At 65.3% G+C, this 56,122-nt stretch carries 53 protein-coding genes and 1 pseudogene (1 of these 54 only partly in view); 24 read left to right on the top strand and 30 right to left on the bottom strand.

Translation table 11 applies throughout. The annotated features are described in order from the left end of the window. The 4 genes from AYJ54_RS36885 to AYJ54_RS36870 form a co-directional block, all read left to right on the top strand. On the top strand, window positions 1-121 hold the final stretch of the coding sequence (locus AYJ54_RS36885) for a carbohydrate ABC transporter permease (RefSeq protein WP_063707057.1). The gene continues 854 nt to the left of window position 1, outside the view; the window shows 121 of its 975 coding nt (coding positions 855-975); its start codon lies off the left edge, out of view; the stop codon is at window positions 119-121. Continuing rightward, window positions 121-927, top strand: a complete 807-nt coding sequence (locus tag AYJ54_RS36880; protein WP_063707055.1) for a carbohydrate ABC transporter permease — start codon at window positions 121-123, stop codon at window positions 925-927. Before AYJ54_RS36885 ends, AYJ54_RS36880 begins: the two co-directional genes overlap by 1 nt. A gap of 11 nt (window positions 928-938) precedes the next feature. Beyond that, entirely contained in the window at window positions 939-1,268 is a 330-nt protein-coding gene (locus AYJ54_RS36875) for a DUF2160 domain-containing protein (RefSeq protein WP_063707053.1), read from the top strand. A gap of 129 nt (window positions 1,269-1,397) precedes the next feature. Further along, complete coding sequence (locus tag AYJ54_RS36870) at window positions 1,398-3,140, top strand: ABC transporter substrate-binding protein (RefSeq protein ID WP_063707119.1); 1,743 nt, start codon at window positions 1,398-1,400, stop codon at window positions 3,138-3,140. Window positions 3,141-3,480: 340 nt separating this feature from the next. Here the strand turns inward: AYJ54_RS36870 and AYJ54_RS36865 are convergent, their stop codons facing one another. From AYJ54_RS36865 to AYJ54_RS36855, 3 genes are all read right to left on the bottom strand, one after another. Further along, a complete protein-coding gene (locus AYJ54_RS36865) occupies window positions 3,481-4,584 on the bottom strand; it encodes an alkene reductase (RefSeq protein ID WP_063707051.1) in 1,104 nt (367 codons plus the stop codon). A 184-nt stretch (window positions 4,585-4,768) separates the two neighbouring features. Beyond that, entirely contained in the window at window positions 4,769-5,272 is a 504-nt protein-coding gene (locus AYJ54_RS36860; protein ID WP_063707049.1) for a DUF1993 domain-containing protein, read from the bottom strand. Window positions 5,273-5,379: 107 nt separating this feature from the next. Next, window positions 5,380-6,681 carry a lytic murein transglycosylase gene (locus tag AYJ54_RS36855; protein ID WP_063707048.1) on the bottom strand — a complete coding sequence of 434 codons (1,302 nt, stop codon included), beginning with the start codon at window positions 6,679-6,681 and terminating at the stop codon, window positions 5,380-5,382. 293 nt (window positions 6,682-6,974) lie between these two features. Here AYJ54_RS36855 and htpX point away from each other — a divergent pair, with 293 nt between their 5' ends. Continuing rightward, window positions 6,975-7,910, top strand: coding sequence for a zinc metalloprotease HtpX (htpX, locus tag AYJ54_RS36850; protein WP_063707047.1), 936 nt, complete (start codon window positions 6,975-6,977; stop codon window positions 7,908-7,910). A 157-nt stretch (window positions 7,911-8,067) separates the two neighbouring features. Then, window positions 8,068-8,709, top strand: a complete 642-nt coding sequence (locus AYJ54_RS36845) for a tetratricopeptide repeat protein (RefSeq protein WP_201724305.1) — start codon at window positions 8,068-8,070, stop codon at window positions 8,707-8,709. A 186-nt stretch (window positions 8,710-8,895) separates the two neighbouring features. Here AYJ54_RS36845 and AYJ54_RS36840 read toward each other — a convergent pair whose 3' ends face one another. Beyond that, the gene (locus AYJ54_RS36840) at window positions 8,896-9,261 is read right to left on the bottom strand and encodes a hypothetical protein (RefSeq protein WP_063707043.1); all 366 of its coding nucleotides are present in this window, start codon (window positions 9,259-9,261) and stop codon (window positions 8,896-8,898) included. 229 nt (window positions 9,262-9,490) lie between these two features. Then, the gene (locus tag AYJ54_RS36835) at window positions 9,491-10,303 is read right to left on the bottom strand and encodes a hypothetical protein (protein ID WP_063707041.1); all 813 of its coding nucleotides are present in this window, start codon (window positions 10,301-10,303) and stop codon (window positions 9,491-9,493) included. Between the two features lie 445 nt (window positions 10,304-10,748). Between AYJ54_RS36835 and AYJ54_RS51595 the strand changes: the two genes are divergently transcribed. After that, window positions 10,749-11,042, top strand: coding sequence for an antibiotic biosynthesis monooxygenase (locus tag AYJ54_RS51595; RefSeq protein ID WP_045005289.1), 294 nt, complete (start codon window positions 10,749-10,751; stop codon window positions 11,040-11,042). A 165-nt stretch (window positions 11,043-11,207) separates the two neighbouring features. Here the strand turns inward: AYJ54_RS51595 and AYJ54_RS36825 are convergent, their stop codons facing one another. Beyond that, window positions 11,208-12,653: a helix-turn-helix domain-containing protein gene (locus tag AYJ54_RS36825; RefSeq protein ID WP_063707039.1), complete on the bottom strand. Its 1,446-nt coding sequence runs from the start codon at window positions 12,651-12,653 to the stop codon at window positions 11,208-11,210. Between the two features lie 206 nt (window positions 12,654-12,859). On the opposite strand from AYJ54_RS36825, the gene AYJ54_RS36820 reads away from it, so the two are divergent. From AYJ54_RS36820 to AYJ54_RS36810, 3 genes are all read left to right on the top strand, one after another. Continuing rightward, a complete protein-coding gene (locus AYJ54_RS36820; RefSeq protein ID WP_063707038.1) occupies window positions 12,860-14,491 on the top strand; it encodes an isocitrate lyase in 1,632 nt (543 codons plus the stop codon). A gap of 23 nt (window positions 14,492-14,514) precedes the next feature. Further along, entirely contained in the window at window positions 14,515-14,727 is a 213-nt protein-coding gene (locus AYJ54_RS36815) for a DUF4170 domain-containing protein (RefSeq protein WP_024341447.1), read from the top strand. 197 nt (window positions 14,728-14,924) lie between these two features. Next, window positions 14,925-15,479: a hypothetical protein gene (locus tag AYJ54_RS36810; protein WP_063707036.1), complete on the top strand. Its 555-nt coding sequence runs from the start codon at window positions 14,925-14,927 to the stop codon at window positions 15,477-15,479. A 136-nt stretch (window positions 15,480-15,615) separates the two neighbouring features. Here AYJ54_RS36810 and AYJ54_RS36805 read toward each other — a convergent pair whose 3' ends face one another. Further along, window positions 15,616-16,500: a metallophosphoesterase family protein gene (locus tag AYJ54_RS36805; protein ID WP_063707034.1), complete on the bottom strand. Its 885-nt coding sequence runs from the start codon at window positions 16,498-16,500 to the stop codon at window positions 15,616-15,618. 88 nt (window positions 16,501-16,588) lie between these two features. Between AYJ54_RS36805 and AYJ54_RS36800 the strand changes: the two genes are divergently transcribed. Further along, entirely contained in the window at window positions 16,589-17,080 is a 492-nt protein-coding gene (locus AYJ54_RS36800; protein ID WP_063707033.1) for an NUDIX domain-containing protein, read from the top strand. A 307-nt stretch (window positions 17,081-17,387) separates the two neighbouring features. Next, entirely contained in the window at window positions 17,388-17,903 is a 516-nt protein-coding gene (locus tag AYJ54_RS36795) for a GNAT family N-acetyltransferase (protein ID WP_063707031.1), read from the top strand. On the opposite strand, the gene AYJ54_RS36790 is transcribed toward AYJ54_RS36795, so the two are convergent. From AYJ54_RS36790 to AYJ54_RS36765, 6 genes are all read right to left on the bottom strand, one after another. After that, complete coding sequence (locus AYJ54_RS36790; RefSeq protein ID WP_063707030.1) at window positions 17,893-20,259, bottom strand: TonB-dependent receptor; 2,367 nt, start codon at window positions 20,257-20,259, stop codon at window positions 17,893-17,895. The two genes, AYJ54_RS36795 and AYJ54_RS36790, sit on opposite strands and share 11 nt — an antisense overlap. Window positions 20,260-20,429: 170 nt before the next feature. After that, window positions 20,430-20,834, bottom strand: coding sequence for a DUF2946 family protein (locus AYJ54_RS36785; RefSeq protein WP_063707029.1), 405 nt, complete (start codon window positions 20,832-20,834; stop codon window positions 20,430-20,432). 149 nt (window positions 20,835-20,983) lie between these two features. Continuing rightward, complete coding sequence (locus AYJ54_RS36780; protein ID WP_063707027.1) at window positions 20,984-23,047, bottom strand: hypothetical protein; 2,064 nt, start codon at window positions 23,045-23,047, stop codon at window positions 20,984-20,986. A gap of 7 nt (window positions 23,048-23,054) precedes the next feature. Continuing rightward, window positions 23,055-25,862 (bottom strand): DUF4159 domain-containing protein, encoded by a 2,808-nt coding sequence (locus tag AYJ54_RS36775; protein WP_063707025.1) that lies wholly within the window; start codon window positions 25,860-25,862, stop codon window positions 23,055-23,057. After that, entirely contained in the window at window positions 25,859-26,803 is a 945-nt protein-coding gene (locus AYJ54_RS36770; protein WP_063707024.1) for a DUF58 domain-containing protein, read from the bottom strand. The genes AYJ54_RS36775 and AYJ54_RS36770 overlap by 4 nt, the downstream gene beginning before the upstream one ends. Further along, window positions 26,803-27,801, bottom strand: coding sequence for an AAA family ATPase (locus AYJ54_RS36765; protein ID WP_063707023.1), 999 nt, complete (start codon window positions 27,799-27,801; stop codon window positions 26,803-26,805). The genes AYJ54_RS36770 and AYJ54_RS36765 overlap by 1 nt, the downstream gene beginning before the upstream one ends. Window positions 27,802-28,050: 249 nt before the next feature. Here AYJ54_RS36765 and AYJ54_RS36760 point away from each other — a divergent pair, with 249 nt between their 5' ends. Genes AYJ54_RS36760 through AYJ54_RS36740 form a run of 5 tightly spaced genes read left to right on the top strand, consistent with a single transcriptional unit; the run spans window position 28,051 to window position 31,624 of the window. Continuing rightward, complete coding sequence (locus AYJ54_RS36760) at window positions 28,051-28,662, top strand: DUF1285 domain-containing protein (RefSeq protein ID WP_063707022.1); 612 nt, start codon at window positions 28,051-28,053, stop codon at window positions 28,660-28,662. Then, a complete protein-coding gene (locus tag AYJ54_RS36755; protein ID WP_063707021.1) occupies window positions 28,659-29,330 on the top strand; it encodes a CoA pyrophosphatase in 672 nt (223 codons plus the stop codon). Before AYJ54_RS36760 ends, AYJ54_RS36755 begins: the two co-directional genes overlap by 4 nt. Beyond that, window positions 29,327-29,590, top strand: coding sequence for a DUF6111 family protein (locus AYJ54_RS36750; protein ID WP_063707020.1), 264 nt, complete (start codon window positions 29,327-29,329; stop codon window positions 29,588-29,590). Before AYJ54_RS36755 ends, AYJ54_RS36750 begins: the two co-directional genes overlap by 4 nt. Window positions 29,591-29,600: 10 nt before the next feature. Then, the gene (locus AYJ54_RS36745) at window positions 29,601-30,857 is read left to right on the top strand and encodes a CCA tRNA nucleotidyltransferase (protein WP_063707019.1); all 1,257 of its coding nucleotides are present in this window, start codon (window positions 29,601-29,603) and stop codon (window positions 30,855-30,857) included. Next, a complete protein-coding gene (locus tag AYJ54_RS36740) occupies window positions 30,854-31,624 on the top strand; it encodes a sulfite exporter TauE/SafE family protein (RefSeq protein ID WP_063707018.1) in 771 nt (256 codons plus the stop codon). Before AYJ54_RS36745 ends, AYJ54_RS36740 begins: the two co-directional genes overlap by 4 nt. A gap of 69 nt (window positions 31,625-31,693) precedes the next feature. On the opposite strand, the gene AYJ54_RS36735 is transcribed toward AYJ54_RS36740, so the two are convergent. From AYJ54_RS36735 to AYJ54_RS36710, 6 genes are all read right to left on the bottom strand, one after another. Next, a complete protein-coding gene (locus AYJ54_RS36735) occupies window positions 31,694-31,936 on the bottom strand; it encodes a YodC family protein (RefSeq protein WP_063707017.1) in 243 nt (80 codons plus the stop codon). A 127-nt stretch (window positions 31,937-32,063) separates the two neighbouring features. Next, on the bottom strand, window positions 32,064-32,804 hold the full coding sequence (locus AYJ54_RS36730; protein WP_063707012.1) for an HAD family hydrolase: 741 nt from the start codon (window positions 32,802-32,804) through the stop codon (window positions 32,064-32,066). Beyond that, window positions 32,801-33,688, bottom strand: a complete 888-nt coding sequence (hemF, locus tag AYJ54_RS36725) for an oxygen-dependent coproporphyrinogen oxidase (protein WP_201724304.1) — start codon at window positions 33,686-33,688, stop codon at window positions 32,801-32,803. Before hemF ends, AYJ54_RS36730 begins: the two co-directional genes overlap by 4 nt. A 127-nt stretch (window positions 33,689-33,815) precedes the next feature. Then, entirely contained in the window at window positions 33,816-34,181 is a 366-nt protein-coding gene (locus AYJ54_RS36720; RefSeq protein ID WP_063707116.1) for a 6-pyruvoyl trahydropterin synthase family protein, read from the bottom strand. Between the two features lie 17 nt (window positions 34,182-34,198). Further along, complete coding sequence (queE, locus tag AYJ54_RS36715) at window positions 34,199-34,831, bottom strand: 7-carboxy-7-deazaguanine synthase (RefSeq protein ID WP_063707010.1); 633 nt, start codon at window positions 34,829-34,831, stop codon at window positions 34,199-34,201. Window positions 34,832-34,849: 18 nt separating this feature from the next. Next, a complete protein-coding gene (locus AYJ54_RS36710; RefSeq protein ID WP_063707008.1) occupies window positions 34,850-35,308 on the bottom strand; it encodes a tRNA (cytidine(34)-2'-O)-methyltransferase in 459 nt (152 codons plus the stop codon). 277 nt (window positions 35,309-35,585) lie between these two features. On the opposite strand from AYJ54_RS36710, the gene petA reads away from it, so the two are divergent. From petA to AYJ54_RS36685, 5 genes are all read left to right on the top strand, one after another. Then, window positions 35,586-36,116: a ubiquinol-cytochrome c reductase iron-sulfur subunit gene (gene petA / locus AYJ54_RS36705; protein ID WP_063707006.1), complete on the top strand. Its 531-nt coding sequence runs from the start codon at window positions 35,586-35,588 to the stop codon at window positions 36,114-36,116. 62 nt (window positions 36,117-36,178) lie between these two features. After that, complete coding sequence (fbcH, locus tag AYJ54_RS36700) at window positions 36,179-38,242, top strand: cytochrome b/c1 (protein WP_063707004.1); 2,064 nt, start codon at window positions 36,179-36,181, stop codon at window positions 38,240-38,242. 247 nt (window positions 38,243-38,489) lie between these two features. Next, on the top strand, window positions 38,490-39,164 hold the full coding sequence (locus AYJ54_RS36695) for a dienelactone hydrolase family protein (protein ID WP_063707003.1): 675 nt from the start codon (window positions 38,490-38,492) through the stop codon (window positions 39,162-39,164). 328 nt (window positions 39,165-39,492) lie between these two features. After that, window positions 39,493-41,658, top strand: coding sequence for an anthranilate synthase component I (locus tag AYJ54_RS36690; RefSeq protein WP_063707001.1), 2,166 nt, complete (start codon window positions 39,493-39,495; stop codon window positions 41,656-41,658). 137 nt (window positions 41,659-41,795) lie between these two features. Next, entirely contained in the window at window positions 41,796-42,335 is a 540-nt protein-coding gene (locus AYJ54_RS36685; protein WP_027553827.1) for an adenine phosphoribosyltransferase, read from the top strand. Window positions 42,336-42,574: 239 nt separating this feature from the next. On the opposite strand, the gene AYJ54_RS36680 is transcribed toward AYJ54_RS36685, so the two are convergent. The 10 genes and pseudogenes from AYJ54_RS36680 to AYJ54_RS48265 all read right to left on the bottom strand — a co-directional run bounded on the left by AYJ54_RS36680 (window position 42,575) and on the right by AYJ54_RS48265 (window position 52,990). Further along, a complete protein-coding gene (locus tag AYJ54_RS36680; RefSeq protein ID WP_063706999.1) occupies window positions 42,575-43,243 on the bottom strand; it encodes a hypothetical protein in 669 nt (222 codons plus the stop codon). A 60-nt stretch (window positions 43,244-43,303) separates the two neighbouring features. Continuing rightward, window positions 43,304-44,056: a P-loop NTPase family protein gene (locus AYJ54_RS36675; protein WP_063706997.1), complete on the bottom strand. Its 753-nt coding sequence runs from the start codon at window positions 44,054-44,056 to the stop codon at window positions 43,304-43,306. A gap of 196 nt (window positions 44,057-44,252) precedes the next feature. After that, window positions 44,253-45,455 carry a M48 family metallopeptidase gene (locus tag AYJ54_RS36670; protein WP_063706995.1) on the bottom strand — a complete coding sequence of 401 codons (1,203 nt, stop codon included), beginning with the start codon at window positions 45,453-45,455 and terminating at the stop codon, window positions 44,253-44,255. Window positions 45,456-45,599: 144 nt separating this feature from the next. After that, window positions 45,600-46,160: a LemA family protein gene (locus AYJ54_RS36665; protein WP_063706993.1), complete on the bottom strand. Its 561-nt coding sequence runs from the start codon at window positions 46,158-46,160 to the stop codon at window positions 45,600-45,602. Between the two features lie 134 nt (window positions 46,161-46,294). After that, window positions 46,295-47,275: a small ribosomal subunit Rsm22 family protein gene (locus tag AYJ54_RS36660; protein ID WP_063706991.1), complete on the bottom strand. Its 981-nt coding sequence runs from the start codon at window positions 47,273-47,275 to the stop codon at window positions 46,295-46,297. 168 nt (window positions 47,276-47,443) lie between these two features. After that, complete coding sequence (gene smc / locus AYJ54_RS36655) at window positions 47,444-50,908, bottom strand: chromosome segregation protein SMC (RefSeq protein WP_063706989.1); 3,465 nt, start codon at window positions 50,906-50,908, stop codon at window positions 47,444-47,446. Window positions 50,909-51,138: 230 nt separating this feature from the next. Beyond that, entirely contained in the window at window positions 51,139-51,795 is a 657-nt protein-coding gene (locus AYJ54_RS36650; RefSeq protein ID WP_063707114.1) for a DsbA family protein, read from the bottom strand. A 128-nt stretch (window positions 51,796-51,923) separates the two neighbouring features. After that, window positions 51,924-52,403: a DUF721 domain-containing protein gene (locus AYJ54_RS36645; RefSeq protein WP_063706987.1), complete on the bottom strand. Its 480-nt coding sequence runs from the start codon at window positions 52,401-52,403 to the stop codon at window positions 51,924-51,926. Between the two features lie 9 nt (window positions 52,404-52,412). Further along, window positions 52,413-52,736 (bottom strand): HigA family addiction module antitoxin, encoded by a 324-nt coding sequence (locus AYJ54_RS36640; RefSeq protein WP_063707111.1) that lies wholly within the window; start codon window positions 52,734-52,736, stop codon window positions 52,413-52,415. Then, window positions 52,708-52,990 (bottom strand): annotated as a pseudogene (locus tag AYJ54_RS48265) (type II toxin-antitoxin system RelE/ParE family toxin). Before AYJ54_RS48265 ends, AYJ54_RS36640 begins: the two are co-directional and overlap by 29 nt. A gap of 83 nt (window positions 52,991-53,073) precedes the next feature. On the opposite strand from AYJ54_RS48265, the gene mutY reads away from it, so the two are divergent. Then, window positions 53,074-54,174: an A/G-specific adenine glycosylase gene (gene mutY, locus AYJ54_RS36635; RefSeq protein WP_063706985.1), complete on the top strand. Its 1,101-nt coding sequence runs from the start codon at window positions 53,074-53,076 to the stop codon at window positions 54,172-54,174. A gap of 68 nt (window positions 54,175-54,242) precedes the next feature. Then, window positions 54,243-54,662, top strand: a complete 420-nt coding sequence (locus AYJ54_RS36630; RefSeq protein WP_063706983.1) for a PaaI family thioesterase — start codon at window positions 54,243-54,245, stop codon at window positions 54,660-54,662. A gap of 211 nt (window positions 54,663-54,873) precedes the next feature. Here AYJ54_RS36630 and AYJ54_RS36625 read toward each other — a convergent pair. Further along, on the bottom strand, window positions 54,874-56,122 hold a 1,249-nt coding region (locus AYJ54_RS36625), incomplete at its 5' end, for a flavin-dependent oxidoreductase (RefSeq protein WP_063706981.1).

The following is a 56,122-nucleotide window of genomic DNA, read 5'->3' as shown; positions in this document are numbered from 1 at the left end:
CATGACCAACGCGGGCGTCGAGCGTAAGGCACAGGCGGAAGCGGAGCCGGCGGCGGAGCGCAAGCCCGCAGGCGCGCTCCAGCCCGCGCCCGCGCTCAAGCCGAAGGAAGGAGTGGCCTGATGCACTCGATTCCCGGACGTCGCGTCATCATGGCGCTGTTTTTGATCTTCCTGCTGTTGCCGATCTACTGGCTCGTCAACATGAGCTTCAAGACCAACAGCGAGATCGTCTCGACGATGACGCTGTGGCCGCATGCGCCGACGCTTCAGCACTACAAGCGCATCTTCACCGACGAGAGCTGGTATTCCGGCTACATCAATTCGCTGGAATACGTCGTCCTCAACACCATCATCTCGATCTCGGTGGCGCTGCCCGCGGCCTACGCGTTCTCGCGCTACCGCTTCCTCGGCGACAAGCATCTGTTCTTCTGGCTGTTGTCGAACCGCATGGCGCCGGCCGCCGTCTACGCGCTGCCGTTCTTCAACCTCTATTCGGCGATCGGGCTGTTCGATACGCCCTGGGCCGTTGCGCTCGCGCACTGCATCTTCAACGTCCCGCTCGCGGTGTGGATCCTCGAAGGCTTCGTCTCCGGCGTGCCGCGCGAGATCGACGAGACCGCCTTCCTCGACGGCTATTCCTTCCCGCGCTTCTTCATCAAGATCCTGATTCCCCTGATCGCGAGCGGCATCGGCGTTGCAGCCTTCTTCTGCTTCATGTTCTCCTGGGTAGAGCTGCTGCTCGCGCGCACGCTGACCTCGGTGCATGCCAAGCCCATAGCGGCGATCATGACGCGCACGGTATCGGCGGCCGGCATGGACTGGGGCCTGCTCGCGGCCGCCGGCGTGCTCACCATCATTCCGGGCGCGCTCGTGATCTGGTTCGTCCGCAACTACATCGCACGCGGTTTCGCGCTCGGCCGGGTGTAAGGGAGGCTCTGATGGAATCCATCGCATGGATGGCCTGGACGCTGCCGACGGCGATCTTCTTCGCCGCGCTCGCCTGCACGCTCGCCGTGATGACCTGGCTTGCGGCCGTCTATCCCGAAGCCGAACGTGTCGGCGTGCTGCGCATCCCGACCACGCGCGGCGACCGCCTGTTCGTCTCGCTGATCACGGCCGCGGTCATCCACCTGCTGTGGATCGCCTTCGTCGGCACCGACGCGATCGCCACGCTGCCGATCGGCGAGGACGGTTTCGAACTCTCGAGCCTGTGGCTCGCAAGTGGAATCTCGCTTGTCACGGCCGTGCTCATTTTCCGCACGGTCTGAAGCTCGCGAAGAGACGGCCAGATCCGGGATCAACCCGGGCCTGTATAAGGTTTGTCGCTGCAACGGAGGAACAACATGCGACAGTTTAGGAGAAGGAAAGGTCCATTGACCAAGAACAATTTTCTGACCATGTCCAGCGCCGCCGCCCTCGTTGCGGTGTCGTTCGCCGTCTCGGCGCCGGTTCGCGCCGCCGACGACGCCACGATCCAGAAGTGGATCGCGGAATTCCAGCCCTCGACGCTGTCGAAGGATGACCAGAAGAAGGAGCTGGAATGGTTCGCCAAGGCGGCCGAGCCGTTCAAGGGCATGGAGATCAACGTCGTCTCCGAAACCATCACGACCCACGAATATGAATCGCAGACGCTCGCCAAGGCGTTCTCCGAGCTCACCGGCATCAAGCTCAAGCACGACATCATCCAGGAAGGTGACGTCGTCGAGAAGCTGCAGACCCAGATGCAGTCCGGCAAGAACGTCTATGACGGCTGGATCAACGACTCCGACCTGATCGGCACGCACTTCCGCTACGGCCAGACCATCGTGCTGTCGGACTACATGACCGGCGAGGGCAAGGACGTCACCGATCCGATGCTCGACGTCAACGACTTCATCGGCAAGTCCTTCGGTACGGCACCGGACGGCAAGCTCTATCAGCTGCCCGACCAGCAGTTCGCGAACCTCTACTGGTTCCGTTACGACTGGTTCACCAACCCGGACTACAAAGCCAAGTTCAAGGCCAAGTATGGCTACGAGCTCGGCGTGCCCGTGAACTGGTCGGCGTACGAGGACATCGCCGAGTTCTTCACCAACGACATCAAGGAGATCAACGGCGTCAAGGTCTATGGCCATATGGACTATGGCAAGAAGGACCCCTCGCTCGGATGGCGTTTCACCGACGCCTGGCTCTCGATGGCCGGCAACGGTGACAAGGGCATTCCGAACGGTCTGCCGGTCGACGAATGGGGCATCCGCATGGAAGGCTGCCGTCCGGTCGGCTCGAGCGTGGATCGCGGTGGCGACACCAACGGTCCGGCCTCGGTCTACGCCATCTCGAAGTATCTCGAGTGGCTGAAGAAGTATGCGCCGCCGCAGGCGCAGGGCATGACCTTCTCTGAGTCCGGTCCGGTGCCGGCGCAGGGCAACATCGCTCAGCAGATCTTCTGGTACACCGCCTTCACCGCCGATATGGTGAAGCCGGGCATCGCTGTGATGAACGCGGATGGTACGCCGAAGTGGCGTATGGCTCCGTCGCCCCACGGCGCGTACTGGAAGGAAGGCATGAAGCTCGGCTATCAGGACGCGGGCTCGCTCACGCTTCTGAAGTCGACCCCGGCCGACCGCCGCAAGGCGGCCTGGCTGTACCTGCAGTTCATCGTCTCCAAGACGGTGTCTCTGAAGAAGAGCCATGTCGGTCTCACCTTCATCCGTGAATCCGACATCTGGGATAAGTCGTTCACCGAGCGTGCGCCGAAGCTCGGCGGCCTGATCGAGTTCTACCGTTCGCCTGCCCGCGTGCAGTGGACCCCGACCGGCAACAACGTGCCTGACTATCCGAAGCTCGCGCAGCTCTGGTGGCAGAACATCGGCGATGCGTCGTCAGGTGCCAAGACGGCGCAAGCCGCGATGGACTCGCTCGCTGCCGCGCAGGACTCCGTCATGGAACGCATCGAGAAGTCGGGCGTGCAGGGCGCCTGCGGTCCGAAGCTCCACAAGAAGGAGTCGGCCGAGTTCTGGTTCGCGAAGGCCGAGAAGGACGGCACCATCGCGCCCCAGCGCAAGCTCGCCAACGAGAAGCCGAAGGGCGAGACGGTCGACTACGACACGCTGATCAAGTCGTGGCCGGCGACCCCGCCCAAGCGCGCGGAAGCGAAGTAAGCTTCGCGTACACGTCATCAAATGCGAAAGGCCGGGAGCAATCCCGGCCTTTTTCTTTCTCTGCGAACGCACCCTGCAACCACATCGTCATTGCAAGCGCAGCGAAGCAATCCAGACTGTCACCGCGGGAAGATTCTGGATTGCTTCGCTGCGCTCGCAATGACGAGCTTGTGGCGCGCGCGTCCCTCATTCTCGGCGTCATCGCCCGCGAAAGCGGGCGATCCAGTATTCCAGAGGCCGTGACGAATACGGAGAAGCCGCGGCGTACTGGATGCCCCGCCTTCGCGGGGCATGACAACGAGGTTGTGGCCGAGTGCGTCCGACTGGCGACGATGCAGCCTTACTGCGCCGCCTCGGCCGCTTCCAGCGTCGGATAGTCCGTGTATCCCGTGGCGCCGCCGCCATAGAACGTGTTCTTGTCCCATTCGTTCAGCGCCACGCCCCTCTTCAACCGCTCGACCAGGTCGGGGTTGGAAATGAACGGCTTGCCGAACGCGATCAGGTCCGCGTTGCCGGCTTCCAGCACCTTGGTCGCGAGATCGAAATCGTAGCCGTTGTTGGCGATATAGGCGCCGGAGAAGCGCTTGCGCAGGCTTGCATAGTCGAACGGCGCGAAGTCGCGCGGGCCGCCGGTGGCACCTTCGACGACGTGGAGATAGACGAGCTTGAGCGCGCTGAGGCCGTCGACGATGTGGTCGAACAGCGGTTGCGGATTGGAATCGGCAACATCGTTGGCCGGCGTCACCGGCGAGATACGGATGCCGGTGCGATCGGCGCCGGCTTCTGTGGCGACGGCCTTGGAGACTTCCAGCATCAGCCGCGCGCGGTTCTCTATGGAGCCGCCATAGGCATCGGTGCGCTTGTTGGCGCCGTCCTTGGCGAACTGGTCGAGCAGGTAGCCGTTGGCGCCGTGGATCTCCACGCCGTCGAAGCCGGCCTCCAGCGCGTTGCGCGTCGCGCGCTTGAAGTCGTCGATGATCCCGGGAATTTCGGATAGCTCGAGCGCGCGGGGCTCGGAGACGTCGGCGAAGGTGCCATTGACGAAGGTCTTGCCCTTGGCGCGGATCGCGCTCGGCGCCACCGGGGCTGCTCCTCCCGCCTGGAGCGCGGTGTGGGAGATGCGGCCGACATGCCAGAGCTGGATGAAGATGCGCCCGCCGCGCTCATGCACGCGGTCGGTGACCTTGCGCCAGCCCGCCACCTGGTCCTTCGAGTAGATGCCGGGCGTGTCCTGGTAGCCCTGGCCCTGTTGCGAGATCTGGCTCGCTTCGGTGACCAGGAGCCCTGCGGAGGCGCGCTGGCCGTAGTAATCGGCGGCGAGCGGGCTCGGTACGAAGCTGCCGGGCGCAGCACGGTTGCGCGTCAGCGGTGCCATCACCAGGCGGTTGGCCAGCGTGATCGGGCCGAGCTTATAGGTCTCAAACAATTTGGTCGGACGGCTCATGGGAAATGTTTCCAGGCGGTGAGAGGTCAGAGACACTTGTGCATCGCGGCGAACAGCACAAGGGAGGAGCCATACGGAAAGTGCAGGCGAGATGCGCGATGCGGCCCACGCAGCATAAATCATGCGCAGTTCGAGCCGCAGCAGCAGATTCGATCTCTGCCGCGGCCCGATGAATTGTCGGATTTCAGTTCGCGCCGAGGAAATCGCGCTTGCCGATCTCGACGCCATTGTGGCGCAGGATGCCGTGGGCGGTCGTGGCGTGGAAATAGAAGTTCGGCAGCGAGAACGAGCTCAGGAACTGCTGTCCCTTCATGGTGATGGATTTGTCGGGGCCGGCCGGGAAGGTGACGTCCTTGGTGTCGGCGCCTTCGAACTGTTCGGGCTTGAACGACTTCACATAGTCGATCGTCTTCGCCAGCCGCTGCTTCAATTCCGCGAACGTGGTCTCGGTATCGGGCGTCGTGGGCACCTCGCTGTGCGTCAGCCGCGCGCAGCCCTTGGTGGCGAAATCGCTGACGAGCTGGATCTGCTTCGACAGCGGCAGCATGTCCGGGAAGAGGCGGGATCCCAGCAGCACGCTGGGCTCGATCTTTTTGGCGGCGCAATGCGCTTCCGCCTTGGTGAGCAGGCCGGAGAGGCTGTTCAGCATTTGCAAATAGGCTGGGACGACGGCGTCGTAGAAGGACATGTGATGCTCGCTTCAATGATGGAAATCTCAGGAGAAACCTGAGCCCCAGACATGGGAGCACCATGGTAAAATACAATCGCCGGCGGGACCTGCGCGAGGCAAAAATTCTACCGCACCGTCGCCTGTGGCTGCGCCTGTGCGGTGCCGCCGCGCATGCGCGCCAGCAGCTCCGCGGTCGGCCAGGAGTCGGCCGGCAGTCCGTACTTGATCTGCATCGCCTTCACGGCCGAGCGGCTCTGCTGGCCCAGCACGCCGTCGACTTTGCCGACATTGAAGCCGGCGCGCACCAGCAGCTGCTGCAGCTCCTTCAGCTCGCTGAACGGCAGTTGCGCGACCGGAGCGGACGGTCTGCGCATCGGCGCAGCGCCCGCGATGCGCGAGGCGAGATAGCCCGCGGTGGTCGAATAGATCAGCGAGTTATTCCATTCGGTGTAGGCCGCGAAATTCGGATAAGCCATGAAGGCTGGCCCGGTCCGCCCCATCGGCAGCAGCACCGAGGCCGCGAGATTGTCGTTCGGCAGTGGCCGGCCGTCTGGATAGGTGACGCCTAACTGCGCCCATTTCGAGCGCGGCTGCTGCACGCTGAGATCGGTCTGCTCCCACGGCAGGTTTTGCGGCACCTTGATCTCTTCCAGCCACGGCTCGCCGCGCCGCCACTTCAATCCATTGGCGATGTAGTTCGCGGTCGAGCCGATCACGTCGGGCCCGCTGTGCAAGAGATCGCGCCGTCCGTCGCCGTCATAGTCGACGGCATAGTTGACGTAATGCGTCGGCAAAAACTGCGTCTGGCCGAGCTCGCCGGCCCAGGAGCCGATCATCTCGTCGGGATCAAGATCGCCGCGATCGATGACCTTCAGCGCGGCAATGGTCTCGTTCACGAACATCTCCGAGCGCCGGCAGTCATAGGCCAGCGACACCAGCGATTTCAGCGTCGGCAGATTGCCCATGTTGGCGCCGAAATCGCTCTCCAGTCCCCAGAACGCGGCGATCACCGCCGGCGGCACGCCATATTCCTTCTCGGCGCGCGCGAATGCCGCCGCGTATTGCTTGATGTGCTGCTGGCCGTTCTGCATGCGATAGGTCGCGGCCATGCGGCCGGCAAATTCGGTGAAGAGCTGGCCGAACACGCGCTGGCCGCGGTCGCGGTTGACGATGCCCTGGTCGTAGACGAGGTAGGGCGAGGCCTCCGCGATGGTCCGCTGCGACACGCCGGCGGCGACCGCCTGTTGCTTCACGTCGGCCAGGAAGCGATCGAAGCTCGCCCCATTGTGGCACGAAGCCGCGCGCGGCGAGGGCGCAGTTGCTCTGGGAGCCGCGGGCTTGGCGGGTGGCGGCAAGAACTGGGCGGAGGCGGGAGCGGAGAATGCGAGAAGCGTGACGGCCGCGATCGCAAATCGGGTCTGGCGCATGAGGTTTCCGGCAGAGGGAAGGGCAACGAGTCTGTCGAAGTTTAAAGGAAGCAAAGCGCTGGAACCATCCCTTCATTATTCCGGGACGCGCAAAGCGCGAACCCAGAATCTCGCGCCACCGCCTCTGAGTTCCGGATTCAGCCCTGCGGGCTGCCCGGAATGATGGTGCAGGATGCGATGCCGCGGCTCCGCGACGCACTCCCCAAACCTTGCGGTCGAGCCGGGAGCATTCCTACCTCAATAGCGCCGGTCGATAACGCCTCCAGCGGCCGCGGCCGGCCTGGGAGACGGCCATGAACTATCTTCGTACCGCAATTCTTCTCGCAGGCCTCACCGCCCTGTTCATGGGCGTCGGCTATCTCATCGGTGGTGCCTCCGGCGCCATGATCGCGCTCGTCATTGCGGCGGCGACCAATCTCTTCACCTACTGGAACTCCGACCGCATGGTGCTCAGGATGTACGGCGCCCATGAGGTTGACCGCGCCAGCGCGCCCGAGCTGGTCGGCCTGGTCGGCGAGCTTGCGGGCCGCGCCGGCCTGCCGATGCCGCGCGTGTTCGTGATGGACGAGCCGCAACCCAACGCGTTCGCGACAGGACGCAATCCCGAGAACGCCGCGGTCGCCGTCACCGCCGGTCTGATGCACCAGCTCAGCCGCGAGGAGCTCGCCGGCGTGATCGCGCACGAGCTTGCACACATCAAGCATCACGACACGCTGCTGATGACCATCACCGCGACCATCGCCGGCGCCATCTCGATGCTGGCGCAGTTCGGCATGTTCTTCGGCGGCCATCGTAACAACAACAGCGGCCCGGGCATTGTCGCCTCGATCCTGATAATGATCCTGGCGCCGCTCGGGGCCATGCTGGTGCAGATGGCGATCAGCCGCACCCGCGAATACGCCGCCGACAATCTCGGCGGGCGCATCGTCGGCCAGCCGATGTGGCTTGCGTCCGCACTCGTCAAGATCGAGAACGCTGCACATCAGGTCCCGAACTTCGAGGCCGAGCGAAATCCCGCGACCGCGCACATGTTCATCATCAATCCGCTGTCGGGCCACGGCGTGGACAATCTTTTCACCACCCACCCCTCGACGCAGAATCGCATCGCGGCGCTCGAGCAGTTGGCCGCCGAACTCGGCGCGCATGCGGCGCCGTCCGTCGGCGCCAATGAAAACACTCCGCCGCGCGGCCCGTGGGGCCGCTCGTCCTCACGCGGGCCTTGGGGATGATCCGGGATGACGCGGAACCGGTCGTCCCGGTCCTGCCGGAAATCCCGCTTTGTGAGCTGGCGCACACAGGATCGTCCCGGCGAGTGTTAACACCCCCTTCGTGAATGTTTCTTCGAAAGGGGATGCGCGGCCGGGGTGTTGCCGGCAGCGGTCGACGATGACCAGAGCAGCCGTACCAGTGTTGATCGCCCTGGGCATCCTCGTCGGCCTGTCGACGCACATGGTCGTCAATTGCGGCGACGAGGACGATCCCGACATCTGTTCGGCCGTGATCGGCTTCAGCCCGTTCCGCGGGTCGCTGATTGCCTTCGCCTATGAGGGACGCGGGCGGATCGCGCTGCGTCATGGCGACTGGCGGCGGGCGATCGCCGATTTCGACGAGGCCATCCACCTCAACCCCGGCCGCGCCTCGTTCTATCGCGATCGCGGCCTTGCCCACCGGCAGAACGGCGAGCCGGAGCTTGCGATCGCCGACTATGACGAGGCGATCGCGCTCGACCCGAAACTCGCGGCGCCCTATCACGAACGCGGCCTCGCGCTCGCTGCCCATGGCGATCTCGACCGCGCGATCCTGAGCTACACCACCGCCATCCGTCTCGCGCCGTCGGACGCGGAGGTCCGGCTCGACCGGGGCCTTGCCTATCTCGCGCACGGACAGGCCGATGATGCCCGCGCCGATTTCGAGGCCGCGCTGGCGCTGCCGGTCGCCAAGAACGACCGCGCGCGTCAGATCGCGCGCGCCAGACTGGCCGAGCTGTCCAACGCCGAGCTAGCCCCCGTCTCCGTGCCGCGGCGGTGATCTAGTGCCACATCGGCCGCTGCACCCTCTCCCCTTGTGGGAGAGGGTGGCTCACCGCGTAGCGGCGAGCCGGGTGAGGGGGTCTCTCTCCGCGCGTGAGCCTGCTGCATCGAGTTTGCTGACAGAACCCCTCATCCGGCGCTTCGCGCCACCTTCTCCCACAAGGGGAGAAGGAAGAAGGTCCCGCTACTTGGCCTTCTTCGCCTTGGCTTTCGCCTTCTTCGCTTTCGCCGGCTTCTCCTTCACCGGCTTCTCCTTCGCCGCGGCCTTCTCAGCCTTCTCCGGCACGGGCGTGCTGGCGACGAGGCGCATCGATCGTGCGTAGCTGTCGGCGACGTTGTCGGCGGACATCTGGAGGCGCCTGGCAGCGGCGGTCGCCTGCTCCATGGTGGCCTTGGCCATCATCTTGAAGCGAGTGCTCGTGTCCTTGCCCTTGGCCTTGGCCGCGAGGCCGTTGAAGCGATCCCGCCGCTCCTTGGCGCGGGTCATCAGGCCCGTATGCAGCTGTCTGGCCAGTTGCCGGATCACGACATCCAGGTCGGCGTCCGCCATCGTCTCTTTCCTCACTGTCACAAAGAAAATCGGTGCGCGACTATGCAAAAGCACATCGCGCTTTGCAATGCACCCGCACAGACATCACCAGCTTCATATACGGAACGAGGCGGAATTCCTGCCGGTGATCACAGGGGCCGGCAAAAAGGCACGTGCGTCGTCCCTACGAGGCTCCACGCCGTCAGCAGGCGCGGCGGGCCGCTTTCGTGTCGCCCTCCGCGGCCATGCCCTATTTCAGCGAAGCCACCGGCCCGCTCGCCGCGTCCGGATCGAATCCGAAGACGCCGACCAGGTATTTGTAGTAGTCCGGCATCTTCTCCTTGAGCTTCTCGCGGGTGTTCGGCTCGTGGATCTCGTCCTTGCCCGAAAGGAAGATGCTGGCGGTGACCGCGAAGAACTCTATCTGGTTCTTCAGCGCATAGGTGTCCTTGGGCAGCAGGTCCTTGGACTTGGCATGGGCATAGTAGCCGAGCACGCCTTTGTTGGCGTAGCCGTCCGGCAACAGCCGCGCGTGATAGGCATGGAGCAGCTCGTGCAGCATCACGGGCGCCTTCTCATAGGCCATCATGTTCGGCCGCAGCATGATCACGCCGACGCCGGAGTCGACCGCGAGATCGACCGCGTTCGGGTTCGTCCATTGCTGCTTGTCGTGGTCCCACACCGTCAGCGTCCGGGGAGAAGTGCGCTGGATGTCCGGGGTGACCCTGCCGTAGCATGCGGCGGCGGCGCCTTCGTCGAGGCAGGCCATTTCGCTCGCGACGATCGGCACGGAATGGAAGAAGCGCAGCACGCGCGGACTGAGGCCGACGCTCTCCACGACGTCGAGCTGACGCTTCAGATTGTCCGCGAGCGCATCGACGTCCTTGCGGTCGGAGTTCTCCGACAGGTCGAACGCATAACCGCGGTAGGTCTGAAAGCTGGGCGGCAGCGCCTGCGCCGCTACGGCGGATGCATTGGATGCATTTTGCAGCGGCTCCGCGCTCAGCGGATTGGCGGACAGCGCGCCGATGACGGTCGCCACGAGCAGCAATGCAACGCGCATGATGAAACCCCCTGATGTCACTTCACGCGGCAGAATAGGCGGTCGTTGTTTGCGAAAAGTGAGTGAGGCGAGACTAAGGCACCGATGTTGAGGCGTACTTAATGAGTGGTTGCAGACCGCGCGGATCGGGTTAGTCCCGGGTTAACCAAGGAGGGGCAGCCGCTCCCGACAGGAAGGCAGCCGCGCCCACACTCTCCGTCGTCCCGGCGAAAGCCGGGACCCAACCTCAGGGAGTAGTTTGGCGAAGATCAGTCGTTCGGTACGCCTACCACCCACGATCGATAGATTCCGCGGTATGGGTCGCGGCTTTCGCCGGGACGACAGCGGAATGGGTGGCGCGACCGTCAGAGCACTACGTCAAGGGAACGTGGATCGGCCGCGCGCTTCGGCGTAACATCCCGGCCAGGGCACACGCCCCAGATCATGCAGCCGGAAGGAGGATCCCATGTATGCCGCCATCCGTCAGGCCAAGGCGAAAAGCGGGAGTGCGGAAGAGCTGGCGCGCCGGATCAAGGACGGCGCCGTTCCGATCATCAGCGACGTCGACGGTTTCCGCGCCTATTACGTCGTCTATGCCGGCGACGACACGGTGACCGCCATCTCCATCTTCGACAAGTTCGAGCAGGCGGAGGAGGCGAACCGGCGCGCGATCGCCTGGATCGAGAAGGATTTGGGTTCGCTGCTCGCCGGACACGCGAGCGCCGCCGCGGGGCCGGTGATCGTGCATACGCTGGCGTAGAAGATTGGACGGATCGCTTGCGCCGCGCCCTCAACCGTCATCGCCCGGCGCGACCGGGCGATCCAGTACTCCGAGACGGCTGTAATCGAATCGATAGGCCGCGGCGTACTGGATGCCCCGCTTTCGCGGGGCATGACACCGGCCTTCGCCTTGCGCCAAACGCGCTCACAGCTCCCTCGCATTCGTGAATGCGAACGAGCTCACACGCCGCGTCGTCTCGTCCAGGATCAGCGTGCGCGTGATCGGCGGCTCGGCGCGCTGCGCGCAGTTTTCGCGTTCGCAGAGGCGGCAGTTGACGCCGATCGGCGTGCCCTCCGCCTTCTCCAGATCCATGCCGGCGGCATAGACGAGGCGCGCGGCGTGACGCATCTCGCATCCGAGGCCAATGGCAAAGCGCGGCTGCGGCAGCGGATGCGGTGCCACCGGCCGTCGCACCATCTGCGCGATCGAGAAATAGCGCGTGCCGTCGGGCAGCTCGATCACCTGCTTCAGCAGGCGGTCCGGCGTGTCGAAGGTCGAGTGGACGTTCCATAAGGGACAGGTGCCGCCGAACTTCGAAAACGGGAAGGTGCCGGACGAGAAACGCTTCGACACGTTGCCGGCATTGTCGACGCGAAGCAGGAAGAACGGAATGCCGCGCGCGTTCGGCCGCTGCAACGTGGTGAGGCGGTGGCAGACCTGCTCGAAGCCGGCGTTGAAACGCTGCGCCAGCACATGGATGTCGTAGTTGAGTGCCTCGGCCGCGGCCAGGAACGCCGGGTAGGGCATCATCACGCTGGCTGCGAAATAATTGCCGAGCGTGATGCGGAACAGGCGTCGCGGCGCATCGTCGAGCGGACCGGCGCGGCCGATGATGGTCTCTAGATGCTGCGCGCATTCGCCGAGCCCGAGCTGGAAGGCAAGCTGGAAGGCGCGGCCGGGCGGGTCGACCAGTTCCGAGATCAGGAGCTGGCGGCGATGGCGGTCGAAGCGCCGCAGGGTCTCGCGCATCACGTCGACCGGCATGATGCGGGTCTGGATCGAATGCTTTTCGCGCAATCGCGCGGCGAGGGCGGCATAGAGCCCTTCAGCCGGGACGTTCAATTCGTCGCGCAAGGTCTCGGCGGCCTGCTCGAGCTCCGGGAAATAGTTGCGGTTGGCCTCGATCAATTCGCGCACGCGTTCGACCGGATTGGCTTCAAAGCGGGTCCCGACGTCGCGGTCGGCCATCTGGGCCGCGGCCAGCGTCTCGCCCTGGCGAGCCTCGGTATAGGCGGCGTAGAGCCGCTGCAGCGCGTGGGTGACACCGGGACAGAGCTCGGCGAGGTCGCGCAGCTCCTGCTTGGGTACGTCGATCTGGCGGAACAGGGGATCGGAGAAGATCTCGTTCAGCTCGGCGAAGAAGCGGTCCTCGTCGGCGGTGGCAAGATCGCGCAGGTCGAGGTCATAGGTCTCGGCCAGCCGCAGCAGGATTTGCGCGGTCACCGGGCGCTGGTTCCGTTCGATCAGGTTGATGTAACTCGGCGAGATCCCGAGCCCCTCGGCGATCTGGGTCTGCGACAGCCCCAATTGCTGCCGGATCCGCCGGAAGCGCGGGCCGACGAAGAGTTTTTTCCCGGTATCGGCGGGCATTCTCGGGTCTCCAGACGCGTTAAGGACAGTCTAATTGACCTATATATTTACAGACTTTACAAAATAACATCTATTACATGTTCTGATGTTACATGACATCACCATTCAAATACAAGGTCCCTTTACGAACTTCGCTTTCTCGCGTTTAGCTCTTGCCACGCATTTCGCAATGCACTGTCAAGAATGTCGATTAGAGAGGCGCGCACATGAATTACCAGCCACGCGGGATCAGCGATCGGACCCTCCCTGCTTCGTATCAGAGCGAGATCGAGGCGGCCCAGGCGCTCCTCGACACCAAGCCGACCTGGAACGGCGTGACGGCCGAAGCCGTGGCGCGCATGCGCCTGCAGAATCGCTTCAAGACCGGCCTCGACGTCGCCCGCTACACCGCGGCGCTGATGCGAGCCGACATGGCCGCCTATGACGGCGATCCCACCAAGTACACCCAGTCGCTGGGCTGCTGGCACGGCTTCATCGCCCAGCAGAAGCTGATCTCGGTCAAGAAGCATTTCGGCACGACCGATCGCCGCTACCTGTACCTGTCCGGCTGGATGATCGCGGCGCTCCGTTCCGAGTTCGGACCGCTGCCCGACCAGTCGATGCATGAGAAGACCTCGGTGTCGGCCCTGATCGAGGAGCTCTACACCTTCCTGCGTCAGGCCGACTCGCGCGAGCTGAACGATATCTTCCGCGCGCTCGATGCCGCCCGCAAGGAAGGCGACGCGGCGAAGGAAAAGGCGCTGATCGAGAAGATCGACAATTTCCAGACCCATGTCGTGCCCGTCATCGCCGACATCGATGCCGGCTTCGGCAACGCGGAAGCGACCTATCTGCTCGCCAAGAAGATGATCGAAGCGGGCGCGTGCGCCCTGCAGATTGAAAACCAGGTCTCGGACGAGAAGCAGTGCGGCCACCAGGACGGCAAGGTGACCGTGCCGCACGACGTCTTCCTCGCGAAGATTCGTGCCTGCCGCCACGCGTTCCTCGAACTGGGAGTCGAAGACGGCGTCGTCGTGACCCGCACCGACTCGCTCGGCGCCGGCCTCACGCAGCAGATCGCGGTCAGCCACAAGCCCGGTGATATCGGCGACCAGTACAACAGCTTCCTGGATTGCGAGGAAGTGACGGCGGAGAACGCCCGCAACGGTGATGTCATCATCAACCGGAACGGCAAGATGATGCGTCCGAAGCGGCTGCCCTCTAACCTCTATCAGTTCCGCCCCGGCACCGGCGAAGACCGCTGCGTGCTGGACTGCATCACCTCGCTGCAGAACGGTGCCGACCTCTTGTGGATCGAAACCGAGAAGCCGCATATTGAGCAGATCGCCAAGATGGTCGATCGGATCCGCAAGGTGGTCCCGAACGCGAAGCTGGCCTACAACAACTCGCCGTCCTTCAACTGGACGCTCAACTTCCGCTGGCAGGTCTACGACGCGATGAAGGAAGCCGGCAAGGACGTCAGCAAGTACAATCGTGCCGAACTGATGAAGGCGGAATACGACGACACGCCGCTGGCGAAGGAAGCCGACGAGCGTATCCGCACATTCCAGGCCGATTCAGCGAAGCGCGCCGGCATCTTCCACCATCTGATCACGCTGCCGACCTATCACACGGCGGCGCTCTCGACCGACAATCTGGCGAGGGAATACTTCGGCGAGCAGGGCATGCTCGGCTATGTGAAGAACGTCCAGCGCGCCGAGATCCGTCAGGGCATCGCCTGCGTGAAGCATCAGAACATGGCCGGCTCCGACATCGGCGACGATCACAAGGAGTACTTCGCCGGCGAGGCCGCCCTGAAGGCGGGCGGCGTCCACAACACGATGAACCAGTTCGGCTAACGGTGGAATTGAGGAGACTGGCAATGACCAAAGGCAGCAATTTCTGGGTGATCGGCGGCGAGTTCGGCTCGATGAACTTCCACAAGCTCGTGGAAGGCTCGGCCCAGGTCAAAGGTCCGTTCAAGACCCGCAAGGAAGCCGAGGACTGCTGGCGCGAAGTGTCGGAAGAGAGCCGCCACAAGGCCGGCGTCCGCTTCTCGATCGTGGAGGAGCCGCAGCGCGCCCCGGCAGCCTAACGGCATTGCTGCCGGCTCAAATTGAAGAAGACGTCCAAGGACGGAGGGTCCCATCCAGGCGCTGCCTGGGTGGGATCGTCTGTTTTTGGCACAGGTGAACCGGCTGTGGGCACCGTAAGTATCTGGAATTATGGACCCTTTGCGGACGTTTTGGTTGCTGATAGGTTAACGGCCGTTGTCGAGTAGCGAGGCCGAAAATGTCAGAGCCCGAGACGAGCGGGATCCATGCCAGCCAGGCGCGCCCGGTGCGGCTGCGCGACGCGCTGCTGCGGGCACGGATCGAGGCCGCCGACCGCACCGGTGTCGTCGTCGACCTGCGCGATGCCGAGGTCGCGCGGCTCGAGATTCTCAACGACGCGCTCGATCCGCTGTTCGCGCAGGTGCCCGAGCAGATCGACCTGTTCGACCGTGGCATCAGTCAGGGCGATACGCCGAGGCTCTGGATCGATGTCGTCGCGCACATCGTCATGGGACGCGACAAGCGGATGTACCGGTTCGTCCAGGACACCCGCTTCGGCCGCATCGTGCTCGCCGAATCGCACGACACGGCCGTGATCGTCGAGGCGGTCACCGACTATGTCGCCCGCCGCATGATCGAGCGCGAACATGCGATGGTCGTTCTGCCCGAGCCGAAGCCCGCCGTGCCCGCGGCGCGGCGCCGCTCGCGCATCTGGCCGTTCCTGCTCGGCTTCATCCTCGGCGCCGCCGCCCTGTTCGGCGTCGCCGTGCTTGCCGTCTTGCGGAGCTGGTGAAGCCTACGCGAATCTCTCCCCTCGTCATTCCGGGGCGCACCGAAGGTGCGAGCCCGGAATCCATTCATCCACGTGCACTGCGGGCCGATGGATTCCGGGCTCGCGCCGTTGGCGCGCTCCGGAATGGCAGTGTCGATCAGATCAGCCGCGCGTGCTTGATCTGCCGGGCCTGCAATCCATGATCGAGACTGCGCACCGTTTGTTCGCAGCGCCAGCCGGCATTGTCCTTCTCGATGGCGAACAAATTATACGCCGCCGCCGGATAGCGACCATGTGCGAGCGCGGAGGCGGACGGCACGCCGATCGCGGGAATTTTGCCGTTGGGGCCCTCGAACCACATCGTCGAATGCACGTGGTCGTGGCCGTGCAGGATCAGCTCGACGCCGTGCCGCCCGACCAGGGCGAGAAGATCGGCGGAATCTGTCAGTCGCTTGTGGCGCGAGCTCGAGCGCAGCGGATGATGCACGAGGAGGGCGCGGAAGACGTCTTCGCTCGCGAGCTGCGCGAGCACCTGCTCGAGCGCTGCGAGCTGATCGCGGCCGAGCGTGCCCGTCGCCATCAGCGGCAGGGTCGGCACGGCCGTGGACAGGCTGATCAGCGCAACGGGGCCGCGGCGGCGGACTGCGGGGAAGGCAGTGGCAGCCGGAGCATCGCCGGCGATGTAGTGCAGAAACGTCTCGCCGAAGCGGTGACTCGTCGCGCTGACATAGGCGTCGTGATTGCCCGGGATGGCCGTGACACAATCCGGCGGGCCGACGCCTTCGAGCCAGGCCAGCGCCGGCGCAAATTCCGCCTCCAGGGCCAGGTTGACGAGATCGCCGGTTACCGCGATGTGGTCCGGTGCCTGGGCCTGGACGTCGGCGACCAGCGCGTCGAGCACCTCGCGGCGCTGGTATTTGTGGCGGTTGCGCGTCCAGTTGACGTAACCGAGCGCCCGCTTGCCCGCGAGCTCGATCAGCCGCGGCCTGGGCAGGGGCGGCAGATGCGGGTCGGAGAGATGGGCGAGCGTGAACGGTGCCATGAAGCGCGATTGCCTAGTGCTCCGCTGTAATGGCAAGGTCGGGCGGTGGAGGCAAGGACGGCTTGAAGGGGGCCTGGCAAGCGGCGTGATGGGGGAACGTCTGGACCAGATGCGACGGAGGTGCGAGCCGCTGCTGCGGCGAATCTTCCACGCCTATTTCCTGGTCGTCCGTGGCATGACGCTCGGCGTCCGCGCTGTCGTCCTTGACCCGGACAACCGGGTGTTCCTGGTCAAGCACAGCTACATCACCGGCTGGTATCTGCCGGGCGGGGGCGTCGACTTTGGCGAGACCATGGAAGAGGCGATGCGGCGCGAGCTCAAGGAGGAGGGAGACATCGACCTCACCGGAGAGCCGGTGCTGCACGGCATCTTCCTCAACAGCCATGTTTCCCGGCGCGACCACGTCGCGGTCTACGTCATTAGGCATTTCAGGCAGGACCGCCTGCCCGAGCCCAACCGCGAGATCATCGAATGCGGATTTTTCGCAAGCACGGCGCTGCCCGAGGGGACCACGCCCGGGACGCGGCTGCGGATCGCCGAGGTGCTCAACGGCAAGCCCGTGATTGCGACGTGGCGGTGAGGTCGGCCTGTTCTAGTAAGTCGCCTCGCGCCAGGGCGTAACGGAAACCGGCTGAAGATTACCAAGTACGCCTTCGGCCTGATCTGCGTACTGTCGGGATCGTCGGGGCTGGTGCTCGATACAGTGACGCGGGGGCCGCGCGAAATGAAGATGCTCGCCGATCTGTCCCAACCGGCGCTGAAAAGGAGCTGAAGTGGCGCCTGGCTACCATGGACCTCCGCATCGCCAGATGCTACTCCGCCTCCTATATTGACGCGTTTTCTGAACGCGGACCGGGATTCACTTCGCTCGAAAACGCTATGCTGACATGAACGATCTCTCCCTCACCATCCTTCCCGAGGCCGCCGGCGACGCCCAGGCGATCGAGCGGCTGCACGAGCGCACGTTCGGCCCGGGCCGCTTCGTGCTCAGCGCCTACCGGATCCGCGAGCACGTCGACCATCTGCTCGAACTCTCCTTCACCGCGCGCATCGGTACGCTGATGGTCGGCTCGGTGCGGCAATTGCCGATCCTGATCGGCGAGACGCCGGCGCTGCTGCTCGGGCCGCTCACCGTCGAGCCGCCGTTCCGCGGCCGTGGCGTCGGGCGGCTGTTGATGGAGCGTGCGCTGAAGGACGCGAAGGAAAACGGCCACCGACTGGTGCTGCTGGTCGGCGACGAGCCCTATTACAGCCGCGTCGGCTTCAAGCCGGTGCCGAAGGGGCGCGTTATCATGCCGGGTCCGGTCGACGCCAGCCGCGTCCTGGTGTTCGAACTCGTCGACGGCGCGTTCGAAGGCGTGTCGGGGCCGGTCGGCCCCGACTGGAGCAAGGCTAGAACTTGAAGTTCGCGAACGCGCGCACGCCGATGCCCGGGAGCAGTACCTGGTCCTTGGTATAGGACACCGAGTTGCGGATGCTCTCGTTGAGGAGATTGTTGCCGACGATGCCGGCCGTCATCTCGCGTGCACCGAACCAGTTCGAAGCGAGCTTCGTCTTGTAGCTGACCTCAGCCTTCAGCAGGTTGTAGCCCGGCGTCGGCGTCTCCGCGATCACGGCGACGTTGTTCTGCGCGAAGGCGTGCAACAGGTTGACGCGCATTAGCCAGTTGTCGTCGCGCCAGAACACGCCGCCGCCCATCCGCAAGGGCGGAATGCGCGGCACATTGGTGCCGTCGGTGAAGGTGGCGCGGACCACGTCGAACTGGTTTTCGATGCCCCAGATGCCGCCGTGGAACGCCCCGACATCGAGCTGGGACTGGAATTCGCCGCCGCGGAAGGTCGCGTCGCGCTGCGAGTAGACGGCCTGGTTCAGCTCGGCGTCGGGCGTGCCGCATGACGCGAAATCGTCGTCGCACATGACGCCCGTGAGCCGGCGGAAGATGAAGTTGTCAAAGCGCGTGTAGAAAGCAGTCGCCTCGAACCGGAACGGCCCCGTCGCCTTGCGCAGGCCGATCTCGACCGACTTCGCTGTCTCAATCAGGAGATTCGGATTGCCGATATCGAACGTCGCGGTGGCGTCATGGGCGCCGCGTGAGAACAATTCGGCGGGCTTCGGCGCGCGCTCGACATATTGCGCGGTGATGCTGCCGACCATGCCGCCCGGCAGATCCTGCAACAGGCCGACGCTGCCGCTGATTGGCGTGAAGGACGGATTGCGCGCGATGTTCACCTGCGGCGCGCCGTCGGGCAGGTAGTCGGCCGGGAAGTTCGGTGTCGAGCCGTGCAATTCGACATGCTCGATACGGCCGGCGATCTGCGCCTTGGTCTGTTCGCTGAACTTGAACTCATTGAACACGTAACCGGCGACCCGGTTGTTGTTGTTCGGATTCCACAGCCCGTTGAACAGCGAGCCCGGATCATCCGGACTTGGCGCGGTCAGCTCCTGATGGCCCGCCTGGAACCCGAACGCGGTGGTTACTTCCGCGAATCGCGCATTAAAGGGCATTAGCTGCGTTTCGATACGCAGTTCCTGCTCCTTGTTGGTGAAGGTCTGGCGTACGCCGTCGCTGAAGGGATCGGTTGGATCGGCCAGTCCGATCTCGTTGTGCCTGTAGTCGGTCGCGCCGGCCCAGAAACGGATCGTGTCGATTGCCGCCGCATCCGGTCGGTACTCGCCCTTGGTGGTGATCTTGGTCTGATGCGCGTCGATACGGGTGTTGTGGTCGGCGCCATCGATGCCGGGGATGTGATAGAGCGAATCGTTTTGTGTAATTGCAGCGCCAATAAAGCCGCCCGTGAAGATATACGATCCGCCGATCGACGCGCCATCCGCCTGCATGGCCGAGTTCGGCTGCTGACCGTTGACCGGTCTGGTGTGGTCGAACAGGTATGGATAGCTCGGGATGCTGTAATCGCTGGCCTTGCGGCCATAGGCGTCGGCATGAAACGCGAAATTGCCGCCGCCGGTATCGAGCAGGATGCCGCCATCGACACCACGATCAACGGAGCTCACCGACGTGCGCGTCTCAACGTTCACGCAAGGTGATGATTGCGTGTCAGCCAGCGGCGCTTTCGCGGGCAGCCCATAGGACTGGAACGGCGGAGCTGCGCATGAGGGTAGGGCGTCCGGAATGCGGTTGTTGGTCGCACTTACGACGCCGCCGATCGAAGTCGAGCCGTAACGCATCGCTGCCGGACCGCGAATGACCTCGACCTGATTGGTGGCGAGCGGATCCACCGGCACGAAATGATCTTCGCCGAGATCCGAGGCGCCGCCGGCGTTGGTGCCGTTCTCGACGATACCGACGCGATTGACATCGAGACCTCGGATGACCGGGCGGCTTGACGCGCCCGGCGCAAAGGTTGATCCCGTAATGCCAGGCTTGGAAAACAGGAGATCGCCGAGTTGGGCAGTGCCCTCGCGGCGGATCTCCTCGTTCGGCACGACGGTGACGGTGGCGAACTGGTTGGTCACGATCGGCAGCACGCCTTGCTGAGGCGCGGCAGGCGGCGGAGGCGCTTCGGGTGCACGTTCGCGGTTGCGCGCCGGTGCGGCGCGCGCCACGCGGCTCGTCGTGCGTGACGGCACGACCGCCCTGCGCTGAATGGGGCTGGGAGCCGTCACCGTTACAGCGGGAAGCTCGGTGGCCGCCGGTTTGTCTTGGGCCAGCTCTTGGGCCAGCGCCGGAGTGGCGGCGGCGCCGAGCAGGAGCAGGCTTGCTCCGCCCAGACGCTGCGCGCGTCGCAATTCAAAATTCATTGTCCTGATTCCAGTCAGGCGCCGTCCGAAGGATTGCTTGTGGCAATGAAACTTTCGGTGGAGGCGACCTGCCGCCGCGATGCGACGGAATTCGACTTCAACTGCTCCCGGCTGGTCGTCCGCGCTTTACGTCAAACGCGACGAGTCCGGGCGTTATCAAGCGTTGGAAGTCAGGACGCGGGAGGGGCGCGGGGCTGGAAGGCCGTACCGGCCGATTTCAGATGGATGAACTCGGCGTCGGTAGTGCGGTGGAGCAGCTCGACGGCTTGCGGCAGGTGAAGCAGAGGCGGCGTCGCGAACACGACGTTGCTCGCCAGCGCGACCACGGCGCAGATCGCGCAATTGTCGTCGCCTGGCTGCTCCCGGTCGGGGCTTGAGGGCGATTGCTTCTGGAGCGCCGAGCCGTCGATCGGGACGACACTCTTCTGGCCGCCAGTCTGCTGCAGCGATAGCTGGGCGAGTGGCGCAGCCTGGGCGAACCAGTGGCTGTGGCCGAATGTCAGTGCGAACTGCACCAGCAGCGCGAAAAGCGCGAGCCGAGCGCCGTGCTTGATGTTCGACCGGAACCATTTCATTTGCAAACGCACCCCACATCGTGAGGCGCCAATCCCCGGCCTTCGCGATGTTACAATGTAACATCGCAGGAACGGTCAACGGATGTCAACCGCGGCCGGGCCGGTCTAGTCGGACCGGCCGCGCGATGTGTTGTTCGTGCAACGGACGATCAGCGTCCTTCGCGGACCCAGGTCGCGGCGAACGCGCCGAGCAGCAGCAGGAGCCCGATCAGGCCGGCGAAGATCGGCAGCACGCCGACGCCCTTCACCACGCTGGCATCGCGCATCCTGACGCCCATCCAGCCGTCGCCGTGGAAGATGCTCGATGACCGCACCGGCACGATGCGGGGCAGATCGACGCTGGAACCATCGACCACCCGCTCGGCGTTGCCGCCGGTCGCCTGCGTGAGCGGCTTCAAGGTGTCGGTGGTGGAGGTGACTTCCGAAAACTCCTTCGGATTGGTCGGCCCGACATTGATCAGCGCCTTCAGAGTGCCGTCGGTCGCCTGCCACAGGCCGAGCTCATTGGCCGGCAGGCTGGCGCGCCATTCGCCGGGCTCGCCGGCGCTCAAGGTGAGATCGCGGCTCACGCCGGAGGGCGAGGTGACGCTGACCGGCGGGACGCTGTCGGACATGGTCTGGCGCACGACGACGAGATCCTTGCCCTGCACCTGGAGGCGCAGCGCTTCCTCGTCGAGATCGGGCTGCTTCATCAGCCAGTGCGACATCCGCCGGAGCAGATCGAGATGCGGGCCGCCGCCCTCGTAGCCGCGCGCCCACAGCCAGATGTGATCGGAGAGCAGCAGCGCGACGCGGCCCTCGCCGAAGCGCGACAGGAACAACAGCGGCTTGCCGTCCACGCCCGTCATCACCGGTGGATTGACCGCATTGCGGGTGTCGACGGTGCGGAAGAAGCGGCTCCAGTGCGGCGGCTCGCTGGCGGAGCCTTCCAGCCCGCGCGTGACGGGATGGCGTTTGCCGATGTCGGACAGATGCGCATAGAACGGCTTTTCGGTCACACCGACCGGCTCGGCCGGCAGCACCGAATCCAGCGGCGTGCGCCAGATGCTCGTGTTCGATGCGTAATCGGGGCCGGCGGCAACCAGCACCGCGCCGCCCGAGCGCACATAGCGCGCGATGTTGTCGAAATAGGCGATCGGCAGCACGCCCTGGCGGGCATAGCGGTCGAAGATGATGAGCTGGAACTCGTTGATCTTCTGCTGGAACAGCTCGCGGGTCGGAAACGCGATCAGCGACAATTCATTGATCGGCGTGCCGTCCTGCTTCTCCGGCGGCCGGAGAATGGTGAAGTGCACGAGATCGACGCTGGCGTCGGACTTCAGCAGGTTACGCCAGGTGCGCTCGCCGGAATGCGGCTCGCCGGAGACGAGCAGCACCCGCAGCTTGTCGCGCACGCCGTCGATGGCGACGACGGCGCGGTTGTTCACCGGCGTCAGCTCCCGCTCGAGCGGGGAGGCTTCGATCTCGACGATGTTCGGCCCGGCATGCTTGATGTCGACGTCGACGCTCGCGGTCTGTCCGCTCGACAGCGTGCGTTCGTTGATGACCTCGCCGTCGCGCCGGATCGTGACCTTGGCGCGCTCGCCGGTGACGCCCTGATCGTCGAGGCGGTAGGTGATGGTCTGGGTCTGGCCGACGATGCCGAAGCGCGGCGCCGCGGTGATCGCGATGCGGCGGTCGCGCTCGTCCTTCTGCCCGGTGATCAGCGCATGCACCGGCGCCTGGAAGCCGAGCGCGGCGGCGTTGGCCGGGATGTCGTGGACGCGGCCGTCGGTGATCAGGAACGCGCCGGCGACGCGGTCGACCGGAACGTCAGAGAGCGCCGAGGCGAGCGCGCCGAACAGCCGGGTACCGTCGGTTTCGCCATCGGCCTGTCCGGCGTCAACGACGCGCACTTCCAGCCCCTTGATCCGCTTCAGGCTGTCGACCAGCGATTGTTGCGCCTGCGCGGCCTCGCGGGTGCGGTTGCCGAAATTCTGGCTCGGGCTCTTGTCGACGACTACCGCGGCGACCGAGGTGAGGGGATCTCGATCCTCGCGCGTGAACGAGGGGTTGGCGAGCGCCAGCAGGAACAGCGCCAGCGCGGCGACGCGCACGGCCGCGCCGCGCGCGCGGGCAAGCAGCAGGATGGCCGCGATCACCACGATCGCGGCAAGCGCGACCCACAGCACGATCGCGGGAACAAGTGGCGTAAACGCGATGCCGTAGTTCATGTCGATCCTATTGGCCCAGCCGCTCGATGAGGGCCGGCGCGTGCACCTGGTCGGCCTTGTAGTTGCCGGTCAGCGTGTACATCACGATGTTGACGCCGGCGCGGAAGGCGAATTCGCGCTGGCGCGGTTCGCCCGGGGTGAGCGGCAGCATCGGCTGGCCGTCGGGACGGATCGCCCAGGCTCCCGCAAGATCGTTCGAGGTGATGATGATCGGCGAGACGCCGTCGCCGCCACGCGCGGGCCGCTGCGCGCTCTCGTCCTCCTCCTCGCGCGGCAGCGTTTCGACCCAGGTCTGGCCCGAGTTGAAGCGGCCAGGGAAGTCGCGCAGCAGGTAGAAGGTCTTGGTCAGCACGTGCTCGCGCGGCACCGGCTCGAGCTCGGGCACGTCGAGCGAGGACAGGATCTCGCGGAGCGCCTGCATGCCCGGCGTCTGCGACGCGCCGTTCTCGCCGGGCGACGCCTCGACCGCGTCACGGGTGTCGAAGATCACGGTGCCGCCCTGCTTCATATAGGCGTCGATCCTGTTGATCGCGTCCTGCGGCGGCTTCGGCGCGCCCGGCACGATCGGCCAGTAGACCAGCGGGAAGAAGGCGAGTTCGTCGCGCGCCGGATCGACGCCGACGGGATCGCCGGCCTCGAGCGCGGTACGCTGCGCCAGGAACAACGTGAGGCCCGCCATGCCGGCCTTGACGATGGAATCGACGTCGGCATTGCCGGTGACGACGTAGGCGAGACGGGTCTGCGATACCGCCTTCATTGCGAACTCGTCCGCGGCGCTGTCAGCGCGCGACGGCGAGGGCGACACGAGACCTGACAGGACCAGTCCGATCGCGAGCACGGCCGTCGCGGCGCGGCGGCGCAGCAGTGCGGCGAGGCCGCCGCCGAGCAGCGCGACAATGACGGCGTCGATCAGGAACAGCGCGAGCGCCGACGACAGCAGCCACCCGCGCAGATCGCGCGGCTCGGCATTGGTGTAGGTGGCATGCCGGGCGCGAAGGCTCGCGGTGTTGAGCGGTGCGATCCGGTCGGCGGCGGCAAGCGTGTTCACGGCCAGCGGTCCTTCTGCCGGGCCGTAGAAGCCGGGCGGATGGTCCGGCGTGGCGCGGTCGCGATAATCCGCGGGCAGCGGCTTTGCGGTCGCCGGCGGCGGGCCGAAAGCGCCGAAGCCGTCGAGGATGTGGAGTGGCGCCACCGTCTCCGTGCTGGCCTCGCCAGCCACCCCCGCACCCGGCTTGGATGTGTAGCCGGACATGTCGACGATCCGCCGCAGCATTTCGACGAAGGTGCCGGACATCGGCAGGTCCGACCAGCGCATATCCGCGCTGACGTGAAACAGGCTGACCGCCCCCTTGCCGCGATGCTCGCCGGTCACGAGCGGCGTACCATCTTCGAGCGAGGCCCAGCTCTTGGTGGCGAGCACGGCATCGGGCTCGGCAAGCACCTGGCGGCTCACGGTAACGTCCTTCGGAACAGCAACGCCGGCAAACGGCCCGTCGCCGGCGAAGGCGGCGAGATGCTGCGGCTTCTCCCAGGTCAGGCTGCCGCCCAGCGTCCGGCCGCCCTTGCGCAGCTTGACCGGGACGAGATCGTCTTCGGCCTGCGCGAGCCGGGGACCTGCGAACCGCACCAGCACGCCGCCCTGGTCGATCCAGGCATTGAGACGCTCGCGGAGCTCAGGTGCGATGGTGCCGACATCGGCCAGGATGATCATCGGCAGCTTCTGGTCGAGGAACTGCGTGATGCCCTGCTGCGGCGAGCCCTTGTCGGCCAGCCGGACATCGGCAAACGGTGCGAGCGCGCGGGTGAGATAGAAGGTCGGCGCCAGCAGCGGCTGCGCGGTCTCGCTGGTCGCGCCCGAGACGATGCCGATGGCGCGGCGACGCCAGCGCTTGTCGAGGAGTTGCACCGCGCCGGCCGAACGCTCGCCGGAGATCTCGAGCCGCGTGATGTCGTTGCGCAGCTCGACCGGGAGATCGAACGCCGCCTCGGTCTCCTTGTCCTGCGGGCCGAAGCCGTAGCGCGCCTCGCCGATTGGCGAACCCTTCTGGTCGAGCGCCCGAACGGTACCCGCGGCGATGCCGCTGTCGGTGCGCAGCACCTTCACCGTCATCTTGGCGGCCGCATTCTCCGCCGCGACGAGCGCCAGCGGAGAGGACGTGCCGCCTTCGAACACGGTCAAGCTGCGATCTCCGATCGTCTTGCTAAGGCCTTGCAGGAATTCCTCGCCGCGTCCGGTGTCGACGCCGTCCGACAGCCAGGCGATCTCGCAGTCGCCGGTGGCCTTGAGGAAACGATCGATCGCGGTAAGGGTTTCAACGCGCTCGATCGAATAGGGTTTTGGCGCGAGCTGACGCAGCGCAACGCGTGCCGCGCCGGCCGGCATCAGGGTGATGTCGCGGTTCGGCTCCGACAGCGGCACCAGCGCGATGGCGCGGCGGTCGTTGTCGGCATTGGCGATCAATTCGTCGGCGGCTCTGATCCTGGTCTCCCAGTTCGAGGCGGCGCTCCAGCCGTCGTCGAACATGATCATCAGCGGCGCCTTGCTGCCGGCGATCCCGGTTTGCGGATTCCAGATCGGGCCGGCGGCGGCGAAGATCACCAGTGCCGCGGCCAAGAGGCGCAGCGCGGTCAGCCACCAGGGCGTGCGCGAGGGCGTCTCCTCCCTCGGTGCGATGTCGAACAGCAGGCGCGTCGGCGGAAATTCGATGCGGCGCGGCCGCGGCGGCATCACGCGGAGCAGCCACCACAGCACGGGAAGGCTGACGAGCCCGATCAGGAGCAGCGGTTCGGTGAAGGCGAGCGGCAATCCCATCATGCGGCCGGCCCTGCCTTGATTGTCGTGGTGCGCGCGCCCGACTTGCTCACCTGCATCCCGGCATGCAGGAACAGGAGCAGTTCGGCAGCCGAGCGGTCGGTCGCATGGGTCGTGAACAGCCAGTCGAGCTTGTTGGTCTCGGCGCGGATCTGGTCGCGGTGCAGCGCGAGCCGCGCGGTGTAATCCTGCACCCAGCTTTCGGCGCGGCCGGCGGTGATCATGCCGAAACCTTCAGGTTCGACGAACTCGACACGGCCCGAATAGGGAAACGTTTCTTCCGCGGGGTCGACGATCTGCACCAGCGTGCCATGAGCGCCGGAGCCGGACAGCCCGCCCAGCATGGTCCTGATCTCGGCGATCGGCGACCAGAAGTCGGACAGCACGACGGTCTCGGCGAGCGCCGAGGGGATGAAAGACGGCGGCAGGCTCAGGCGATCGGCATCATCATGCAGCATAGCTTGCGCCATCTTGTCGATGACGCTGCGGCTTGCGGTGGGTGCCATCAGGCCGGGAATGCCGACGCGCTCGCCGCCCGTAACCAGGAGCTCGGCCAGTGCAAAGGCCACGATCAGCGTGCGTTCGAGCTTGGACTCGCGCGCCTGCTTCGAGGCGAACGCCATCGAAGGCGAGCGGTCGGGCCAGATCCAGACCGTGTGCGCGGCCTCCCATTCATGCTCACGGACATAGAGATGCTCGTCGCGCGCGGAGCGCCGCCAGTCGACGTTCTGCGACGGCTCGCCCGAGACGAAGCGGCGGTACTGCCAGAAGCTTTCGCCGGAGCCGGCACGGCGGCGGCCATGCAGGCCGTGGATGACGTTGGCGGCGATACGGCGGGCTTCCAGCACCAGGCGCGGCAGCGATGCGGCGAGCGTGCGGCTTTCGCCATCGGCACGTCGGATCGCTACTCTCTCCTTCGCTGTGTGCCCGTTGTCTGCGGCCATCAACCGATCCGTGTCTTCAATTGCCGGATCACGTCCGGAATCGTGCGGCCTTCGGCGCGCGCCTGGAAGGTCAGCGCCATGCGGTGCTTGAGCACGGGTTCGGCGAGGTCGAGCACGTCGTCGATCGAGGGCGCGAGACGGCCGTCGATCAGCGCGCGTGCGCGCACCGCGAGCATCAGCGATTGGCTCGCGCGCGGACCCGGTCCCCAGGCGATGAACTTGCCGGCATCGCCGCCCTCGGGCCCCGGACGGGCCGAGCGCACCAGCGACAGGATCGCCTCGACCACGGAATCGCCGACTGGCAGGCGCCGGATCAGCCGCTGCGCGGTGATCAGCGCGTCCGCAGTCATCGATCCCTTCGCCAGCGTCTCCTCGGCGCCAGTGGTTTCGAACAGGATGCGCCGCTCGGCGTCGCGGTCGGGATAGTCGACGTCGATCTCCATCAGGAAGCGGTCGAGCTGCGCTTCTGGCAGCGGATAGGTACCTTCCTGCTCCAGCGGGTTCTGCGTCGCGAGCACATGGAACGGCTTCGGCAGATCGTGGCGGGCGCCGGCAACGGTGATGTGCTGTTCCTGCATCGCCTGCAGCAGCGCCGATTGCGTGCGCGGGCTGGCGCGGTTGATCTCGTCGGCCATCAGGAGCTGCGCGAACACCGGACCCGCGATGAAGCGGAACGAGCGCCTGCCCGCGGTGCTTTCGTCGAGCACTTCGGCACCGAGAATGTCCGACGGCATCAGGTCGGGCGTGAACTGGATGCGCTTGGCATCGAGACCGAGCGTGACGCCGAGCGTCTCGACCAGCTTGGTCTTGGCGAGGCCGGGCACGCCGATCAGCAGCGCATGGCCGCCGGATAGGATCGTGACCAGCGTGTTCTCGATCACGCGATCCTGACCGAAGATAACGGTCGCGATCGCGTCCTTCGCCGCGCGAATCTGGCTCGACACCTGCTCGGCCGAACGGACGATCCCGTCCTCGAGTTTCTCGACACTTTCCGCCATCCGTAAGCTCCTTGCGCCTGCCATGCGGCTCTCTTGCGTCGTCATGTCATGACATGGGCCCTATGCTAGACTTGCAGGGAAGGCCATGTATTCGTTGAATTAACCTATCCCCACCATATCGGCTTCGGGATATGTACGGCATCACGAAGTGGCGACCTCCCGTACCGAACTAATCCGGGGTGGAACCGCGCACCCATGTACAACGTAGATCTGCACCAAACGTGCCAAATGACAGAGTCAGGGCAAACCATGGCGAACCAAGGGCAGAGCGCCGATCGTGGTCTTGAGGGGCTGACTGCCGCCGCCAAAAGTGCTGCCAATGCCGACGGCGCCAAAAAAGGGCTGCCGCCCGTACATCTCTGGAATCCACCGTTCTGCGGCGATATCGATATCCGAATCGCCGTTGATGGTACATGGTTCTACATGGGTACGCCAATCGGGCGACCTGCGCTCGTGCGCCTGTTCTCGACGATCCTGAAGCGCGAAGACGGCAAGCATTTCCTCGTCACGCCGGTGGAGAAGGTCGGCATCCGCGTCGACGATGCGCCGTTCATGGCGGTGGAGATGCAGAAGGACATCGAGAGCAACCATCGCGTGCTGCGCTTCCGCACCAATGTCGACGACTGGGTCACCTGCGATGCCGCGCACCGGCTTCGCTTCGAGCAGGCTGACGACGGTGGGCTGACGCCCTATCTGCATGTACGGGCCGATCTCTGGGCCAAGGTCACCCGCGCGCTTTACTACGACCTGGTTGACATGGGTGAGGAGCGGATGGTCGATGGCCAGCCGACGTTCGGCGTCGAGTCGGCCGGCGAATTCTTCGCCATGGCCGACGCGGAGCAGGTGAGGGCCGCGCTTTGAACAAGCCTATCCTGAAGAACGAGCCCGTCGCGACCAGCGCGGCGGATTTCTTCGCCCGCTCCAGGGCGCGCCTCGGTTTCGACGTTCCGCCCGGCCTCTACGATCCCTGCATCATTCCGGCCTCCGGTGATCCGGGCACCGACAAGATGCTCGAGATCGTCGCCCGCGAGCAGCCGGTGCGGCCGGCGGCAGTCCTGATCGCGGTGGTCGACCGCCCCGAGCCGACGGTGCTGCTGACGCAGCGCTCGGCGCATCTGAATGATCACGCCGGTCAGATCGCCTTCCCCGGCGGCAAGATCGACGCGACCGATATTTCGCCGCTCGATGCGGCGTTGCGCGAGGCCGAGGAAGAGGTCGGGTTGTCGCGCGACTTCGTCGACCCGATCGGCTATCTCGATCTCTACGGCACGGCCTTTGGCTTCCGTATCCTGCCCACGGTCGCCAGGGTGCGGCCCGGCTTCCAACTCACCATCAACCATTCCGAGGTTGATGACGCGTTCGAGGTGCCGCTATCCTTCCTGATGAACCCGGCGAACCACCAGGTGCACAGCAAGGAATTCCGCGGCATGGAGCGGTTTTACTACGCGATGCCGTTTGCGGAACGCTACATCTGGGGCGCGACGGCCGGAATGCTGCGTGTGCTTTATGAGCGGATTTATTCGTCATGATCCGGCCGGCGCTGACCGAGATCGGAATTTTCCTCATTCCCTTTGCCGTCTATGCGCTTTTCCTGATTGCCACCCGTTCCGGCCTGTTCGTGCAGTCGTCCTGGCCGATCTACACCATCGCGCGCCTTGCGCTGATGGCGCTCGTCCTGGTGATCGCGGGCCTGATCGGGCTTGCGCATTTCTCCGGCGCCGCACCGGATTCGACCTACGTTCCCGCCCATATCGAGAATGGCAGGCTCGTGCCGGGCATGGAAAAATAAGGGCCCAAAGATGAGCGCGGAGCCTTTACTTGCCGATGCGCCCTGGCTGATCTCCGGCGGGACCGCGCGCGTCCTGCAACTGCTCAATGGCAATGGCGAGGAGGCGCGCGTGGTTGGCGGCGCCGTGCGCAACGCGATGCTCGGCCTGCTGCCGGGCGACATTGATATCGCGACCACGGCGTTGCCGGAAGAGGTGATGCTGCGGGCGAGGAGCGCTGGCATCAAGAGCGTGCCGACCGGCATCGACCACGGCACCGTCACGCTGGTCATCGACGGTCATCCCTACGAGATCACGACGCTGCGCGAGGATACCGAGACGTTCGGCCGCAAGGCCAAGGTCGCTTTCGGCCGCGACTGGATGCGGGATGCCGAGCGGCGCGACTTCACCATGAACGGATTGTCGGTCGATGCGAGCGGCGTCGTCTACGACTATGTCGGCGGCCTTGCGGACGTTGCCGCGCGCCGCGTGCGCTTCATCGGCGATCCCGACCAGCGCATCGCGGAGGACTACCTGCGCATCCTGCGCTTCTTCCGCATTCACGCCGCCTTCGGCGCCGGCGAGCCCGATCGCGACGGCTATCTCGCCTGCATCCGCGGCCGCGCCGGCCTTGCGAGCCTCTCCGCCGAGCGCGTGCGCATGGAGATGCTGAAGCTGCTCGTGGCGGGCGGCGCGGCCGCGGCGGCCGGTGCGATGGTCGAGGGCGGTTTGCTGCAATCCCTGATCGGCGGCGTCGCCTACACCGGGCCGATGTCGGCGATGATCGGGATCGAGCGCGCGCTCGGTCTGCCGGCGAGTGCCACCCGGCGCCTGGCTGCGCTGACGGTGGCCGTGACCGAGGACGCCAAGCGCGTCGCCGCTCGCTTGAGGCTCTCCAACGCCGAAGCCAAGGCGCTGGATTCGATGGGGCATCGATGGTGGCGGTTTGCCAGCAAGGACGAGGCCAATGCACGACGGCTGTTGTACCGGTTGGGCATTGAACGCTATCACGATCGCGTGTTGCTGGCCTGGGCGAGGGACGGCGGCGACCTGACTTCGTCGCGCTGGCGCGAACTCGCCGAGTTGCCGCAGCGCTGGACTGTGCCGAAATTTCCGCTCAGGGCCGCGGACTTCATCGCGCGCGGCCTCGTCGAAGGACCGGCGCTCGGGCATGTGCTCACGCTCGCCGAGGATGCTTGGCTTGCGGCGGATTTTCCACTAGACGAGGCCGCACTCGCATCCATCGCCGATCAAGCTGCGGCGCGCGTCAGCCGCGACCAGAAAACGTGACCATCGTCTCAGGCTTCGCCGACATCTCGATTTTGCAGCTTCTGCTGGTCGCGTTGATGGCGTTGTTTGCTTCGATTATCGGTGGCCTTGCCGGCTATGGCACCGGCGCGTTGATGCCGCTGGTGCTGGTACCGATGGTCGGCGCCGAGCCCGTGGTGCCGATCATCGCGATCTCTGCGATCTTCACCAATCTCAGCCGCGCAGTCGCCTATCTCCGCTATGCTGATCGCCGCCGTGCGCTGATCGTGCTCGCCTGTGCTGCCGTGACGACCGCGCTCGGCGCTTATGGCTATACGCGGCTGACCAATGCCGGCGCTGCGCTCGTGATCGGCACCATGCTGATCCTGAGCGTGCCGTTGCGGCGCGTGCTTCGGCGCCGCGAGGTCAAGATCGGTGACACCGGGCTTGCGGCCGGCTCCGTCGGCTATGGCGTGCTGGTCGGCGGCACGTCGGGTTCCGGCGTGATCCTGCTCTCGCTGCTGATGGCTGCGGGCCTCGAGGGTGCCGCCGTGATCGCGACCGATGCGATGATCTCGCTCGGCACGGGCGTCATCAAGATTTCAGTGTTCGGCCTTGCCGGCGCCGTGACCGCGCAGGTGCTCGCCTTTGCGCTTCTGATCGGCGGCATCGCCATCCCCGGCGCGTTCCTCGCGAAGGCCTTCGTCGAACGGATGCCGGTGCATATCCACGCCGCGATCCTCGATGTCGCCGTGATCACCGGCGGCCTGGTGATGATCTCGGCCGCCGCAAGGCAGCTCTTGGGATAGACGATCGCGGCCCGCGCGCTGGTCATCCCGGACCGCGATCGGAATCCCATTTGACGTGACGAGACGCGCTTACTCCTCGTCTTCATCGTCCTCCTCGTCTTCCTCCTCGTCTTCGTCATCGTCCTCGTCATCGTTATCCTCGTGATCTTCCTCTTCCGCGCGCTCAAGCACGGCCAGCGGCAGCGTCTCGCGGAACAGATCGCCTTCCATGCCCATCCAGAGGCAGAGCACCTCGTCCTCCTTCACCTCGACGACGGTCAGCGGCTGGCCGCCGGATTTCAGCATCACGACATCGCCGGCTTTCAATTCCATGGATTTGTCCTCCGAGTTGATCGACCCGGCGCTGAGGCTAGCAAGCCGTCATGACACGCCGATCACGGCGCAGCCGCCTGTAGCGTCGCGCTCGCACATTCCATGATCGCCGTGATGGTGTCGGAAGTTAGTCCGCGTCTGGCAAGAGCTCGCTCAGCGAGCGGATGATGCGGTCGGGCTTGACGGGCGAGCCTTCGGGCAGGCCGTTGCCATGCACGTCCATCCAGACCGCGTAGATGCCGAGGCGCTGCGGCGTCACGACTTCCCATTCCAGGTTGTCGCCGATCATCCAGGTATTCTCAGCGGTGACGCCGAGCGCGTCCATCGCGTGCAGATAGGCGCGCTCCTCGGGCTTGCCGAAACCGTGCTCGCCTTCGATCTGGATGTGGTGGAAGCGGTGGGCCAGCTCGAAGCGCTCGACTTTGGCACGCTGGGTGTCGGCAGCGCCGTTGGTCACCAGCGCGAGCTTGATGCCCAGCGCTTTCAGCCTGTCGATGGCATCATGCGCACCGGGGAAGACGAACATCTCCTCCTCGCGATAAGCCGTGAAGCGGTCGGCGAGGCGGATGGCGAGATCGTCGGGCAGGGCGCGGTGGCCTGCCGCGGCAAGGGCGGCGAAGCCGCCCTTGACCGTCAGGCGGCGCGCTTCGCCAAGCTTCAGCCGCCACGCGGCGTCCGCATTGGCCCAGAAATTTTGCGCAAAGGACAGCACCGCGGTTGCGACCTGATGCGGCGGTAACGGTGCAAGCTCCTCGGCAAACTCGTTTGCGATCGTGCTCCAGGCGATCTCGGGCCGGCCATAGGCCGACAGGATGGTGTCGTCCATGTCGATCAGCATGGCGCGCGGCAGTGGTTTCACTGCGGTCATGGCCACTTCACCTCCGGCGGCAGCGACGACAGGATCGCGTCCACATTGCCGCCGGTCTTGAGCCCGAAGATGGTGCCGCGGTCGTAGAGCAGATTGAACTCGACATAGCGCCCACGGCGGATCAGTTGCTCGTCGCGATCATCCGCGGTCCAGGCCGTCGAAAAATTGCGCCGCACGATTTCAGGATAGATTTTCAGGAAGGCGCGGCCGACGTCCTGGGTGAAGACGAGATCCGCCTCCCAGTCGCCGCTGTCGTGCCAATCGTAGAAGATGCCGCCGACGCCGCGTGCCTCTTTCCGGTGCGGCAGATAGAAATACTCGTCGCACCAGTTCTTGTACTTGTCGTAGTCGGCGACGCTGTTCGGTCCGCTGCAGGCGTCCTTCATCGCGGCGTGGAAGGCGATCGTGTCAGCATCCTCCTGCGTGCGCCGGCGGTCGAGCACGGGCGTGAGGTCGGCGCCGCCACCGAACCACGCCTTGGTGGTGACGACGAAGCGCGTGTTCATGTGCACCGCCGGCACGTGCGGATTGCGCATATGCGCGATCAGCGAGATGCCGGAGGCCCAGAAGCGCGGATCCTCCGCCGCGCCCGGGATCTGCGCGCGGAATTCCGGCGCGAACTCACCGTGCACGGTCGAGCAATGCACGCCGACCTTCTCGAACAGGCGGCCATACATCATCGACATCACGCCGCCGCCGCCGGGGGCGCCGCTGTGGTCGGTGCGTTGCCAGGGTGTGCGTTCGAAGCGGCCGGCCTCGCCCGGATAGAGCGCTTTGGGTGCGTCGTCCTCCAGCCGCTCGAAGCTTTCGCAGATGTCGTCGCGCAAGTGTTCGAACCAGCCGCGCGCGCGGGCCTTGCGATCCTCGATAATCGAAACGTCCATATGCAATTCCCGTCGCCAGCCAGAGTGTGTGGCGCGTAGGGTGGGCAAAGGCGCGCTTGCGCCGTGCCCACCGCTGTTGTGATCGTCCTGAATGGTGGGCACGCTACGCTTTGCCCACTCTACGAAACTAGCCCTGCGGACCGTAATAGGTGCAGCTCTCGTTGCAACTGTCGCGGTGAATGCTGACGCGGGTGAGCCCGTCGATATGCTGCAGCCGCTCCCAGACGAAGCGCGAGAGGTTTTCCAGCGTCGGCACGCCAATTGCCTCGATCTTGTTGAGGAACTTGTGGTCCAGCGTCAGCCGCACGTCCTCGATCGCGCGCTGGACGAGGCCGAGATCGACCACCATGCCGGTCACAGGATCCGGCGTGCCGCGCAGGCTCACCTCGGCGCGGAAGGAGTGGCCGTGGATTTCTTCGCTCGCCGCGCCAAAGGTCGTTCCCGACAGCGAATGCGCCGCCTCGAAGCGGAACGATTTCGTCAATTCCCACATCTGTTCGCCGACCAATCCTATCTGATGCCGAGTGACTTGTGCGTTTGCACGCTGAGCCGCCATCGCGGATGACGCAGGCAATAGTCGATGGCGCGTGCCGTGTTCTCGGCGACCTCGGGCCCGTCCATCGGCTGCAGCGAGAAGCGCTCGAAGGCGAGGCCCTCGAAGGCTTCCGGCGCAGCGAGCGGCTGGGGATAGACCAGCTTCAGCTCGTGGCCGTGCCGCAGCACGAGTTCGCTTCCGCCCTTCGGGCTAACGCAGATCCAGTCGAGCCCCTCGGGCGGCAGGACCGTGCCGTTGGTCTCCACGCCGATCTCGAAGCCGCGGGCATGGAGCGCCTCGATCAGGGCAGCGTCGACCTGGAGCAGGGGCTCGCCTCCGGTCAGCACGACGTAGCGGTTGTCGGCCGATCCCGTCCATTGCGCGGCGATGGTGTCGGCGAGTTCCGTGGCCGAGGCATAGCGCCCGCCGAGCGTACCGTCGGTGCCCACGAAATCCGTGTCGCAGAATTTACACACGGCGTCGGCGCGATCGGCCTCGCGGCCGCTCCACAGGTTGCAGCCGGCAAAGCGGCAGAACACGGAAGCGCGTCCCGCGTGGGCGCCTTCGCCTTGCAGGGTCAGGAAGATTTCCTTGACCGCGTAACTCAACCTTCTCTCCTCAACGTATCAAACTTGCGGGTTCCGGACCTGCCGCAGCGCTTCACCTGCGGCCATCGCCGCGCTCATCGCCACATTGAGCGACCGCAGCCCCGGCGTGATCGGGATCACCAGCCGCGCATCCGCAGCCTCGACCACCTCGTCAGTGACGCCGGCCGTCTCGCGCCCGAATAGCAGGATGTCCGACGTCTGGTAACGGAAATCGAGATAGTTTGTGGCGCCCTTGGTTGTGAACAGCAGCAGGCGGTAGCCGTGTGCCGCGCGCCAGGCCGAAAATTTCGGCCAGGAGTCGTGGCGGGTCACGCTGACATGCTTGAGATAGTCCATTCCCGCCCGGCGGAACAGCCGGTCGGAGAAGGGAAAGCCGGCGGGCTCGATGATATGGGCCGCCATCTCCAGGCAGGCGCAGAGCCTGAGAACCGTGCCGGTGTTCTGGGGGATGTCGGGCTGGAAAAGCGCTATCTGCATGGGTGTGGCAAGGTCGGTTGCGGGCCGGAAATGTCTCAATAAAACATCGCTCGCCCGGGAATTCGTGCATTGCACGCTTCCGCGCCGATAGCGGGCTTGCGCTCGCCCGGCAAGGGTGCCAATAGAACGATTCTGGACTGCTGTTTCACCCGTATCGGCGTGGGCAAGCAAAGTTCTGCCGCCGCGGGGGGCCGCGGGCGCCGGCAGCCTGTTCTGGGGACCTTTGGGCGCCCCCTGGAGCGGTTCCACCGGTCGCATAAAAGAAAGGGTTGGAATCGTGACGACAGCGTCTTCGGCGGACCATCCGACACGCCGTGATTTCCTTTTCGTTGCAACGGGGGCAGCAGCGGCGGTAGGGGGCGTTGCGACGCTCTGGCCGTTCATTTCCCAGATGAATCCGGATGCCTCGACGATCGCCGCCGGCGCGCCGATCGAGGTCGATCTCTCCCCGATTGCCGAGGGGCAGGACATCAAGGTGTTCTGGCGCGGCAAGCCGATCTACATCAGCCACCGGACCAAGAAGCAGATCGAAGAGGCGCGCGCGGTGAACGTCGCGAGCCTGCCCGATCCACAGTCCGATGAGGCGCGGGTCAAGTCCGGCCATGACCAGTGGCTGGTCGTGATCGGCATCTGCACGCATCTCGGCTGTATCCCGATCGCCCATGAGGGCAATTACGACGGCTTCTTCTGTCCGTGCCATGGTTCGCAATACGACTCGTCGGGTCGTATCCGCCAGGGGCCCGCGCCGGCCAACCTGGCGGTGCCGCCCTACCAGTTCGTCTCCGACACCAAAATTCAGATCGGCTGAGCCTCGAATCTTCGTTTGAAGCTTCGAGCCGTCATGTCGTTTTATTTCCTCAGGATCGCATCATGAGCGGACCATCCGACTACCAGCCGAGCAATCCGGCCCTGCAATGGATCGAGCGACGTCTGCCGATCATTGGTCTTATGCACTCGTCGTTCGTAGCGTATCCCACGCCGCGTAACCTGAACTACTGGTGGACCTTCGGCGCCATCCTCTCCTTGATGCTCGGGATCCAGATCCTGACCGGCGTCATCCTGGCGATGCACTATACGCCGTACGCAGATCTGGCCTTCAAGTCGGTCGAGCTGATCGTGCGCGACGTCAATTACGGTTGGCTGTTGCGCAACATGCATGCAGTCGGCGCGTCGATGTTCTTCTTCGCCGTCTACGTCCACATGTTCCGCGGCCTCTATTACGGGTCATACAAGGAGCCGCGCGAGGTGCTGTGGATCCTCGGCGTCATCATCTACCTCCTGATGATGGCCACCGGCTTCATGGGTTACGTGTTGCCGTGGGGCCAGATGAGCTTCTGGGGCGCCACCGTCATCACCAACCTGTTCTCCGCCTTTCCCTATGTCGGCGAGAGCATCGTGACGCTCTTGTGGGGCGGCTATTCCGTCGGCAACCCGACGCTGAACCGCTTCTTCTCGCTGCACTACCTCTTGCCGTTCCTGATTGCCGGCGTCGTCGTGCTGCATGTCTGGGCGCTGCATGTCGCGGGCCAGAACAACCCGGACGGTGTCGAAGCGAAAACTGAAAAGGACACGGTGCCATTCACGCCGCACGCGACGATCAAGGATCTGTTCGGCGTGTCCTGCTTCCTGCTTCTCTATGCCTGGTTCATCTTCTACATGCCGAACTATCTCGGCGACGCCGACAACTACATCCCGGCCAATCCGGGAGTCACGCCGCCGCACATCGTGCCCGAATGGTACTACCTGCCGTTCTACGCGATCCTGCGCTCGATCCCGAACAAGCTCGCGGGCGTCATCGCGATGTTCTCGGCGATCCTCGTGCTCGCTTTCCTGCCCTGGCTCGACAGCGCCAGGACCAGATCCACGAAGTATCGTCCGCTCGCAAAGCAGTTCTTCTGGATCTTCGTCGTGGTCTGCATCCTGCTCGGTTATCTCGGCGCGCAGCCGCCGGAGGGCATCTATGTGATCGCCGGCCGTGTCCTGACGGTCTGCTACTTCTCCTACTTCCTGATCGTGCTGCCGCTGCTTTCCCGCATCGAGACTCCGCGCCCGGTGCCGAACTCGATCGCCGACGCGGTTCTCGCCAAGGGCGGCAGGGTCGCGGCCTCCGTCGCGGTCGCGCTCGTCGCAGCCGGCGCGCTGTTAGCCGGCACGATTCAGGACGCCCGTGCCGCCGAAGGAAACGACAAGCCGCCGGGCAACAACTGGTCCTTCGCCGGTCCCTTCGGGAAGTTCGACCGCGGCGCGCTCCAGCGCGGGTTGAAGGTCTACAAGGAGGTCTGCTCCAACTGCCACGGCCTGTCCTTTGTTGCCTTCCGCAACCTCGCGGAAGCCGGCGGTCCCGGCTATTCGCCGGCGCAGGCGGTCGCGTTTGCCTCGGAGTACAAGATCAAGGACGGTCCGAACGATGCCGGCGACATGTTCGAGCGTCCCGGCCGCCCGGCCGACTACTTCCCCTCGCCATTCCCGAACGAGCAGGCAGCCCGTGCGGCGAATGGTGGTGCGGCGCCGCCCGACCTGTCGCTGATCACCAAGGCGCGCTCCTACGAGCGCGGCTTCCCCTGGTTCATCTTCGACTTCTTCACCCAGTATCAGGAGCAGGGTCCGGATTATGTCGCGGCGGTGCTTCAGGGCTTCGAGGAGAAGGTGCCGGAGGGTGTGACCATCCCGGAGGGCTCCTACTACAACAAGTACTTCCCCGGCCACGCCATCAAGATGCCGAAGCCGCTCAGCGACGGCCAGGTGACCTATGACGACGGCTCGCCGACCACGGTCGCGCAGTACGCCAAGGACGTCACCACCTTCCTGATGTGGACCGCCGAGCCGCACATGGAGGCGCGCAAGCGCCTCGGCTTCCAGGTGTTCGTGTTCCTGATCATCTTCGCCGGCCTGATGTACTTCACCAAGAAGAAGGTTTGGGCAGACGCGCACTGAGCGACGAACGCGAGACGAGAATGAGAAAGCCCCCGCGAGGGGGCTTTTTTGTCGGCTCAACTTGCCGTCATTCCGGGGCGATGCGCCAGCATCGAACCCGGAATCCATTCGTCTACCAACTTCGCGGCCTGATGGATTCCGGTTTCGCGCTACAGCGCGCCCCGGAATGACGGGAGTGTGGATTGCGTCGGGCGCGGCCAGCCGCCAAAATACCTCCACGCTCCCCAGAACATCGTCGGAGGACAACATGGGAACCGTCATCACCTTCAAGCGTCCGGACGGCAAGGATGCATCGGGCTATCTCGCCAATGCTGCGCGCGGCAACGCGCCGGGTGTGGTCGTGATCCAGGAATGGTGGGGGCTACAGGACCAGATCAAAGGGATGTGCGACCGCTTTGCGCTCTCCGGCTTCGATGCACTGGCGCCCGATCTCTACAAGGGCAAGGTGGTGCCCTATCACGACACCGATGCCGCCGGTCGCGAGATGAACTCGCTCGACTTCATGGACTTGACCACGCAGACTGTGCGCGGCGCCGCGCAATACCTCTCCCGCAACAGCGCCAAGGTCGGCCTGACCGGCTTCTGCCTCGGCGGCGCCGTGACCATTATCGGCGCCACCAAGATCCCGGAGCTTGCGGCCGCCGTCGTGTTCTACGGCATTCCGCCGGAGCAGGCGGCCAAGCCCGCCGACGTCAAAATCCCGCTGCAAGCGCATTTCGCCAACAAGGACGATTGGTGCACGCCGCAGGTGGTGGATGCCTTCGAGAAGGGCATGAAGGCCGCCGGCAAGTCGCTTGAGCTGTTCCGCTATGACGCCGAGCACGCCTTCGTCAACGAGCAGCGCCAGGCCGTGCACGACCGCGAAGCCGCCGAACTCGCCTGGGGCCGCGCGACGGAGTTTTTCAGGAAGCATCTGGGGTGAGGGGCACGACGAGAGCAACAATCTCGGTGTCGTCCCGGCCTTCGCCGGGACGACGGCGGAGATGACGTCGTCAGCCCGTAACCCTCATTGCGCTCGGGCTACCGCTGGCGGCGCGCCCTTGACGCCGCCCCCGTGGCATGGTGTTAGTTCCCCCATGAGCACCGCCGTCCGCCCAGCCCGTCGTTGGTGGCGCACCTCCTGAGAGGTGGCCGGTGCGATTTCTTTTTCTCAAATCGTCGAAGGTCGCCAACGCAGTGCGGCGGCCTGATCGTTTGTCCTGTGTGGCGTTCCCTCGGCAAGTCTCGTAAGAGGAGCCCAAGAGGATCACATGAACAGGACCGTCTTTGCCCTTCCGGCCAGAAGCGATTATCTGACCCGCGCCGGCCTTGCGATCACGCGCGTGGTGGAGCAATTCACCGGCGGTGCCAACAGGCTCGATGATCTCGTCAGCCTGCTCGACCGCCGCCGCGGCGTGGTGCTGTCCTCGGGCACGACCGTGCCCGGCCGCTATGAGAGCTTTGACCTCGGCTTCTCCGACCCGCCGCTCAAGCTCGAGACGGTCGGCTTCAACTTCACGCTCGAGGCGCTGAACGCGCGCGGGCAGGTGCTGATCGCCTTCCTCGGCGACGTCTTGCGCGAGCCCTGCGTGGTGATCTCCGAGAAGACAGCCTCGCGCCTCTCCGGCCACATCATCCGCGGTGATGCCCCGGTCGAGGAAGACCAGCGCACGCGGCGCGCCAGCGTGATGTCGCTGGTGCGCGATCTTATCGCCGCGTTCTCCGCCAATGACGATGCGCTGCTCGGCCTGTTCGGCGCCTTCGCCTACGACCTCGTCTTCCAGATCGAGGACCTCGTGCAGAAGCGAACGCGCGAAAAGGACCAGCGCGACATCGTGCTCTATGTTCCCGATCGCCTGCTCGCCTATGACCGCGCCACCGGCCGTGGCGTGGTGCTGACCTACGACTTCGCGTGGAAGGGCAAGTCCACTGAAGGCCTGCCGCGCGAGACCGCAGACAGCCCTTACCTCAAGGCGCCCCGCCAGGGCTTTGCCGATCATGCGCCCGGCGAGTATCAGGCGACGGTCGAGACGGCGCGCGCTGCCTTTGCGCGCGGCGATCTGTTCGAGGCGGTGCCCGGACAGCTCTTCGCCGAGCCGTGCGACCGTTCACCGGCCGAAGTCTTCCAGCGGCTCTGCGTCATCAATCCATCGCCCTACGGCGCGCTGATGAATCTCGGCGACGGCGAATTCCTGGTGTCGGCCTCGCCGGAAATGTTCGTGCGCTCAGACGGACGCCGAGTCGAGACCTGCCCGATCTCCGGCACGATCGCGCGCGGCACCGATGCGATCGGCGACGCCGAGCAGATCCGCCAGCTCCTGAACTCGGAAAAGGACGAGTTCGAGCTCAATATGTGCACCGACGTCGATCGCAACGACAAGGCGCGCGTCTGCGTCCCCGGCACCATCAAGGTCCTGGCGCGCCGGCAGATCGAAACGTACTCTAAACTCTTCCACACCGTCGATCATGTCGAGGGCATGCTGCGCCCCGGCTTCGACGCGCTCGATGCGTTCCTCACCCACGCCTGGGCGGTGACGGTGACCGGCGCGCCAAAGCTCTGGGCCATGCAGTTCGTCGAGGACCACGAACGCTCACCGCGGCGCTGGTACGCCGGCGCGATTGGCGCGGTGAATTTCGATGGCAGCATCAATACCGGGCTCACCATCCGCACCATCCGGATGAAAGATGGCCTCGCCGAAGTGCGCGTCGGCGCCACCTGCCTGTTCGATTCCGATCCGGCGGCCGAGGACCGCGAATGCCAGGTGAAGGCGGCTGCGCTGTTCCAGGCCCTGCGCGGCGATCCGCCAAAGCCGCTGTCGACCTTCGCGCCCGATGCGACCGGCTCGGGCAAGCAGGTGCTGCTGATCGACCACGACGACAGCTTCGTGCACATGCTCGCCGACTATTTCCGCCAGGTCGGCGCCAGCGTCACCGTGGTCCGCTATGTGCATGCGCTCGACATGCTCAAGCAGAAGAGGTGGGATTTGCTGGTGCTGTCGCCCGGACCGGGACGGCCCGAGGATTTCGGGATCAAAAAGACGATCGATGCGGCACTGGAGAAGAAGCTGCCGGTGTTCGGCGTCTGCCTCGGCGTGCAGGCGATCGGCGAATATTTTGGCGGCGAACTCGGGCAACTCGCCCATCCCGCCCATGGCCGGCCCTCGCGGGTGCAGGTGCGCGGCGGTCGCCTGATGCGCAATCTGCCGAACGAGATCGTCATCGGCCGCTATCATTCGCTCTATGTCGAGCGCGACAGCATGCCGGACGTTCTGAACGTGACCGCGAGCACCGAGGACGGCGTCGCGATGGCGCTCGAGCACAAGACGCTGCCCGTCGCCGGCGTGCAATTCCATCCGGAGTCGCTGATGTCGCTCGGCGGCGAGGTCGGCCTGCGCATCGTCGAGAACGCATTCCGGCTGGATGCGGGGACGAATTGAGTGCATGTTTTCATTTTCGTCATTCCGGGATGGTGCGTAAGCACCAGACCCGGAATCTCGAGATTCCACATTGCGCAATTGCGCAATGGGGTTCCGCTCTTCGAGCCGCCCCGGAATGACAACGAAACGAGACAACAATGACTTTTGACCACGATCTGAAGGCCAGCGTCCGCACGATTCCCGACTATCCCAAGCCTGGGATCATGTTCCGCGACATCACTACGCTGCTCGCTGACGCCCGCGCCTTCCGCCGCGCGGTCGATCAGCTCGTGCATCCCTGGGCCGGCAACAAGATCGACAAGGTCGCCGGCATGGAGGCGCGTGGGTTCATCCTCGGCGGCGCGGTGGCGCACCAGCTCTCCGCCGGCTTCGTGCCGATCCGCAAGAAGGGCAAGCTGCCGCACACCACCGTGCGCATCGCCTATTCGCTGGAGTACGGCATTGACGAGATGGAGATGCATGTTGATGCGGTCGCGCCCGGCGAGCGCGTGATCCTGGTCGATGATCTCATCGCCACCGGTGGCACCGCGGAGGGCGCGGTGAAGCTGTTGCGCCAGATCGGCGCCAATGTCATCGCCGCCTGCTTCATCATCGACCTGCCCGAGCTCGGCGGCGCCGCCAAGCTGCGCGCCATGGACGTCCCGGTCCGCACGCTGATGACGTTCGAGGGGCACTGAGCGGCCGCGGGTCGGGAATATCGCCCGGGTAATTTTTTTTTTGAATCGCTGCCAGCCGGAGAACTCGGTTCACCCCTCCCGTAGGGAGAGGTCGGATCGCATCGAAAGATGCGATCACTGAGCGCTGCGGCCCCTCACCCGGATTGCACTGGACAATGCTTCGCATCGCCAGACGCAATCCGACCTCTCCCCGCTGGGGAGAGGTAAGCACCTTGTCGCCCGACCAGACCTCATCGCACTCAGGACCGCTGCAGGATCAGGCTGAGCTCGAGCTCACGGAAGGCGAGATAGTTGCGCCGGGTCCACTGGTGCAGCTCGGTCGATGCGTCCTTCTCCTGGCGCAGATAGCCGGTGAAGGAGAAGTTCAGCCGGTCGATATAGGTCTTCAGGAAGCCGGGGAGCGCCGGCAGGCGGAACAGCCGGCCACCTTCCATCGCGGGCGGCAGCTCGCCGCGCACGACATGCTCGTTGTCCACCGTGATCAGGTTCATCCGCGGAATCTGTCCGCGCAGCATCTCATGCGCGCGGGCCGAGACGCGGTCGGTGTCGGCGACGAACAGGATCATCGGCGCGACTTGGCGGCGGGCGGCCTCCTTCAACAGGCCGATCTCGTCGGTCATCTTGAAGAACTCGTCGAAGGCGTGGAAGCCGAGGTCGATCACCTTGGCAAGGCCGTCATCGACGATGACGCGGTCCATGAGCTGCATCTTGCCGTAGGTGTCGATGACGTCGGCCGTCTCGGTAATCCGTGGCAGATAGTCGAGGAGCGACGGTTCCTTCAGATTGACGTCGAAGGCCGCGACATCGCCGTTCTTGAGCAGCAAAAATTCGCTCAAGAGCCGCGCCAGCAGCGTCTTGCCGACCTGCGGGCGGGGCGAGCAGATGATGTAGACGGGCGTCGGGGACATCGACAGCTATATCAGGCGAATTCAACGCCCAATCCAGCCGCATCCATCCGCACTGTGCAACTATTTTTCGCTGCTGCGTGCGGCGGGTTTCGAGCCAACGATGTCGGTCAGCCGGATGCGGTCGTATTCGCTCCAGACATTCGCCAGCCAGTGCCGGACATAGCCGCGCAGCACGAAGGAGTAGTTGGCGGCCTCGTCGCGGAGGCCCTTGTTGGCCACGAATTTCAGGAACGGAACGGACGAGACCTCGACCTGCTCATAGGCCATTTCGTTGAGCTTGGGGATGGTCAGCTCGGTCGCATCCTTGATGCGGTGAAAGTAGGAATTGTAGGTCGACTGGTCCCACTGGAAGAACTGGGTGTCGTTGATGAAGTTCTTCACCAGGAAATATTTTGCGCCGGTCATGTAGCCCGCGGTCTCGGCGATCTCGTCGAGCGAGGCGATCGAGGGTCCGAGGATGTGGAACACCGCGAAGGTGATCTGGCCCGCCTTGGCGGCGTCCAGGAAACCGATATCGCGCAGCGAGGCCAGCGCCGGCGAGAGCAGGCCGGCGCGGACGTCGATCACGGTCACCGACGGGCTCGCCGCGTTGAGCGTGTCGAAGATCTTCATCTGATCGGCCGTCGTCATCATGTCGACGATCTCGGTGATCTCGGGGTGGAAGCGCTTCAGGGTTCCCCGCGGCGACTCCGTATCGAAGGCGCGCGTCGGCACGTTGTTGGCTGAAAAATAATCGAGCAAGGTGCGCGATACCGTGGTCTTGCCCACTCCGCCCTTGTCCGCGCCCACCACAACCACTGCCGGCTTTGCCATTGCTGTCCCCTAACGCGCGCCCGCCGATCGCTGGTTGCGATCGGCCGGGTCCCAAATCGACTTCCCGAGTCTGCTGTTGGGCGCGAACATGGCAGAAACAAGGGAGAATTCAATTCCTCGGGGCACGGTAGCGGCAATTCCCGGTGTTTTTCCCAATCGCCGTGAAACCCGAGCGGTTTCGGCCAATGATGCACGCTCAATGACGGCCCCAGGGCCCCATCGGATTGCCGACCGCGGTTCCGGAAGGGCTCGGCGCAGGGCCCGATGCCGCATCGGCCGGCTTCCCGGCATCGTTCCATGGGCCCGTCGGCACCGGCGGCAGGGCGTCTTGCTGGTTGGCCTGGGCCTCGGGCTCTTCGGCCTCGTCGGTGGGCGTCGGCAGCCGGCCGGGGTCGTGGCCGCCGGCAAACTTGACCAGCGCGTCGACCCGCGACTTGACCGACGGGTGGGTCGCGAACAGGTCGGCAAAACCCTCGCGGGGATTGTCGACGCAGAGCTCCATCACCGCCGACGTCGCGCCCGGCAGCTCGCCGCGGCCCTCGATCTTGCGCAGGGCCGTGATCATGGCATCGGGATTCTTCGTCAACTCGACCGAGCCGGCGTCGGCGAGATATTCGCGCGAACGCGACAGCGCGAGCTTCACCACCTGCGACATCAGCCAGGCCACCACGATCAGCACGACGGCGATGATGATGACGATCACCGCGCCGCCGCCGGAGCTCTTGCTGTCGCTGCGTGAGGACGATCGCGACGAGGAGGAACCCGACGACCATGAGCCGCCGCCGGAGCTCCAGTTGAAGCTCGTGAAAAGGCGGAAGAACAGTTCGCCGAAGAAGCCGACCACGCCGGCGATGATGACGGCGACCACCATGAGCTGCACGTCGCCGTTCTTGATGTGGGTCAGCTCGTGACCCAGCACCGCCTCGATCTCCTGGTCGTTCAGCGCCTTCAGGAGACCCGTGGTGACGGTGATCGCATATTGCCGTGGGTTGAGGCCGGTCGCGAAGGCGTTGAGCGCCGGGCTCTCCATGATCTTCAGCTTCGGCATCGTGATGCCGCGCGAGATGCAGAGATTTTCGAGCAGATTGTAGAGCCGCGGCTGTTCCTGACGGGTGACGTTATGACCGCCAGTGACGGCGTCGATCATCGACTGATGGAAGAAGTAGGCGATCACGATCCATGCGATTGTCGCGATGGTTGCGAAGGGCGAGGCGACGATCAGGTCGTGGAAGGCGTGGCTGAGGTAGAAGCTGACGGTCCGATTGCTGTCGATGACGACTTCGGCGATCAGCGCGCCGGCGAAGACCAGCACGTAGACCAGCATGAACAGGCCGGCGAGCAGCACCATCGAACGGAACTTGTTCGAGACGATATGCGTGTAGAGACCATACGCGGCCATGGCTGCTTCCGTTAGCTCCTGTCATTCCGGGGCAGGCCGAATGCGTGAACCCGCAACCTGGAGCTTAGTGTCTCGATCGAGAGTCCGGGTTCGCGCCGCGCCCCGGAATGACGAAGGTGAGAAGAAGTGCCGATCACGCTGCGATCAGAACTTCACCTGTGGCGTTGCCTCGACCTCGGTGCGGCTCGCGCCGAGATCGAAGAAGTCCTTCCTGGTGAAGCCGAACATGCCGGCGAACAGCGCGGCGGGCATCTGCTGGATGCCGGTGTTGTATTCCTGGACCGCGTTGTTGAAGAACCGGCGGCTCGCCGCGATCTTGTTCTCGAGGTCGGAGAGCTCGCTGGCGAGCTGCTGGAAATTGGCATTGGCCTTGAGGTCGGGATAGGCCTCCGACAGCGCGATCAGCCGGCCGAGCGCGCCGGAGAGCTGGTTCTCGGCCGCGGAGACCTGCGCCGGTCCCTGCGCCGACATTGCCGAGTTGCGCGCCTTGATGACGTCGTCGAGCGTGCCGCGCTCATGCGAGGCGTAACCCTTCACCGTCTCGACCAGGTTCGGGATCAGGTCGTGGCGCTGCTTGAGCTGCACGTCGATGTCGGCGAAGGCCTGGCCGACGCGCTGGCTCAGCGCCACCAGCCGGTTGTAGGCGCCGAAGGCGAACAGCACGAGGACGACGATAACGCCGAGAACGATCCAGCCGGTCGACATGGAGAACTCCTGAAGGGGATTGAGGCGGGCAGGGTAAACCAGAACGGCGCCGGACGGCAGGCCGGCGCGGAGGGGAGGTAAGACTTGGTCGGATGTCGACCCATCCGAGTTCAAGGGAAAAGCAGCGAAAGAGGTTAACTTTCGGACATGACGGCGTCGCCCCAGCGCCAGCGCCGGGCGTCCGCATAAGCGGCCTTGTCGCGCCGCGGGACCTTCGTCAATGCGACACCGCTCTCGGTGCAGAGCTTCGCCGTGATCTCGACCTTGCCGACATCCGGCGGCGCCAGCACGCGCGAGGCGCGTCCTGCGGGCGGCGTGCGGGTCAGCGCGACATAGATGAACCTCTCGTCCTCGAACGGCACCTCGGCGCCCTTGATCTGCCGGTGCGCCTGGGAGCGCGGCAGGCGCTGGGAGAAATGGCACCAGTCGGGCGCGGTGAGCGGACAGGGCTTTTCGTGCGGGCAGGGGGCTGCGACATAGGCGCCTGCGGCGATCAGCTGCTGGCGTTGTGCGAGGATGCGTGCATAGCCGGCCGGCGTGCCGGGCTCGATCACGAGAAGCGCGTGGCGCGCTTTCGCCCACATTGTCTCTGTGAGCGCGCGCTGGTCGCTCTCACCGAGCTCGCCGATGACGTAGCTCGCAATCACGATGTCGGCGGCCGGGACTTCGGCGAGGTTCGTGCCGGCATCACCCGGCAAATAGCGGCAATCCGCCAATCGCGCGCTGTCGCGTGCAAGCTCAAGCGCGAGCCGGCTCAGCGTCCCGTTGGCGTCGAGCAGGGTGAAGTCCTGCAATGACGGAAAGGCCTCCGCAGCGGCCCAGCTCGCGGTGCCGGGACCGGCGCCGACGTCGAGCAGCGTTTCCGGGGCGAAATCCGGCACGATCTCGGTCAGCGCGTTCAGGCTTGCGGCTACGGCCGCGTAGGTCGCCGGCATCCGCGCGAGCGCATAGGCAAGCCCGTCGGCCTCGGACTTGATGGTGCCCGAGCCGCCGCCTGCGCGATAGGTGCTGGAGATTTGCGATGACCGCCGCGCCGCGTCGGTGCGGGAAAAGCCCTGGAGCTTGCCGTCGAGTGCGGCCTTGAGCTCAGCGGGAAGGGAAGGAGAGATCATCATCCGTGGTCATGCCCCGCGCAGGCGGGGCATCCAGTACTCCGAGACAATGCCGTCAACCGAGAGGCCGCGGCGTACTGGATCATCCGCCTTCGCGGATGATGACGTCAATGCTTGCGGCGCGAGATTCCGGGTTCTCGCTTCGCGAGCCCCGGAATGACGCCCGAAATCTCACGCCACGTTCTGGTCGAGGATGTCGACGGCTTCTTGCAGGCTCACCGATACGAGCTGCGAGACGCCGCGCTCGGCCATGGTAACGCCGAACAGCCGGTTCATCCGCGCCATCGTGATCGGATTGTGCGTGATGATGATGAAGCGCGTGTCGGTCGAGCCGGTCATCTCGTGCAGCAGGTTGCAATAGCGCTCGACGTTGTGATCGTCGAGCGGTGCGTCGACTTCGTCCAGCACGCAGATCGGCGACGGGTTGGTGAGGAACACCGCGAAGATCAGCGCCATGGCGGTGAGCGCCTGTTCGCCGCCCGAGAGCAGCGACAGCGTCTGCGGCTTCTTGCCCGGGGGCTTTGCGATGATCTCGAGTCCGGCCTCCAGCGGGTCGTCGCTCTCGATCAGATGCAGCGCCGCCTCACCGCCGCCGAACAGCTCGACGAACAGGCGCTTGAAGTGGTTGTTGACGACCTCGAACGAGGTCAACAGCCGCTCGCGGGCCTCCTTGTTGAGGCTCTGGATGCCCTGGCGCAGCCGCTTGATGGCTTCGACGAGGTCGTCGCGCTCGGTGACCAGGCCGGTGTGCTGGCCCTCGACCTCGCGCAGCTCTTCCTCGGCGCGCAGGTTCACCGCACCCAGGCGCTCGCGGTCGCGGCGCATCTTTTCGAGATCCTCCTCGATCTCGTGCAGCGGCGGCAACTCGGCGCCGGGCTCGATCTCGGCGAGGCCCGCGACGGCCTGCGGCTCGACTTCCAGCATGTCGCGGATTTCGCGCTCGATGTCCTCGAGCCGGCGCCGCGCGCCTTCCATGCGCTCCTCGGCGCGCGCGGTCGCCTCGCGTGCGCTCGACAGCGCTTCGAGCGTCAACTTCGCGGCGCGGTCGGTCTCTGCCATGGCGGTTTCCGCGGTCGCAAGCGCATCGGCAGCGATGCGGCGCTCGTTCTCGGCGTATTCGATCTCGGTGATCAGCGCGCTGCGCTTCTCGGCGAACACGGCCGGCGCGTTTTCGAGATCGCTGCGCTCGATCGAGACCTCGGTGATGCGGGCCTGGATGGTGTCGATGTGGGAGGTCGCGCTCCCCTTGCGGTTCTGCCACTCGGTCCGCTCGGCGAGGATCGCCTGCACGCGGCGGTCGGCGAGCTCCGCTTCGCGCGCCAGCGCCTGTGCCTCGGCGCGGACCTGGGCCGCCATGCGGCGATGGCCCTCGATGTCGCTGCGAACGGCGGCGAGCTGGGTTTCGGTGTCTTCGCTCGACGGGAGTTCGGTGATCGCGGCCGCCGCATATTCATGCGCGGCTTCGGCCTCGGCGCGGTCGGCGGCGAGGCGGCTGTGCGCCTCGATGAGCGCCGATTTGCGGGCGGCGCGACGGTTGATCTCGCGTTCGGCCGTGGCATGGCGCTCGCGCGCGGCGTTCAGCTCGCGCTGCGCGGCGCGCCAGGCTTCACGCGAGGCGCCTTCAGTGCTGGCGGCCATCTGCAGTTCGGCCTCGGCATTCTCCAGCGCCTGACGCTTGATCTGCGCGTCGATGCGGGCCTGCTCAAGCTCGTTCTCGATGTCGACGAGGCGGGCGCGCTCGGCAAGACGCCGGGCCGCGCCGGTCGGCGCGTGAGCTGCCGCGACAAAACCGTCCCAGCGCCAGACGTCGCCCTCGGGCGAGACCAGCCGCTGGCCGGTCTTGAGCTGCGAGACCAGCTCCGCGCCGCGCTCGCGCGGCACCACGCCGATCTGTGCGAGGCGGCGCGCCAGCTCGGCCGGCGCCTGCACATGGTTGGCGAGCGGCACGACGCCGTCGGGCAGCGCCGGATCGCCTTCGGTGACGCCGGCATTGGTCCAGCGCATCGGCGCCGACGGATCGACCGGCGCGTCGAGATCGTCGCCGAGTGCGGCACCGATCGCCTTTTCAAAACCCTTGTCGACGGTGATGCCGTCGATGATCGGCGGCCACAGATTCTTGGTCTCGCCGTTGACGATCTTGGAGATCGTGCGCGCCTCGGTCTCGAGCCGCTGCACGCGCTTGTCGGCCTCGTTCAGCGGCGAGCGCGAGGATTCCAGCGTCTGGCGCGCGGCGACATGGGCGGCTTCGCTCGCCTGGGCTGCGGCTTCCGAGGCCACGAGCGTCTGTTCCGCGTTCTCGACCGCCGCGGTCAGCTCGTCGAGATCGCCGAAGCCGCCGGTCTCCTCCGCGAGCTTCTGCTCCTCGGCAGCGACATTCGCGATTTCCTGATCGAGTCGGGCGAGCTTGTCGCGGTGGGTGCGGACATTCGCCTCGAGCTGGTTGCGCTTGGCCGTGAGGTCGGCGAGCGAAGTGGTGAGCTCGGCGAAGCGCTGCTCGACTTCGGCGAGCGTCGCCTCGGCCTCGGCCACGCGCTCATCGACGCCGGAGCGCTTCTCGACGCGCGACTTGATCTCTTCCTTCAGCTCGGCGTCTTCGGTGTCGAGCCGCTGCAGCGCGACGTCGGCGTCCATGGTCTGCTGCTGGGCGCGGGCGATGTCGCCTTCGAACTGCGTCAGCCGGCGCTCGAGCTCGGCGACGCGCTCCTTGGCGCGCTCTTCCTCGCGATCGAGCAGTTCGCGTGCATTGGTCAGACGCTGGAGCCCGGCCGCGGCGCGGGCTTCGGCGTCGCGCAGCGCCGGCATCTCCGCGGCGCGGATCGCCTGGATGCGGGCGGCCTCCGCCTGGTGCTGGGTGCGCTCAGCCATCTCGCGGACAGCGAGATCATGGGTCTGGCCGGAATCGTTGACCTCGGCATGGGCCCCGATGCAGCGCAGATGGAACAGCGTCGCTTCCGCTTTGCGGACCTTGGCCGCGACCTCGCGATAGCGCACGGCCTGGCGGGCCTGCTTCTTCAGGCCTTCCATCTGGCCGGAGAGCTGACCGATCACGTCCTCGACGCGGGTGAGGTTGGTTTCGGCCGCCTTCAGCCGCAGCTCGGCTTCGTGGCGGCGGGCGTGGAGGCCGGCGACGCCGGCGGCGTCTTCCAGCACGCGGCGGCGCTGCTCGGGCTTGGCCTGGATGATCTCGCCGATCTTGCCCTGGTGGACGAGGGCCGGCGAGCGCGCGCCGGTGGCGGCATCGGCAAACAGGATCTGCACGTCGCGGGCCCGCACGTCGCGGCCATTGATGCGATAGACCGAGCCGGCCTCGCGCTCGATGCGGCGGGAGATTTCAAGAAGCTGGCTGTCGTTCATCGCCGCCGGCGCGGTGCGATCGGCGTTGTCGATCGTCATCGTCACTTCGGCGTGGTTGCGTGCCGGGCGGTTGCCGGAGCCTGCGAAGATCACCGCGTCCATATCGGCCGCGCGCAGCGATTTGTGCGAGGTCTCGCCCATCGCCCAGCGCAGCGCTTCCACCAGATTCGACTTACCGCAGCCGTTGGGCCCGACCACGCCGGTCAGGCCGGCCTCGATCACGAAGTCGGTGGGCTCAACGAAAGACTTGAAGCCATGAAGGCGCAGGCGGGTGATCTTCATAAACACGCATCTCTGTTGACAGGGCGCGAATCTCCCTGCCGGGACAATACCATAGAAGGCAATGTCGCTGTCTGGACGAGTCGCTCAAGGCAACTCATGCGGCTGGACAATGGCCGCGCCGCGCGGCGAGGGCAACCTGCGAAAGCCGCTTTTCCCAAGGGATTTGTGACGGGAATGATACGGCTAGAGCTACGCGAATCAGGCCTCGCGCGCGCGAATCACTTCTCAAATCAGGTCTTGAGCAGCGGGTTGATCTTCTTCGCGAATTCCTCGAACGAGGCCTCGCCCTTGATCTTCTCGCCGTTGATGAAGAAGGTCGGCGTGGAATCGACCTTCAAGACGTCGCTCGCATATTTCTGGTCGGCGGCGATCTTGTCGAGCAACGCCTGGTCCTTCAGGCAGGCCTCGACCTGCTGCTGGGTGAGTCCGGCCTGCTTGCCGATCCGCGTCAGCGTCTCCGTAGTGTTCTTCGTCACCCAGTCGCTCTGCTGGCGGAACAGCATGTCGGTCACCGCGAAATATTTCTGCGCGTCGCCATTGGCGATGCAGCGCGACAGCATCGAGCCGGCGGCGGCTTTGATGTCGAGCGGGAACTCGCGGAAGATGTAACGCACCTTGCCGGTGTCGATGTATTCCGACTTGATCTTGGGGAACACCTGCTCGTTGAAGGCGGCGCAGTGCGGGCAGGTCATCGAGGCGAATTCGGTGATCGTGACCGCTGCATCCTTCGGGCCCAGCGCCATGTCGGACAGCGACACCGGCTTGGCCACATCGGCGGCGGTCTGCGCCATGGCCTCGGTGATGAACCGCAGCGGAGAGAACCCGGCAAGCGCAGCAAGCCCGGTCAGCGACAGCATCGTGGTGAAGGCGCGGCGGGTGATGATCAAGGTCGGCTCCCGGATTGGCGTGGTCTCGCCCGAGGTTCCCTTCTCGGGCGGCCTGTCGCTAGCTTGAAACGTCGTTTGAGGCAATGGCGAGCCGCAAGGACGGGTCCAGATTAGGCGCGCAATAAGGCTCAATTTCGCTTGATTGCGGCCCCGAGGCGCGCCAGCGCCGTCTTCAATTGTTCATCTTCGATGTCGGTGAGGCTCTCCGCCACCTTGGCGACCGTCTTCGGGTCCGGCGGGCCGGGCCTGACCGGTCGCCGGGACCGTGACAGGGGGGCCTGGCGGAAGGCGAGCTTGCCGACCGCGCTCCAGCCGAGGAAGCGGTTGACCCGTTCCAGGATGACGTCGGCGGAGTGCTGGATTTCCAGCGCCATCGGCCCCTCGACCCGCAGCACCAGCGTCGCCGGCTCCTGCGGCTGGCCCTCCACCGGCCGCGGCCATCGCATCTTCAATGGCTCCGCATGGGCTGCGATCTCCGGCCCGGCGATCTGCGCCCACCGCGTCACCAGCTCGCGCGCGGCAAAGCCCTGCTTGGCATAGGCCTCGGCGAAGACATCGTTGAGGAGAATCGAAAGCGGCTTGGCGCTGATGGGGCCGGGTTTGGACATGGGGGCCAGCTATGCTGCCGCGCGAGGGCGGATGGACTTCAGGTCGCGGTCGATCTCGCGCCGTCGTTGCATGAGATCGTAGTCCATCTGCAGCCCCAGGAAAAAGCCTTCCGATAGACCAAAATAACGGGCGAGCCGCAGGTCCGTATCTGCCGTGATGTCACGCTTGCCGAGGACGATTTCGTTGATGCGCCGCGGCGGCACGTGAACGGCGCGCGCCAGCGCGTTCTGGCTGAGATCCATGGGTTTCAAAAACTCCTCCAGCAGGATTTCGCCCGGGTGGGGATTGCGGAGTAACCCGGTCTTAGCTGTGGTAGTCGACGATTTCGACATCTCTCGGTCCTCCCTCGTCCCAAACAAAGCAGAAGCGCCACTGATCGTTGATCCGGATCGGATGTTGGCCGTGACGGTCGGCTTTCAGGGCCTCGAGCCGATTGCCGGGGAACCCTCAGATCGGCCAAAACCCGTGCCTGATTCAACAGACGCAGCTTCCGCAAAGCGGCATTCTGAATGTCGGGCGGCAATTTTCGACTTCGACGCCCGGACCAGATCAACTCTGTCTCGGCGTTTGCGAAGCTCTGGATCATGTTCGTGTATAACGTAGGGCGTTATAGGGCGCAATGTTCTGGTCGCGCTGGCCACAGGACGAATCCTTCTTTAGTAAAGGCGAATGCCCTCACCGATGGCGCTCAAGAAGGAACGGAGTCCGGCGGCGAACACCTCGCCGGCCCGCCCCAAATTGCTGCTCGACTGGTACGACCGCCATCGCCGCAGGCTGCCGTGGCGCGCGGCGCCGGGCGAGACGGCGGATCCCTACCGCGTCTGGCTGTCGGAGATCATGCTCCAGCAGACCACGGTGAAAGCCGTCGGGCCGTATTTCGAAAAATTCGTCGCGCGCTGGCCGGATGTCACGGCGCTCGGGCGGGCTTCGCTCGATGACGTGCTGCGGATGTGGGCCGGGCTCGGCTATTACTCGCGTGCGCGCAACCTCTATGCCTGCGCGGTGGCCGTCGCGCGAGACCATGGCGGCGAGTTTCCAGACACGGAGGAAGGGCTGCGCGCGCTGCCGGGCATCGGGCCCTACACGGCGGCGGCGATCGCCGCGATCGCTTTCGACCGCCGCACCATGCCGGTCGACGGCAATATCGAGCGGGTGGTGTCGCGCCTGTTCGCCGTCGAGGAGGAGCTGCCCCAGGCAAAACCTCTGATCCGGCAATTGGCGGCGACGTTGCTCGCTGACTCCCGCGCTGGCGATAGTGCGCAGGCGTTGATGGATCTCGGTGCTTCGATCTGCACGCCGAAGAAGCCGGCCTGTTCACTGTGTCCGCTGAATGAGGATTGCGCGGCGCGTGCGCAAGCGACGCAGGAAACATTTCCGCGCAAGGCGCCGAAGAAGAGTGGGACGTTACGACGCGGCGCCGCCTTCGTCGTCATGCGCGGTGACGAGCTCCTCGTCCGCACGCGGCCGGAGAAGGGATTGCTCGGCGGCATGACCGAGGTGCCGGGCTCGGACTGGCTCGCCGGTCAGGACGACAAGGTGGCGAAAGAGCAGGCGCCGGAGCTGAAGGGACTTTCACGCTGGCAGCGGAGGCTCGGCGTGGTCACCCACGTCTTCACGCATTTTCCGCTGGAGCTCGTGGTCTACACCGCCCGCGCCGAGGCCCGCACGCGTGCGCCAGAAGGCATGCGCTGGGTGGCGATCGCGACCCTTGCCGACGAAGCGCTGCCCAACGTCATGCGCAAGGTGATCGCGCACGCGCTGGACCGCTAGCCGACCATCCTGCTGACACAAGGTTGTCAGCAGGCCTGCGTTACGAGCGAGCGGCAACGGAGGCTCGCATGGTCAAGACCGCGCTCGACAACTTTCCCAGACCACCCTGCGCCGAACTGTTGGGATGGCGCCTGCTCGATGCTCGCCCCGAGCAGGGCTGGATCAAGCTCGCCTTTGATGGAAAGCGCGAGTTCTGCAACCCCGCCGGCTTCATCCAGGGCGGCATGCTCTCGGCCATGCTCGACGACACGATGGGGCCCGCCGTGCTCGTTATGAGCGAGGGCCGGCTCTACACCACCACCATCAGCATGACCGTGAACTTCCTCAGCCCCGCAAAGCCCGGGACGATCATCGGTGAGGCGACGGTGACGCAACTCGGCAAGACCATCGCCTTCGTCGAGGCCAAGCTGATGGCCGAGGACGGCACCGTGCTTGCGACGGCTACGACGAGCGAGCGGCTGCTGGAAGCGGCGAGGGTCGTGCGGTAGGTCTCGCCACGCACTCCATCTTCCTTCTCCCCTTGTGGGAGAAGGTGGCGCGAAGCGCCGGATGAGGGGTTTCTCTCCGCGAATTCAAATCTAGAGTGAGACTCAGAGTGAGACTCGCGGAGAGAGACCCCTCACCCGGCTTCGCTTCGCGAAGCCACGCTCTCCCACAAGGGGAGAGGGTGCAGCGTCAACGCCTCGCGAAGTCGATCACCTACGTGCCGGCGCGCGCATCCGCCTTCACGATCGGCGGCTTGGCATTCAGCGCTTCGACCTGGAAGCCGGCGACACGCTTGTAGTTCGCGGCGATGTCCTCCAGCTCCTTCTGCGAGAGCACGTCGGTGACGACGTTGTAGCCGTCGGGCGCGCGCTCCTCGACGAGCTGCATCACCTGCTCGGGGCCGTTCTTGCGGTTGAGCAGGACGAGGTCGGTGGTCGCCGGCCGGCGCTCGGCTTCATAGGCGAGCAGCGCCGCCTGCGTCGGTCCATGCGCCAGGATCTCGCGCGTGATGACGCGGGCATCGAGGATCGCCTGCGAGGCGCCGTTCGATCCGATCGGATACATCGGATGCGCCGCATCGCCCATCAGTGTGACGCGGCCGAAGGTCCATTGCGACACGGGATCGCGGTCGACCAGCGGATACTCGTAGGCGTGCGGGCAGTTCCGGATCAGGCCGGGCACGTCGAGCCAATCGAACTGCCAGCTTTCGAACCAGGGCAGGAACTCTTCCAGCCGCGCGGTGCGGTTATAGTCCTCGCGGCGCCACTGATAGGTCGGCGGCATGTGCCGCTCGGCGACCCAGTTGATCTGGTGGTTGCCGGACGCGTCCGGTTCCTTCGTGATCGGATAGCAGACGAATTTCAGGATCTCGTGGCCGGCCATGATCATGGTGCGGCCGGTGAGGAAGGCCTTTGCCGGCGTCACGCCGCGCCAGAGGATGCGGCCGTTCCAGATCGGTGGTCCCTCCTGCGGATAGAGCTTTTCGCGCGCGGCGGAATGAATGCCATCGGCGGCGATCAGGATCGCGCCTTCGTAGGCGCCGGCAGGCCTGCCGGTTGCCCTGTCGATGAAGTCGGCGCGCACGCCGTCCGCGGTTTCGCTCCAGCCGGTCAGATGATGGCTGGTCCGGATGTTGTCGCGGCCGAGCCGCTCGATCGCGGTGTCGAGCAGGAGCTGCTGCAGGATGCCGCGATGGATCGAGAATTGCGGCCATTTATAGCCGGCTTCCAGTCCGCGCGGCTCGCTCCAGATCGGGTTGCCGTGCTTGGAGAAGTAGGCGAGCTCGCGGGTGCGCACGCCGCTCGCATCGAGCTTGTCCATCAGCCCGAGCTCGATCAGCTCGCGCACCGCATGCGGCAGCACATTGATGCCGACGCCGAGCGGCTTCAGTTCCGCAACGCTCTCGAATACCTTTACGGGAACGCCGATCTGATGCAGGCTGAGCGCAAGCGTCAGCCCGCCG

Source organism: Bradyrhizobium centrolobii, from assembly GCF_001641635.1.
Taxonomy (GTDB): Bacteria; Pseudomonadota; Alphaproteobacteria; order Rhizobiales; family Xanthobacteraceae; genus Bradyrhizobium; species Bradyrhizobium centrolobii.
The sequence above is the reverse complement of the archived record's forward strand: the minus strand, read 5'-3'. Positions and strand labels throughout refer to the sequence as shown.

Bases quoted from the DNA above. Each gene is read 5' to 3' on its own strand.
- AYJ54_RS36880 (WP_063707055.1), top strand. From the start codon at position 121: ATGCACTCGATTCCCGGACGTCGCGTCATCATGGCGCTGTTTTTGATC.
- AYJ54_RS36875 (WP_063707053.1), top strand. From the start codon at position 939: ATGGAATCCATCGCATGGATGGCCTGGACGCTGCCGACGGCGATCTTC.
- AYJ54_RS36870 (WP_063707119.1), top strand. From the start codon at position 1,398: ATGTCCAGCGCCGCCGCCCTCGTTGCGGTGTCGTTCGCCGTCTCGGCG.
- AYJ54_RS36865 (WP_063707051.1), bottom strand. From the start codon at position 4,584: ATGAGCCGTCCGACCAAATTGTTTGAGACCTATAAGCTCGGCCCGATC.
- AYJ54_RS36860 (WP_063707049.1), bottom strand. From the start codon at position 5,272: ATGTCCTTCTACGACGCCGTCGTCCCAGCCTATTTGCAAATGCTGAAC.
- AYJ54_RS36855 (WP_063707048.1), bottom strand. From the start codon at position 6,681: ATGCGCCAGACCCGATTTGCGATCGCGGCCGTCACGCTTCTCGCATTC.
- htpX (WP_063707047.1), top strand. From the start codon at position 6,975: ATGAACTATCTTCGTACCGCAATTCTTCTCGCAGGCCTCACCGCCCTG.
- AYJ54_RS36845 (WP_201724305.1), top strand. From the start codon at position 8,068: ATGACCAGAGCAGCCGTACCAGTGTTGATCGCCCTGGGCATCCTCGTC.
- AYJ54_RS36840 (WP_063707043.1), bottom strand. From the start codon at position 9,261: ATGGCGGACGCCGACCTGGATGTCGTGATCCGGCAACTGGCCAGACAG.
- AYJ54_RS36835 (WP_063707041.1), bottom strand. From the start codon at position 10,303: ATGCGCGTTGCATTGCTGCTCGTGGCGACCGTCATCGGCGCGCTGTCC.
- AYJ54_RS51595 (WP_045005289.1), top strand. From the start codon at position 10,749: ATGTATGCCGCCATCCGTCAGGCCAAGGCGAAAAGCGGGAGTGCGGAA.
- AYJ54_RS36825 (WP_063707039.1), bottom strand. From the start codon at position 12,653: ATGCCCGCCGATACCGGGAAAAAACTCTTCGTCGGCCCGCGCTTCCGG.
- AYJ54_RS36820 (WP_063707038.1), top strand. From the start codon at position 12,860: ATGAATTACCAGCCACGCGGGATCAGCGATCGGACCCTCCCTGCTTCG.
- AYJ54_RS36815 (WP_024341447.1), top strand. From the start codon at position 14,515: ATGACCAAAGGCAGCAATTTCTGGGTGATCGGCGGCGAGTTCGGCTCG.
- AYJ54_RS36810 (WP_063707036.1), top strand. From the start codon at position 14,925: ATGTCAGAGCCCGAGACGAGCGGGATCCATGCCAGCCAGGCGCGCCCG.
- AYJ54_RS36805 (WP_063707034.1), bottom strand. From the start codon at position 16,500: ATGGCACCGTTCACGCTCGCCCATCTCTCCGACCCGCATCTGCCGCCC.
- AYJ54_RS36800 (WP_063707033.1), top strand. From the start codon at position 16,589: ATGGGGGAACGTCTGGACCAGATGCGACGGAGGTGCGAGCCGCTGCTG.
- AYJ54_RS36795 (WP_063707031.1), top strand. From the start codon at position 17,388: ATGAACGATCTCTCCCTCACCATCCTTCCCGAGGCCGCCGGCGACGCC.
- AYJ54_RS36790 (WP_063707030.1), bottom strand. From the start codon at position 20,259: ATGAATTTTGAATTGCGACGCGCGCAGCGTCTGGGCGGAGCAAGCCTG.
- AYJ54_RS36785 (WP_063707029.1), bottom strand. From the start codon at position 20,834: ATGAAATGGTTCCGGTCGAACATCAAGCACGGCGCTCGGCTCGCGCTT.
- AYJ54_RS36780 (WP_063707027.1), bottom strand. From the start codon at position 23,047: ATGAACTACGGCATCGCGTTTACGCCACTTGTTCCCGCGATCGTGCTG.
- AYJ54_RS36775 (WP_063707025.1), bottom strand. From the start codon at position 25,862: ATGATGGGATTGCCGCTCGCCTTCACCGAACCGCTGCTCCTGATCGGG.
- AYJ54_RS36770 (WP_063707024.1), bottom strand. From the start codon at position 26,803: ATGGCCGCAGACAACGGGCACACAGCGAAGGAGAGAGTAGCGATCCGA.
- AYJ54_RS36765 (WP_063707023.1), bottom strand. From the start codon at position 27,801: ATGGCGGAAAGTGTCGAGAAACTCGAGGACGGGATCGTCCGTTCGGCC.
- AYJ54_RS36760 (WP_063707022.1), top strand. From the start codon at position 28,051: ATGGCGAACCAAGGGCAGAGCGCCGATCGTGGTCTTGAGGGGCTGACT.
- AYJ54_RS36750 (WP_063707020.1), top strand. From the start codon at position 29,327: ATGATCCGGCCGGCGCTGACCGAGATCGGAATTTTCCTCATTCCCTTT.
- AYJ54_RS36745 (WP_063707019.1), top strand. From the start codon at position 29,601: ATGAGCGCGGAGCCTTTACTTGCCGATGCGCCCTGGCTGATCTCCGGC.
- AYJ54_RS36735 (WP_063707017.1), bottom strand. From the start codon at position 31,936: ATGGAATTGAAAGCCGGCGATGTCGTGATGCTGAAATCCGGCGGCCAG.
- AYJ54_RS36730 (WP_063707012.1), bottom strand. From the start codon at position 32,804: ATGACCGCAGTGAAACCACTGCCGCGCGCCATGCTGATCGACATGGAC.
- hemF (WP_201724304.1), bottom strand. From the start codon at position 33,688: ATGGACGTTTCGATTATCGAGGATCGCAAGGCCCGCGCGCGCGGCTGG.
- AYJ54_RS36720 (WP_063707116.1), bottom strand. From the start codon at position 34,181: ATGTGGGAATTGACGAAATCGTTCCGCTTCGAGGCGGCGCATTCGCTG.
- AYJ54_RS36710 (WP_063707008.1), bottom strand. From the start codon at position 35,308: ATGCAGATAGCGCTTTTCCAGCCCGACATCCCCCAGAACACCGGCACG.
- fbcH (WP_063707004.1), top strand. From the start codon at position 36,179: ATGAGCGGACCATCCGACTACCAGCCGAGCAATCCGGCCCTGCAATGG.
- AYJ54_RS36695 (WP_063707003.1), top strand. From the start codon at position 38,490: ATGGGAACCGTCATCACCTTCAAGCGTCCGGACGGCAAGGATGCATCG.
- AYJ54_RS36690 (WP_063707001.1), top strand. From the start codon at position 39,493: ATGAACAGGACCGTCTTTGCCCTTCCGGCCAGAAGCGATTATCTGACC.
- AYJ54_RS36685 (WP_027553827.1), top strand. From the start codon at position 41,796: ATGACTTTTGACCACGATCTGAAGGCCAGCGTCCGCACGATTCCCGAC.
- AYJ54_RS36680 (WP_063706999.1), bottom strand. From the start codon at position 43,243: ATGTCCCCGACGCCCGTCTACATCATCTGCTCGCCCCGCCCGCAGGTC.
- AYJ54_RS36675 (WP_063706997.1), bottom strand. From the start codon at position 44,056: ATGGCAAAGCCGGCAGTGGTTGTGGTGGGCGCGGACAAGGGCGGAGTG.
- AYJ54_RS36670 (WP_063706995.1), bottom strand. From the start codon at position 45,455: ATGGCCGCGTATGGTCTCTACACGCATATCGTCTCGAACAAGTTCCGT.
- AYJ54_RS36665 (WP_063706993.1), bottom strand. From the start codon at position 46,160: ATGTCGACCGGCTGGATCGTTCTCGGCGTTATCGTCGTCCTCGTGCTG.
- AYJ54_RS36660 (WP_063706991.1), bottom strand. From the start codon at position 47,275: ATGATGATCTCTCCTTCCCTTCCCGCTGAGCTCAAGGCCGCACTCGAC.
- smc (WP_063706989.1), bottom strand. From the start codon at position 50,908: ATGAAGATCACCCGCCTGCGCCTTCATGGCTTCAAGTCTTTCGTTGAG.
- AYJ54_RS36645 (WP_063706987.1), bottom strand. From the start codon at position 52,403: ATGTCCAAACCCGGCCCCATCAGCGCCAAGCCGCTTTCGATTCTCCTC.
- AYJ54_RS36640 (WP_063707111.1), bottom strand. From the start codon at position 52,736: ATGTCGAAATCGTCGACTACCACAGCTAAGACCGGGTTACTCCGCAAT.
- mutY (WP_063706985.1), top strand. From the start codon at position 53,074: ATGCCCTCACCGATGGCGCTCAAGAAGGAACGGAGTCCGGCGGCGAAC.
- AYJ54_RS36630 (WP_063706983.1), top strand. From the start codon at position 54,243: ATGGTCAAGACCGCGCTCGACAACTTTCCCAGACCACCCTGCGCCGAA.